This is a genomic window from Flavobacterium cyclinae (assembly GCF_021172145.1).
GTDB lineage: Bacteria > Bacteroidota > Bacteroidia > Flavobacteriales > Flavobacteriaceae > Flavobacterium > Flavobacterium cyclinae.
The window spans coordinates 346,029-402,766 of record NZ_CP089095.1 but is presented as its reverse complement, the minus strand read 5'-3'; the positions used below and the strand labels follow the sequence as shown (position 1 = coordinate 402,766).

Genomic DNA, 56,738 nt, shown 5'->3' with positions numbered 1-56,738 from the left:
TCTATCAATGAGTTTATCGTCTTTAAATTCTGAAAACGATTCTATTAACGCAATATTCTCCATGTCAACTCTTTATTTAAAATGATATTATAACAATTGCTTCTTTTATATTTTCATAAGGAAGTTCTAACTTTTTTTCTACAGTTTCTTTTCCTTTACCTATTTTTTTTGGCTCACGCGCTTGCCATTCTAACGTTATTTTCACATCATTAGCAGCGGTTAACTTTGCTTCAACTTCTTCAAATGTAGTTGTTTTAACCTTTAATGTTCTTCCAATATTTTTTTTAAATTGACGAACAAGTTTTAAAGGACTTGAAACACCAGCAGATGCTACTTCTAAAGAAAAATCTTGCTCTTCACGATCCAAACCATTTTCTACTGCCCTACTTACATCGATGCAATCTTGTAAATTTACTCCAAAATCTCCATCTAACACAACATTAATTTTATTATTTTCATTGATTGTTAAATCAATTAAAAATAAATGTTCTCGTTGCGATAATGCTAAATCAACTGAATTTTGAACTTTATCTTTAAATGTCATATTTTATAAAAAGAGGCACGCTGTGCGTGCCTCATAACCTTTAGTTTTAACGGCAACAAATATATTATTTTTTTTTGAAATAAAAAAAAGATTGTTAGTTTAGATATTTTTTATACTTTTATGGTGTAATTAATTTTACTTTATTATCTAACCTAAAACAAATTTATGAAACGAATTTTAGTACCTACCGATTTTTCTAAACACGCTGAATATGCATTAAAAGTAGCCGCACAAATTGCAAAAAAAAATGACGGTGAAATATTTTTAGTTCACATGTTAGAACTACCTTCATCTGGCAATGACAGTCTTTCTAATTCTCATGAAATTCCAGAATTGATATTCTTTAAGAATGCTGTTGTATCAAAACTAGATGAATTAATGAATGCTGATTATCTTGACGGAATCAAAATAACTAAAATTATTCAATTTGAATTAGCTTTTGAAGGAATTATCAAAAACGGTGAAGCTCATGACGCTGATTTAATTGTTATGGGATCTCATGGTTCTAACGGAATGCAAGAAATGTTTATTGGTTCAAATACTGAAAAAGTTGTAAGAAATTCAAACGTTCCTGTATTGGTTATTAAACGTGAAGAAGAAAACTTTAATGCACATAATTTTGTTTTTGCTTCTGATTTTTCTGAAGAAATAAAAAAACCTTTTGAAAAAGTAGTTGAGTTTGTTAACAAATTCAATTCTCATTTACATTTAGTAAACATCAATACTCCAAATAACTTTAAATCAACTAAAGTTGCTCAAAAAACTATGGACGAATTTGTTGCTGAATTCAATATCAATAATTGTACTACTCATATTTACAACGATATAAATGTAGAAAAAGGTATTTTACATTTTGCTAAAAGCATTAATGCTGATATTATTGGTATGAGTACTCATGGAAGAAAAGGTTTATCACACTTTTTCAATGGAAGCATAAGCGAAGACTTAGTAAACCATGCTAAGAGACCTGTTATTACTTTCAAAATCTAATTAGCAGATTTTATCATAAAAAAAGACCGCAAATTGCGGTCTTTTTTTATGATAAAATTCACCAAACCAGTCAAGTACAAAAATAAAAAAACTCCGTTCAAAATTGAACGGAGTTTTGTTGGCCCACAAGGACTCGAACCTTGAATGACGGTACCAAAAACCGGAGTGTTACCATTACACCATGGGCCAATACCTAACAACCTTTTCGATTGCGAGTGCAAATGTAAAACATATTTTTTATTCTGCAAATTTTTCTAAAAAAAATATTAAAAAAAATATTTAACAACTATTATATATAAAAAAATAGTTTCTTTGTAGGAGAATATAGAAAATAAACACAATATGAATTCATTCAACTTTAAAAAGTGGAATACCATTTTAGGCTGGACTACGTTTGTTGTAGCATTAATTACATATTCATTAACCGTTGAGCCGACCCTTAGTTTTTGGGATTGTGGTGAATACATTGCTACTTCTGCCAATCTTGAAGTAGGTCACCCACCAGGAGCACCATTATTCCAAATGTTAGGTGCCTTTTTTGCAATGTTTGCTTTTAGTCCAGACAAGATTGCGTTAATGGTTAATTATCTTTCTGTGTTTTCAAGTGCCTTTACTATTTTATTTATGTTTTGGTCACTTACAATTTTACTAAAAAAACTATTCGTAGGTGAAAAAGAACTTTCTGCAAACAACGCGGTTATGATTTTAGGAAGTTCATTAGTAGCAAGTTTATCTTTTACTTTTACCGATAGCTTTTGGTATAATGCTGTAGAAGCAGAAGTTTATGCAATGGCGACTTTCTTAATTGCATTACTTTTTTGGTTAGGATTAAGATGGGAACAAGAAATTAATACTCCAAGAGGAAACAAATGGCTTTTAATAATTTCTTTAGTTATTGGGCTTTCATTTGGAGTTCACTTCATGGCTTTATTAGCTTTTCCTGCAATTGGATTTCTATATTATTTCAAAAAGTATGAAAATATTACTTTAAAAAGTTTTGTAATTGCAAATATTGTTATCGTTGCAATATTGCTTTTTATCTTCAAACTATTACTTCCTTATACATTAGCTTTCTTTGGTAAAACAGAAATATTTATGGTGAACAGCCTTGGAATGCCGTTTAACTCAGGAACTATATTTGCATTCTTATTAATTGTTGCGGCTTTCTATTTTGGTTTAAACTATACTAAGAAAAAAGGTCACGTTTTTTACAATACTTTAATATTGTCTACATTTTTTATATTAATTGGGTTTTCAACTTGGATGATGTTACCTATTCGTGCAAATGCTAATACACCAATTAATGAAAACAAGCCTTCAGATGCAGCAGAGGTTTTAGCCTATTATAATCGTGAGCAATATGGAGAACAAAAATTATTTTATGGCCCTCAATTTTCTGATACCTACTCAGGATTAGACCCTGTTACTCCTTATTTAGACGATAAGCCTAATTATGAGCGTGATTACAAAACAAAAAAGTATGTAATTACTAATGATTATAAAAACGCAAAACAAAATACTGACGATGCTCATAAGGCTATTTTACCTAGAATGTGGAGCAATGAGCATAGAGAAAATTACATGATATTTACTGAACCTCTTGAGTTTAGAATTAATCCAGAATATGCGCATGAAGATGAATTGGTACAAATCGTTACTCAATTTAGAAAAGCATATGAAGCAGGCGATATTGATGAAGGTGATTACGATAAATTTTTAAAAGGTTATGGTGATTATTTAATTGTTGACAAGCCTACTTTCGTAAACAATATGAAGTTCATGATTCAATACCAATTTGGATACATGTACATTAGATATTTACTTTGGAATTTTGCTGGAAGACAAAGTGATGTTCAAGGAAAATACGACAATTCAAATGGAAATTGGCTTACAGGAATTAATTTTATTGATGAAATTTTTCATGGTACACAAAAGAACTTGCCTTCGGATATGCAAAATAATAAAGGGCGAAACATTTATTTTGCCATCCCTTTACTTTTAGCATTAATAGGCTTTGTATTTCATGCAATTCGAGACAAAAAAAGTTTCTATGTTTTACTAGTGCTGTTTTTATTTACTGGTTTCGCTTTAAAAATATATTTAAATGAGAGACCTTTTGAACCTAGAGAACGAGACTATGCTTTAGTGGGTTCTTTCTATGTATTTGCTATGTGGATTGCTTATGGCATATTCGCAATTTATGAAACAGTAAAAAAATACCTTCAACCTAAAGTTGCAATACCTTTAGTATTAATTGCTTCTTTATTAATTTCTCCTGTGATTTTAGCAAAAGAAAATTGGGACGATCATGACCGTTCAAATAAAGATACCGCATATACTATGGCAAAAGCATATTTAGATTCGTGTGAGCCAAATGCCATTTTATTTACAATTGGTGACAACGATACTTTCCCATTGTGGTACATGCAAGAAATTGAAGGCTACAGAACAGATGTTAGAATTGTAAACACTAGTTTATTTATGACCGATTGGTATATAGATCAAATGAAAATGAAAACTCATGATTCTGAACCAATTCCTAGTTCATTTAACAGAGACCAATATAAAGGAAGTAATCGCGATTATAGTTTATATGTTGAAAGAACTAAAGATCCATTATTACTTGATGAAATGCTAAAATTCATTGCACTTGATGATGAAAGAGCTAAAATTGAATTAAACAATGGTAGAAAAGTAAATTATTTCCCATCTAAGAAGGTAATTTTACCAATTGACAAAGCTACTATCATTAAAAATAAAGTTGTTTCTGAAAAGTATTATGATTCCATTGTACCAGCAATTGAATTTGAAATCAAAGATCATGCTTTATATAAAAACAGGTTAATGATGTTAGATATTGTAAATCAAAACAACTGGAAACGACCAATATATTTTACAGGAGGAAGTTTTGGTGAAGACGATTATCTATGGATGAAAGACTATTTACAATTAGACGGAATGTGTTTTAAATTAGTACCTATAAAAACTCCAGCAGATTCTCCAAGTCCGATGAAAATGGGACAAATTGATTCTGAAAAAATGTATGACATTGTTATGAAATGGGATTGGGGTAATAGCGGAAAACCAATAATTTATCATGATGTAGAAACTCGTAAAAACAGCATTACTTACAGAACAAATTTAGCTCGTTTAGCTGAAACTTTAATTTTTGAAGAAAAACTTGAAAAGGCAGAAAAAGTAATTGATTTAGCAATGGAAAAAATGCCGTTGCAATATTTTGAATATTATTCAATGCTTGAACCTTTTGTTATTGGATATTATGAAGTAGGCAAAAAAGAAAAAGCAAGAGCTATAATTAAAGAAGTGATTAAAAAATATCAAGAAAATTTATCTTTTTATAACGGATGGAAACCAAGTGAACAAAACTTTAGTGCTATTGATATTGTGAGTGATATTGAATATTACAGAAGTTTTATTCAAGCAGCTGAAGCAGCAGGTGATTTAGAATTTTACAATAAAGAAAAAGTAAAGTTTAATAATTACAATAAAATGTTTGAACGTTTTGGAAGAAAAATGGAATAACTATTTTTTAACGAATACTAATGTTCCAAAAGAAATAATTCTTTTGGAACATTTTTTTTATACTAAATTTACAAGATGAACTTCAAGTGGGTTAAAACAAATAAAGTAATTAAAAAGATTTTCAATAATCTGGTTTGGGATATACCAAACTCAGAAAATAAAATCTATTTAACTTTTGATGATGGCCCAATTCCAAGTGTTACAGAATGGGTTTTAGATGTTTTAAAATCAGAAAACATAAAAGCAACATTCTTTTGTATAGGTGATAACATTAAGAAATATCCTGAAATTTACAAACGAATACTAACGGAAGGACACCAAATAGGAAATCACACATTCAATCACTTAAACGGGTGGAAAACCAAGACAAATTATTACATTGAAAATTTCAAATTGTGCGAAACTGAACACTCAAAACTGAACCCTAAACACTCTTTTCTATTTCGTCCTCCTTACGGAAAAATAAAACCAAGTCAATCTAAAGAAATTAGACAGTTAGGCTATAAAATAATTATGTGGGATGTATTGAGTTATGATTTTGACCAAAACATTTCTGAAGAGGAATGCTTAAAAAACGTGATTTCAAACACATCACAAGGAAGCATTATCGTTTTTCACGATAGTCTAAAAGCAGAAAAAAATCTGAAGTATGGACTGCCAAAAGCAATACAAATTTTAAAAAATAAAGGGTTTACTTTTGATGTAATAAAATAAATTTTACTACAAATTATCATACGAGTGAAATCGAAAGACTATACTTGTTCTTGTACTAAAGAAATCAAAGTATTAGCATCAAGTTCGCCACTTTGTCTCCACACCATTTGTCCTTCTTTGTAAATCATTAAAGTAGGCAAACCTTTAATACGAAGCGCATCGGCTAATTCTTGATTCTTATCCACATCAATTTTAATTACTCGTGCTTTATCCCCTAAGGCTGCCGCTACATGACGTATAACTTCATTCATAGCAACAGAAGGTTCATTCCACTCTGTAAAGAAATCGATTAGCACAGGTACTTGAGCATCGATAAGTTCTCCAAATTTTGACATAAATTGCAATTTATTAGTATCAAAAAATTATTTTTCAAACAAAATAATATACAAATGTAGCATTTTTACTGAATTACGCTACTTTTTCTCCTTTTTTTAATTCAATTACCGTAATTTCTGGCATAATTCCAACACGACCTGGATACGCATGGAAACCAAAACCACGATTTACATAAATATATCTTCCTGCATTTTCATATAAGCCAGCCCATTGCTTGTAAACATATTGCACCGGACTCCATTTGATCCAACCCGGAATCTCTATACCAAATTGTAACCCATGTGTATGCCCCGAAAGCGTTAAATGATAATGATTGTCATCGTGCTGAATTTTCTCATCCCAATGACTTGGGTCGTGACTCATCACAATTTTAAAATCTTCTTTCTTTAAACCTTGTGAAGCCAAATTCAAATCGCCGCGTTCTCCAAATTTTCTTCCCCAATTTTCAACACCTACGATCGCTAATTCCTGATTATCTTTTTTGATTTTTACATGTTCATTTAATAACAATTTAAAATCAATTTTACCGTGAATCGCTTTTATATTTTCAAAATTTTGAATTTTATCTTGTTGTGAAGGCCAATTAATGTATTCGCCATAATCATGATTTCCTAAAACTGAGAATTTTCCAAATTTTGGATTATGAATTCTTTTGAAGGTATCAATCCATGGATCCATTTCGGTAGCATGAGTATTCACAATATCACCTGTAAACAAAACCATATCTGAATTTTGTTCATTAATTAAGTTTATTGCATATTGGATTTTCTCTGCATCATCAAAACTTCCACTGTGAACATCCGAAATATGGGTTATTGTGGTTCCATCAAAAGCTTCTGGTAAATCAGGGAAAAATAATGTTTGCTTGATTACTTTAAAATTGTATTTACCAAAAGTAATACCATATAAAAAAGAAGTAAACGGAATGGCTGCAATTCCTAACGCTATTTGGCTGACAAACTTTCTTCTTTCGGGTAAAAAAGCTTCGGAATTACTATTAACTAAAGAAAATAACCCCACAAAAACACGAATAATATCTTCTCCAAATAATATGATAGTCAATAATAATTTTGGTACGTATAGTAGCAACAACAAACCCATGGTCATCATAGTTTTTGGAGTTTGTCCTACACTTCTATCAAAATGATATAATTGATAAATAATATATGCTAAGGCAATAGCAGAGGTTGCATAATAAAACACAAAAAACAACTTTGATTTTATCAAAGTCTTAAATGCCTGAAAAGCATAGATTTCAAGAATGATTACAAATACTAAAAAAACAATCCAACGAATCATTAGCTCTTTTTTTTTGCAAAGTAATGAACAAGTTTGACAAATTAACCTGTTATTAAATGAATTTTAACAAAGTTTTTTTAATCAAAGAATTGTACTTTTACATTTTAAAACCAATTTCATTTCAAATGTCACAAAAACGATTATTCTTATTAGACGCCTACGCACTTATCTTTCGCGGCTATTACGCTTTTATAAAAAATCCTCGAATCAACTCTAAAGGAATGGATACTTCTGCCATTATGGGATTCATGAATTCTTTGATGGATGTTATTAAGCGTGAAAAACCAGATCATTTAGCAGTAGCATTCGATAAAGGCGGAAGTGATTACCGTTTCGAAATGTATCAAGAATACAAAGCGCATCGTGACGAAACTCCTGAAGCGATAAAAATTGCAGTTCCCTATATTCAGGAATTGTTACGCGCTATGCACATTCCCATTATAGAAAAAGCAGGTTTTGAAGCCGATGATTTAATTGGAACTTTAGCCAAACAAGCCGAAAAAGAAGGTTTCCAAGTTTTCATGGTAACGCCAGATAAGGATTTTGCCCAATTGGTTTCGGAAAATATTTTCATGTACAAACCAGCCCGAATGGGGAATGATATCGAAATCTGGGGAATTCCTGAAGTCTTAGAAAAATTTGAAATCGAGCGTCCTGACCAAGTAATTGATTTCTTAGGAATGATGGGCGATTCTGCCGATAATATTCCTGGATTGCCTGGTGTGGGAGAAAAAACAGCTAAGAAATTCTTAGCGGAATATGGAACTTTAGAGAATTTATTAGCCAACACGCATCAACTAAAAGGTGCGATGAAAGAAAAAATTGAAGCCAATAAAGAGTTGGGAATTTTATCTAAAAAGTTAGCCACTATCCTACTCGATTGTCCGGTGACTTTTGATGCGGATGATTTTGAATTATCAAAACCTGATGTGGAGAAAACCGATGCTTTGTTTCAGGAATTAGAATTCCGCCAAATGAAAGCGCAGTTTGATAAATTATTTGGTTCAGGTAAAGAATATGATGAAATTGACACTAACGGAACAACTTCAGATACGCCACAACCCACTAAAAAATCTCCTGCAAAAAAATCAAACGAAGATCAATTCGACTTATTTGGTTTTAGCGATGAATCGGATGAACCAACTGCGAATCATTCGTATTATGCTACATTAGAAAATACAACGCATTTCTATCAAATTGTTCAAGGCGATTTACCTGTAAAGCTGTTATTACAGAATTTACTAAATCAAACTTCGGTTTGTTTTGATACGGAAACTACTGGAATTGATGCTTTGAATGCTGAATTAGTAGGAATGTCGTTCTCTTTCGAAAAAGGAAAAGGATTTTATGTTCCGTTTCCCGAAAATCAGGAAGAAGCACAAACTTTAATTGAAAAATTCCGACCATTCTTCGAAAATGAAACTATCGAAAAAATCGGTCAGAACATGAAATACGACTTGAAAATTCTTTCGAATTATAACATTCAAGTCAAAGGTAAATTATTCGATACCATGATTGCGCATTATCTGATTAATCCTGATATGCGTCATAATATGGATGTTTTGAGTGAAACGTATTTGAAATATGCCCCAAAATCGATTGAAACTTTAATTGGTAAAAAAGGAAAAAATCAATTGTCAATGCGCGATGTTCCTTTGGAAGACATCAAAGAATATGCTACTGAAGATGCTGATATTACCTTCCAATTGAAGGAACACTTCCAACCGATTTTAGAAAAAGTAGGTACGAAAAAATTGTTTGACGAAATCGAAATTCCATTAGTTCCTGTTTTAGCCGATATGGAAAAAGAAGGAATTCGTTTGGATGTGGAATTTCTAAAAAGTATGTCGGTTGATATGCAAAAAGAAATCGATGCTTTTGAACAACAAATCTATGAAACCGCTGGTGAGAAATTCAATTTGGCTTCTCCAAAACAGTTAGGCGATATTTTATTTGACAAACTAAAAATTGGTGGCGCAAAACAAAAGAAAACCAAAACCGGTCAATATGCCACTGGTGAAGAAGTGTTGAGTTATTTGGCAAACGAACATCAAATTGTACGCGATATTTTAGAATGGCGTCAAATGGTGAAATTGCAAAGTACGTATATTGATGCTTTACCAAATCAAGTCGATAAAAAAACAGGAAGAGTGCATACCGATTATATGCAAACGGTTGCGGCTACAGGTCGATTGAGTTCGAATAATCCGAATTTACAAAACATTCCAATTCGTACCGAAAGAGGAAGACAAATTAGAAAAGCCTTCATTGCGCGTGATGAAAATTACACGCTACTTTCTGCCGATTATTCTCAAATTGAATTGCGTATTATTGCCGCTTTGTGTGGGGAAGAAAACATGATTAAAGCGTTTCAAAATCACGAAGATATTCACAAAAGTACGGCTGCAAAAGTGTTCAATGTGCCCTTAGATGAAGTGACAAAAGAGCAAAGAAGTCACGCCAAAACCGTAAACTTCGGAATTATCTATGGCGTTTCGGCTTTTGGATTGAGCAACCAAACCAACTTATCACGAAAAGAAAGCGCAGAATTAATTGAAGCGTATTACAAAACATATCCAAGATTAAAATCGTTCATTCAAGAGCAAGTAGATTTTGCTAGAGAAAACGGTTATGTAGAAACCATTTCAGGAAGAAGACGTTATTTAAAAGACATCAACTCAGCCAACGCAATTGTTCGTGGTGGTGCGGAACGAAATGCGGTGAATGCGCCAATACAAGGTTCGGCTGCGGATATCATTAAAATTGCGATGATTAACATCCACAAAAAATTGACTTCTGAAAATTGGAAATCAAAAATGCTATTGCAAGTTCATGACGAATTAGTATTTGACGTACACAACTCCGAATTAGAAAAAATTCAACCGATGATTAAACACGAAATGGAAAACGCGTTCAAAATGGCAGTTCCGTTAGATGTAGAAATTGGATTAGGCAAAAATTGGTTGGAAGCGCATTAGGAAAGTGTTCAGTGGACAGTAGCAGTTGGTAGTTTATAAAAACAATTAAAAACAAATATTTAGATATGAAGAAAATTTTATTAGTAGCCGTTTTAGCAATTTTGGCTTCATGTGAAAACATTACAACAAAAAACAATGCTCCTGAAGATATTGAATTTGCTAAAGAATTAGCAACTAAATTTTATGAAGAATTATCTAATAAAGACACAACCAAAATTAGTAGTTACTTAGACAAATCAATTGCTAAAGAAGAACTTGGCAAATTAGTTAAGAAAAACCTACAAGACTATGGAGAAATAATTAAAGTTGACATCAATAAAACTCAAACTTCTAGCGTTACAAAAAATGATGTTAATGAGACAAAATATAGTATGGAAATATTAACCATTTACCAAAAAGGCAAAACTCTTGATGAGATTTCATTTACAAAAGACAACAATAAAAGAATCACACTAAATTCATATTTAGTCCATGAGGTAATTGAATAAGAAGTCTCAAATATTTATTACAAACCCGATACGTTACAAAACCTATCGGGTTTATTTTTTGAAAACATTTTGCCATTTCAAATAATATTTAGATATTTGTCTAAATATATAAATTAATATGAACGTAATTTTCAAAGCCTTAAACGACGAAACCAGAAGAGATATTCTGGAATTGCTGCGCAAACAGGAAATGACGGCTGGCGATATTGCGGACCAATTTCATATTTCAAAACCTAGTATTTCGCATCATTTAGATATTTTAAAACGTGCCGATTTAGTCACGAGCGAAAAAAAAGGACAATTTGTAGTCTATTCTTTAAATACTACAATTGTTGATGATATTTTACAATGGATTATTACCCTAAAAAAATAAAGTATGGAGAAGTTTAAAAAAGAAATTCCGTTTATTGCTGTGGCTTTGTTACCTTTTGTTTACTTGGCTTACATTTGGAAAAGTTTACCAGAAAGTGTTCCAATGCATTGGAATGGCGCTGGAGAAATTGATCGTTATGGCGATAAAAACGAACTTTTATTAATGATTTTCATGCTAACTGGAATTAGCTATTTCATCTTTTTAATAATTCCGTACATAGATCCAAAACAAAAATTGCAAAACATGGGTAACAAACTGAATAATTTACGCCTAATTTTAGCATTATTCATGTCGGCTTTAGCGATTTACATTTTATATAGTGTACAACAAAAAACAAGTAATCCAGTTTTGATTTTTCCATTGGTTGGCTTACTTTTTGCTTTCTTAGGTAATTATTTTAAAACCATAAAACCGAATTATTTCATTGGCATCAAAACGCCTTGGACATTAGAAAACGAAGAAGTTTGGAAAAAAACGCATGTAATGGGAGGAAAATTATGGTTCGTTGGCGGACTTTTAATGGCATTGACATTTGTGTTGCCAAATAATATCCAAATTTATACTTTTCTAACTATTGTGGGCGTTATTACAATTGTTCCAATTGTATATTCGTATTTAGAATTCAAAAAAATCAAAAATCAGTAACAAAAAAAAATCTCAACTACTAATTAGAAAAACAGAAATACCATGAAAAAATTACTTCTTTTTGTATTTGCTTTTTCGAGTTTCACTTTTGCCCAAGATAAATTTACTCGAATGGATAGTTTGTTGAACTATTTATACGAAAACAACAAATTCATGGGTTCGTTAACCATTCGTGAAGGGGAAAATGTGGTTTTTAATAAAGCGTATGGTTTTGCTGATGTTGAAAAAAATATCAAAGCCGATCGCTTAACACGATACAAAATAGGTTCAATTTCTAAAACTTTTACCGCTGTAATGGTGATGCAATTGATTGAAGAGAAAAAACTAACCTTGCAAACCAAATTAAATCGATTTTATCCAAAAATTAAAAATGCTGAAAAGATTTCGATTTATGACTTATTGCACCATAGAACCGGAATAGTAGATTTAGTAAATCAGGATACTACTTTTCATAAAGTAATAGATAAAAAACATTCGAAAGAAGACATTTTAAAAGTAATTACAGCTTATAAATCGAATTTTGAACCTGGAAGCAAATACGAATACAGCAATTCTAACTTTTATATTTTAGGCTGTATTATCGAAAAGTTGACTAAAAAATCATACGCAGAAAATCTTCAAAATAGAATCGTAAAAAAAGTAGAATTAGGCACTTACGAAAACAAAACCGAAATGACGGATAAAGGTGCTGTAACTAAAAAAGTATTTATTCCTACAACATATTTTAGTGAAGAAGCTACAAATACAGAAGGAAAAGAAAGTTATTCCTATTATTTTGATGGCACGAATTGGGTAAAATCACCAGAAAATCACAATTCGATTGCGTTTGCTTCTGGCGGAATTACTTCAACTACTGCTGATTTAACGAAGTTCATTAATGCCCTTTTTGAAGGGAAATTAGTCCATTCAACATCCTTAGACCAAATGAAAGAAATCAAAGAAGGATACGGAAAAGCGCTAATTCAATTTCCTTTTGGAGAGAGACGCTTTTATGGTCATGGCGGAAGAATTGAAAATTTCAGTTCGATGTTAGGGTATTATCCAACCGAAAAATTGAGTTTTTCTTTAATCTCTAATGGCGATAATTTTGTACAAAATGATATTATCATTGGGATTTTGAGTATTTACTACAAAATGCCATTCCCTTTTCCAAAGTTTTTGAAAATGGATAAAGCGGAATTGGCAAAATTTACCGGGACGTATGCTTCAAAAGATTTACCATTAAAAATTACAGTTTCTGAAAAGAATGGAGAATTATCAGCACAAGCTACAGGACAAAGTGCATTTCCATTAACATTTAAAGAAGAAACAACATTTGTTTTTGCACCTGCCGGAATTGAAATGGTTTTTGGAAACAATTCGTTTGTTTTAATTCAGGGTGGAATGAAATTCAACTTTACAAAAGAATAAAAATGCAAAATACAATTGCAACTATCAAAAGTATTACCAACAGCAAATATCTTGATGTTATCGGTGTGATTTTGGTGGTTGGAGTATCCCTATATTTAGAATATCATTTATCAACTTACGAATTTGATTTCAACGGAAAGAACTATTCCTTTTACTTAGGTTACTTTTCCATTATAAACACATGTTTATCCATGATGGCGACTCGATTGGTCACGAAGAAAAATAATATTGGGAATTTAATCAGCACTTGCAATACGTTATTAAGCGGAAGTATCGATTATCTTTTGGGAAATATCGGTGCGATTTTAACCTATCCAGTTTCATTTTTTGGAAATTATTTTGCGTTCCGAATTTGGAAAAAGAAACAATATTTGAATTCGATTGATGCCATATTTTTCCGAAATATGGCAATTGGTTTACTGCTTTCGTTAGTATTGAACTACATTGCATTTTCAACTTTTTCAGAAAAAACGATTGATTGGAAACTGTTTTTCGCCATCGCTATTCCAGCCGGAATTAGTTTTGGCGGCACCTTTAATATAGGAAGAATGTATCCCGACAATTGGATTAACTGGCAAGTATATAATTTATTCAAAATCCTACAAAATGTAATGTTGATGAATATTGCCAACACCGCAAAATATGTGTTCTATATGTTCAATGCAATTCTAGGTTATATCACTTGGAAGGATGATAAAGCGAAACAATTATAACTTCCTAGTCGATTCTCTCTGACGCAATTCTGTTTTAATTACAACCGTTTGTGGTTGGTAAAACTCATCTTTAGAATTTAACTTATGGATTAACAATTCAGCAGCTTTAGCCCCAATTTCTGGCGCGTGTTGACTTACAGTTGACAAACTAGGTGTTAATCGTCTTGACCAAACACCATCAGCAAAACCAATAATATTTAACTCTTCTGGAATTTTGATTCCTTTTTTTAGCGCCATCTTCATAGCAGCTGTTGCGCTGTGCTCGTCTAAAGCAAAAATCGCATCCATTTGTTTAGAAGCTATAAGGTTTTGCAATTTTATATCAAAGTCATCAATTGAAGTTTCTAAAACAACCAAGTTTTCATCAATAGGAATAGCAGCATCTGATAGTGCTTTTTGGTAACCATCAAAACGTAATTCTCCTACACTTAAATTATGTATGGTAGAAAGCAATGCAATCTTTTTTCCACCTAATTTTATTAAATGAGTTGTAGCATCGTAAGCGGAATCAAAATCGTCTACCACAACTTTATCGCAATTAATTCCATCAGCTACCCTATCAAACATAACGATAGGCGTTCCACTATTCATAATATCTCTAAAATGCTTATAATCTTTTAACGACTGAGTTTCTTCGGCAATTGCCACAATAAAACCGTCAATAGTTCCATTGTTGAGCATATCCATAACTTGTTGTTCTTTCGTTAAAGATTCATTAGAAATTCCGGTAATTACATTATACCCTTTTGACAAAGCTTCTTTTTCAATACCGCTAAATACTTTTGCAAAAAAAGGATTTAAGATATTAGGTATGATTACCCCTATTGTATTTGTACGCTGATTTTTGAGATTCTTAGCAATACTATTAGGTTTGTAATTCTGCAAAGCGGCGTACTCTTGAATTTTAATTTTAGTAGCTTCGCTGATTTCAGGACTATCACTTAATGCTTTTGAAACGGTAGAAATAGACACCCCAAACTCAAGGGCAATCTGTTTTAGAGTTGCTTTTGCTTTCATATAAACAAGTTAAGACGTAAAAATAGTGTATTTATCGGATTTAAAAAAACATCTTGAAATGAATTTTTATTAAAGATGTGAGATATAACGAATTAGAAAAAATAATATTTTCAAAAAGGGGTTTGCAATTCTAATAAATAATTGTACTTTTGCACTCCCTTTATTGGGAATGGAATGTTTAATTAAAATAAATTATTGTGAACACATTAAGCTACAAGACAGTATCAGCTAACAAAGCTACTGCAGACAAGCAGTGGATTGTTGTAGACGCTGAAGGTCATAACTTAGGTCGTTTATCTACAAAAGTAGCGATGCTTTTAAGAGGTAAATACAAACCAAGTTATACACCGCACGTTGACTGTGGAGATAACGTAATTGTTATCAATGCAGAAAAAATCAACCTTACTGGTAACAAGTTAGATGACAAAACTTACGTTCGTCACACAGGTTACCCAGGAGGACAAAGAACTTTAACTGCTAAAGTAATGCAACAAAAAAATCCTGCATTATTAGTAGAAAAAGCTATTAAAGGAATGTTACCTAAAAACAAATTAGGTGCAGAATTATTCCGTAATTTAAATGTATATGTAGGTCCTGAGCACAAACATGCTGCTCAATCACCTAAAACCGTTAACCTAAACGATCTTAAGTAATGGGAGTTATTCACAAAATCGGTAGAAGAAAATGCGCTGTTGCACGTGTTTATGTTTCTGAAGGAACAGGAAAAATCACTGTAAACAAAAGAGAATTCAGTAACTACTTCCCAACTGCTACTTTACAGTACAAAGTAATGCAACCTTTAGCAATGACTGAAAATGCATCAAACTTTGACGTTAAAGTAAACGTTTATGGTGGTGGTTCAACAGGACAAGCAGAAGCTGTAAGAATGGCTATTGCTCGCGCAATGTGTGAGGTAGAAGCTGAAAACAGAGCTATCCTTAAACCAGAAGGATTATTAACAAGAGATCCTAGAATGGTAGAACGTAAAAAATTCGGTCAGAAAAAAGCACGTAAGAGATTCCAATTCTCAAAACGTTAATATTCGATATTTATCAGAATATATTTTCAGATTTATTTTTACAATTAAAATTGAATTAAAAACAAAGTTGTCGATATTCCTTGTAAAAAGGGAATTAGTTTAGCATCTAAATTTTCAAGACTAACGCAAGTGACTACTTGAAAATTGCTAATCACGGAACGTAAACTATTACACAATGGCAAACAAAATTGACGTTAAAGAGTTATTAGAAGCAGGTGTACACTTCGGACACATGACTCGTAAATGGGATCCAAACATGGCTCCTTACATTTATATGGAGCGTAATGGTATTCATATCATTAACCTATATAAAACTGCAGCTAAAATTGAAGAAGCTAACGAAGCTTTGAAAAAAATCGCTGCTTCTGGTAGAAAAGTATTATTCGTTGCTACCAAAAAACAAGCGAAAGATATCGTTGCTGAAAAAGCAGCAGCTTGTAACATGCCTTACATCACTGAAAGATGGCCAGGTGGTATGTTAACTAACTTCGTAACTATCCGTAAAGCTGTTAAGAAAATGGCTTCAATTGATAGAATGAAGAAAGACGGTACTTTCAACACTTTATCTAAAAAAGAAAAATTACAAATCGATCGTTTAAGAGCTAAGTTAGAGAAAAACTTAGGTTCAATTGCAGATATGTCTAGATTACCAGCTGCTTTATTCGTAGTTGACGTAAAAGCTGAGCATATCGCTGTTAAAGAAGCTCAAAAATTAAACATTCCAGTGTTCGCAATGGTAGATACGAATTCGGATCCACGTCCAATTGATTTCGTAATTCCTGCAAATGACGATGCTTCTAAATCAATTGAAAAAGTTTTATCATTAGTTTCTTCTGCTATCGTTGAAGGTCTTTCTGATAGAAAAGTTGAAAAAGATGAATTACCAGCTAAAGAAGTAGAAGCTACTGAAGCTCCTGCTACTGAAACTGAAGCATAAATCAATTAATTCCAAGAATTAAATTCCAAATTCCAAACTTGTTCTAACTTTTAGTTAGCAATTTAGTAAAATTGGAATTTGGGATTTAGTAATTGGAATTTTTACTTTTATAAACAACAAATAAAAAAAATACAAAATGGCAAATATTACTGCTGCAGACGTAAATAAATTAAGAACTATCACTGGTGCTGGAATGATGGATTGTAAAAAAGCATTAGTGGAGGCTGAAGGAGATTTCGATTTAGCTATCGAAAACTTAAGAAAAAAAGGTCAAAAAGTAGCTGCTAACCGTTCAGATAGAGAATCTACTGAAGGAGCTGCTGTTGCTGTTATCAATGCTGACAACACTGCTGGAGTTGCAATCACTTTAAACTGTGAAACTGACTTCGTAGGTAAAAACGAATCTTTCGTTAAATTAGCAAATGATTTAGCTAACCAAGCTTTAAACTATGCTACAAAAGAAGAATTATTAGCTTCTGATTTCAACGGAATCACTGTTGCTGAGAAATTAATCGAGCAAACTGGAGTAATTGGAGAAAAAATCGAAATCGGTGCTTTCGAAAGATTAGAAGGTGCTTATGTTGGTTCTTACATTCACGCTGGTAAAATCGCTACATTAGTGGCATTATCTGCAAATGTTGCTGGTGCTGAAGAAGCTGCTAAAAACGTTGCAATGCAAGCTGCTGCTATGAACCCAATTGCTTTAAACGAAGCTGGTGTTGATGCTGCAATCATTGAAAAAGAAATTGAAATTGCTAAAGAGCAATTAAGAGCAGAAGGAAAACCAGAAGCAATGTTAGACAACATTTCTAAAGGGAAAATCCAACGTTTCTACAAAGACAATACTTTAGTAAACCAAGATTTTATCAAAGACAGTTCTATGAGTGTTGCTAACTACATTAAATCTGTAGATGCTAACTTAACTGTTACAGGTTTCAGAAGAGTTGCTTTAGGATAATTTATCCAACTCAATCATATTAAAAACTTCAATCTTCGGGTTGAAGTTTTTTTTTGCAATATAATTCTCTACTTTTGGTAAAACAATTGCTATGTTTCAAAGAAGAAAAGATATTATTTATGTAATTCTTGCTGGTATTTTTATAACCAATGCTCTAGTTGCCGAATTAATAGGTGGAAAATTAATTTATATTGGAGATGTTGTGATGAGTTTAGGCATTTTACCTTGGCCCATTGTCTTCATTACAACCGATTTAATCAACGAATACTTTGGTGAAAAAGGAGTAAAAAAACTATCCTTCATTACGGCAGGATTAATTGCTTATACTTTTTTTCTACTGTTGATTGGATTACAAATTCCTGCAGTTAAAGGCGATGGTTTAATTACAGACGAACAATTTTCTGCTGTTTTCGGGCAAAGTATGTGGATTATTGTGGGAAGTATCACAGCTTTTTTAGTTTCCCAATTAATTGATGTTACCATTTTCCATTTTGTAAAAAACCGAACGGGTAAAAAAATGATTTGGTTGAGGAGTACGGGTTCAACAGTAATTTCGCAACTTTTTGATAGTTTCATTGTATTGGGAATTGCCTTTTGGCTACCTGGAAAAATTGATACTAAAATGTTCATTGCATCCGCATTAACCGGATATACAGTAAAACTTTTAATTGCTGTTGGATTAACACCGTTGATTTATTTAGGCCATTATTTAATTGAAAAATACTTAGCTAGAGATGCAAAATAAAACCCGATGCGCTTGGTGCGAAAAAGACGATTTATACCGAAATTATCATGATAACGAATGGGGAAAACCTATTTATGATGATGAAACTATTTTCGAATTTTTAATTTTAGAAACGTTTCAAGCAGGATTGAGTTGGTACACCGTTTTAGCTAAAAGAGAAAATTTTAGAAGCGCATTTGATAATTTCGATTTATTGAAAATAGCTAATTATTCTGAAGAAAAAATAGCAGAATTAACTGAAGATGCAGGAATTATTCGAAACAAATTAAAGATTAAAGCTACGGTTACCAATGCGCAAGTGTTTATAAAAGTGCAAGAAGAATTTGGGACATTTTCTAAATACATTTGGGGATTTGTAGATGGAAAACCTATTGACAACCAACCCAAAACTTTAAGCGAAGTCAAAGCCACCACTCCTAACTCAGATGCTTTGAGCAAAGATTTAAAAAAACGCGGATTTAAATTTGTGGGTTCTACCGTTGTTTATGCACACATGCAAGCAACCGGAATGGTAAATGATCATGTAATGGATTGCTGGACTAGAAAATAAGATTATGAGTAACGACCCACTTCACGGAAAATCATTAAAAACTATTGTTGAGCAATTAGTAGATTTTTACGGTTTTGACACTTTGGCAGAACTTATAAACATCAATTGTTTTAAAGAAAATCCATCTATAAATTCTACTTTAAAATTTTTAAGAAAAACAGATTGGGCAAGAAAAAAAGTAGAGGAATTGTATGTGAGAACGTTGCCAAAGTTTTAACTTTTCAACACCATTAAAAAATATTCTCTCTCAATTTCTACGCAACCTAAACTGGCTAAATGATCGTTATACACTTGGCAATCTAACAAACGATAATTTGCCATTTCTAATTGTTTTGCTAAAGCTATGAAAGCCATTTTACTAGCATTTGAAACTTTAGAAAACATACTTTCACCACAAAAAATATGACCTAAATCCACGCCATACAAACCACCTACTAATTCATCATCTTGCCACACCTCAACACTTTTGGCTATACCCAATTCGTGGAGTTTACAATACGCTTCCACCATATTGTCGGTAATCCAAGTACCTAGTTGATCTTTTCTGGATATTTTTTTGCAATTTAGAATTACGTCTCTAAAAGCTGTATTGAACGTAACTTTAAATTTTCTTTGATTGATAACGTTTCGCATGCTTTTTGAAATCTTTAAATCTTCAAAAAACAAAACCATGCGTTCTGGCGGACTCCACCACAATATTGGCTCATCATCTTCAAACCAAGGAAAAATACCTGAATTATAAGCCAAAACAAGTCGTTCTGGAGATAAATCGCCTCCTACCGCAACAATTCCTTCTGGAGAAGCGGTTTCAACTGGTGGGAAATATAATTCTTGGGTTAAATAGTACATCTTTTAAGAAAATAGAGAATAGAAGAAAGAGAATAGACTTAACTATCAAGAAATTAAAAAGCCATTCAAAACGTAAATTTTGAATGACTCTTTTTTTCTATGTTCTATTCTCTTTACTCTTTATTAAAAAGGTAAATCGTCGTGTTCTTCTTCATTAAAGTTGGTTGCTGGTTCAAAAGCGGCTGCTGGTGGAATTGGTGGCATTTGAGGTGCCGCTGCTGCTGCAGGAACTTCTGCTTGTGCTTTTTCAATTCTCCAACCCTGGATAGAGTTAAAATATTTTGTTTCTCCTTGTGGATTTACCCATTCTCTACCTCTTAAATTGATAGAAACTTTTACTTGTTCACCAACATTATAATTATTTAATAAATCGGTTTTATCTTGTGTAAACTCGATTAAAATATGCTGTGGATATTGCTCTTCTGTAGTTACTACAAGCTCTCTCTTTTTAAAAGATGCACTTACTTGTTGAACTGGATTAATTACTTTTACTCTTCCTAAAACTTCCATAATACTAAAATTTATTTTTTTGCTAATAACAATTTCCAAGCATCAATCGCTCTTCCATTATCTACATACTCTTTTGCTTTTTGAAATTTTGTGTCCATATCATCGGCACTTAAAACTGCTTTGACTTCAAAATTTTCTTTTACAAATATAGCAATTTCTTCTTCGGTTGGGACACTTTCGATATTTCCTAATCTTGCTAAATCATTACCTGTAAAATAACCACTTTCTTTTATGAAATCTGGAATACTATCTATACCAATTCCTAAAGTAGTTAGCGGTTTTTCTACTTCAAACATTCCTACATTAGAACGACTGTACCAATTAGCTCCCATTCGGGCAACTAAATCAATCTTGTATTGGTCAATCATACCATTAGCGTCTAAAATAGCTTCGTTGATGTGAATTTTCACTACTTCACAAATCACTAAATTTCCTGCACCACCTTGATCTCCTAATGCAATTACATCATTAATCTTACATTCAAATTGCACCGGACTTTCGGCCACGCGAAATGGTTTTACTTTATCTGATTTTAGCATCGTAAATCCTGCTTTTTCAAACTCATTTACACCATCTGGATATTCAGTACTTGATAATGACATTTGTTCTACGATGTCATAATTCACCACATTAACAACAACTTCTTTTGTGTTTTGAGCATTAATTAAAGTGTGTTTAACTGTATTATCGCGTACACGTCTCGCTGGCGAAAAAATCAAAATAGGCGGGTTAGAACTGAATACATTAAAAAAACTAAATGGCGATAAATTAGGATTTCCATTACTATCTATTGTACTAGCAAAAGCAATAGGTCTAGGCGCTACAGCACTTTGTAAATAGCCTTGTAATTTTGCTGGTGCAATTTCTTTTGGATCGATGCTTAACATGTTGAAACTATTTTTTACAAAGATAACAAGAACAAGTGAAATTTCAATTCCGAAGTTACGGAACAAAAAACAAATCCAAATACAATAATAAACACCAAATTAAAAAGGATTTTAGTATTTTTACTTCAAATACGAATGCATGCAGTTTTCAGAAAGACGAAATCTAACTCGTTGGTTTATTATTATAGCTTCCTTTTTCATAGTAGTTTTGATACTTTGGAATACCTATAACTTTTTCCAAATTTTCAAAAACGAAGAGCGTGCAAAAATGGAATTTTGGGCAAGTGCCTTAACAAGTGTTGCCAATGCTAATGAAAATTCTGATTTAGATTTACCACTTGAAATTATAAGTAAAAACACTACAATTCCAATCTTTATTACAGATGAAGATGATAAAATCATAGATTCTAATAATATAGATGAAGCCATTACAAAAGACAGCATTGCTTTAAAAGAATATTTTTATTCGATTAAAAACGATAACCAACCCATAAAAATGGAAAGTTCTAATAATAAGTATCATTTGGTTTATTATGGAAATTCGCCATTATTAAATAAATTAAAATACTATCCAATTGCTTTATTGTTGATTATCATTTTATTTGGTGCTGTGGTGTATAATTTTTATCGTGCTACCAAAATGGCTACCCAAAACAAACTTTGGGCCGGAATGGCAAAAGAAACTGCACATCAAATTGGAACGCCACTTTCTTCATTAATTGGTTGGCTTGAAATTTTGAAATTGGACAATGTTGAAGAAAGCACGATTATCGAAATTGAAAAAGACATTTCGCGACTTCAAACCATAACAGATCGTTTTTCTAAAATTGGAAGTGAACCTGTATTAGAAAAACGCGATATCATCGAAGACACTAAAAATACGGTTGAATATTTACAGAGTCGTGTATCGCAACAGGTGTCCTTTACCTTTAATGCACCTCATCATCCTATTTATGTTGAATTTAATCCTGCTTTACATAGTTGGACAATTGAAAATTTAGTCAAAAATGCAATTGATGCCATGAAAGGAAAAGGAGCACTTAACATCAACATAACCGAACTTGAAAAAATTGTCAAAATACGAATTACAGATACTGGAAAGGGAATTCCTAAAAATCAATTTTCTAAAGTTTTTGAACCCGGATTTACCACTAAAAAAAGAGGTTGGGGATTAGGATTATCGTTAACTAAGCGAATTGTTCAAGAATATCATAAAGGAAAAATTAAAGTAGCCCAATCTGAAATTGGAAAAGGAACTACAATGCAAATTAGTTACAAAATAGCATAAAAAATCCCGATTGAATCGGGATAAATTTATAAGTTAGAAGCAATTTGCTTTGCCAATTCCTGAAACTCTTCAGGTGTTAAACTTGTTTTTCTTTGGAAACGCATATCATCCATATCTTGAAGCGGAATTAAATGTACATGAACATGCGGTACTTCTAGCCCTACAACCGCAACACCAATTCGCTTACATGCAACTGCTTTTTCTAATGCTTTTGCCACTTTTCTAGCAAACTTCATTAATCCTAAATAATGCTCTTCTTCCATATCAAAGATTTTATTAATCTCTTGCTTTGGAATACATAAAGTATGTCCTTTTGCATTTGGATTAACATCTAAAAAAGCCAAATAATTTTCGTCTTCGGCTATTTTATAACATGGAATTTCTCCGTTTACTATTTTCGTGAATATTGAACTCATTTTAATGGTTTTCAATTATCTAATTTTCAATGATTAAGATCAAGAAAATTGTTGTTATTTTATTTTTAATTGACAAATTGCCTCATCGACAAATTGCCTCATTAATTTAATCTCTAGAAATTTCTAAAATTTCAACTTTTAAAACTCCATTTGGAACTTTAATTTCTGCTATTTCACCTACTGATTTTCCTAATAATCCTTTTCCAATAGGAGAAGTTACCGAAATTTTACCTGATTTTAAATCGGCTTCACTTTCTGCTACTAATGTATATTTCATTTCCATACCATTAGCTTGATTTTTGATTTTAACCGTAGATAAAACCAATACTTTTGATAAATCCAATTGCGATTCATCAATTAAACGTGCGTTTGCAACTAATTCCTCCATTTTAGCAATACGCATTTCTAACAACCCTTGCGCTTCTTTAGCTGCATCATATTCAGCATTTTCAGATAAATCTCCTTTATCTCTTGCTTCTGCAATGGCTTGCGATGCTTTAGGTCGTTCTATACTTTTAAGTTGGTCTAATTCTTCTCTTAATTTTTTTAATCCTTCTGCTGTGTAATACGATACTGTGCTCATAACTTCATAGTTTATAAAATAGAAAGAATCCCACCTACATGGGATTCCTTTTCACAAAGATAGTAATTTATTTTAAATATTAATTTATTGTTATCACGTAATGTTTAGTCAAAAGTAATTAATTAAATTTGTTTTATCAATTTTATAAATGAATTATGAAAAAACTCCTATTATTCCTGATATTTCCCTTATTTTTTAGTTGTGAAAAAGAAAATTTCAACAATAATAATCCGTATTTGCCTAATTATAGCTTTAATGTAAATATCAATATGAATTTACCTCAATTTAGCAATTTGCAATTCCCTAGTAATGCCGTTTATATTAACAACGGAAGCGCTGGTGTAAGAGGGATTATCGTATTTAACACCGGCGGAAGTTATGTAGCTTTTGATGCAGCTTGTCCAAATCAACCTTTAAGCAGTTGTTCTACTATGACCTTAAGTGGCATTAATGCTATTTGCGAATGTGATGGATCAAGCTATAGCTTATTTACTGGTCAAGCAGCAGGAATGCAATACCCCATGAAACAATATCGTGTAGAGCAATTAGATGCACTTTCACTTAGAGTTTATAACTAACAAAAAAGCCTGAAAAAATATTTTTCAGGCTTTTTTTAACTTAACTTAATTTAACTAAAATTTTAAGGTGGCGCCAAGTATGAAATTTATCCCAGCTTGTGGATAAAAACCGGCTCCTTCTATTGTAACTGGAGTTGGTCCAGACCAAGTGTCATCATAGGTGTAGAAATACCCATTTGACTCATATTCTAAATTGAAAATGTTATTGACCAAAGCAGAAAAAACAATTGACTTAATTCCTTTATTGATTTGCCAATCGTATGAAGCATTGAAATCACTAACAAAATAACTATCCAATTTAGAATTAGCCGAATCAATATTTCCCATATATTGTTCGCCAACAAATTTTGACAAAATAGCTAGTTGTAATCCTTTAACTGGCAAATACGTAAAACTATTAGCAGCTACAAAATTAGGCGAATAGGCAATATTTGTATTTCCTAAATCTTGAATAATTCCATCACGTTGAAAATAAAAGTCTATATTTTTATTTTGACTTAAGGTAAAATTAGGGTTCAAAAATAATTTATCTGTTAAAGCAATGGTAGATTCTACTTCTAAACCTAATCGATAACTTTTACCGCTATTCGTGAAAATTGGCGAACCTACATCATTTAATGCTCCAGTCATTACCAACTGATTATTGTATCTCATATAAAATGCATTGGCATACAATTTCACATTTTTAGTGTTGTATTTCCAACCCAATTCATAATCAAACAAACGCTCTGGTTTAATTGCTCCACTTTCGTAATCGTCGCGTCTTGGTTCTTTGTTTGCAATTCCAAAATAACCATAAAAAGTATTTTTTTCATCTAATTGATAATTTAAACCTGCTTTTGGATTAAAAAATCGGAATGTATCATTTACGTCGTCAAATTTTACACTTGTAGCATTATAGAAAACCATTCTATATTGTAAGTCGGCAAACAAATTCAACTTGTTTGTAACGTTATATGATGCTTTTGTATAGAAATTCACATCGTCTTTATTTCCATAATTATCGTAGTAGCGATTTGGATTTGGAATATAATTTGTTGTCCAAATAACTTCTCCATAATGTAATCCTAAATAACGATTAGCTGCACCACCAAATAATAAATCTGTCTTTTCATCTCTATAGTTTAATGAAAAAGTAGCTCCAAAAAAATCATTGTCTAACCAACGTTTTCTTACCAAATCAGAAATTGAATTTCCGTTAAAAGCTGGCAAATTATAATCTGTTAGATCTTCATCTTCTTTATATTGTTCAAAATATCCTTTTCCTTTTGTATAATGTAAAGCGGTATTTGAAATCCATTTTTCAGTCCATTTTTCAGTCCAATGCAATTGAAAATGATTTTGCCAATAATTATCGGTTTCATTATCATAAAATTGCATGTTGCCGTTTTCATCGAAATACATTCCGGCAGGATTGAATGTTCTGTCATTTCTAAGTTTTTCAGGATCTTCAATTCCGTACCAAGCTTGATAGGTTTTTTCTTTTCCTCCAAATGCCATAAATTTCACTAAAGTAGATTCTTTAACATAATTGGCATTAAAGAAGTAACCAAACATATTGGATGAGGCTCTATCGATAAATCCATCAGATGCGATATTGGAAATGCGACCGTTCAATTCAAAATTATTATGCAAGCCAGTTCCAAACGACAAAGTGTGCTTTCTTGTATTAAAACTTCCAAAGGAATTTGCTATTTCAGCATACGATTTTTCTTGATACGATTTGGTTGCCATATTTAAACTTGCTCCAAAAGCACCAGCACCATTAGTTGAAGTTCCAACCCCTCTTTGCAATTGAACACTTTCTAACGAAGAGGCAAAATCAGGTAAATTCACAAAGAACGTTCCCTGACTCTCGCTATCATTAAAAGGAACTCCGTTTAAGGTAACATTAATTCGAGAACCATCAGATCCACGAACTCTCATATAAGTGTACCCAACTCCATTTCCAGCATCAGTTGTACTCACCACAGATGGTAAATATTGCATTAATACCGGCACATCTTGACCTAAATTTCGAGGTGCAATCTGTTCTTTTGAAACATTGGTGTACGTAATTGGATTTTTGTCTTTTGCTCTTACTGATGCGACAACTACTTCTTTAAGTTCAGTAGTTTTTAAACTGTCTTTCTGAGTTTCTTGTGAGAAAGAAACAAAAGGTAAAAGGTAAAAGGCAAAAGGCAAAAGGTAACTAAAATAGCGACTTTTTGTTTTTGGCATTAAGCCATCTTGGTTGAATAAAGTTTTCATTCGTAAAATAAATACGAATAAAAGGGGTAATTATTCTTTGGTTAAAAATTAAATTGATACTCTTAGACGCCAATAAACGTGCACATTTATTTTTGTCAAATCCCTAAACAGCATTACCTGTTCTAGGTTCTATGGGTATGATCTCAGCTCGTTATTTTGAGCACCCCTTTGAGACAACGCAAAGATAATGCAATATCAATGACAATTACAAGAACAATTTTAATTTATCACATTTTTATTGAACTTGAATTTTGAACTTGCCATTGAAGTTTAGTAGTTTGGTTTTTTCCTATTTTGTTTCAAAACACTCATTACTTTTTTTGCATTGAGGCGTTTTTCTTTTACAGCTCTTGGAATTTTAGTTTCTTTTCGCTCTTTAGGAACAACCAAAGCGTTTTCTAGCAACTTAAAACATTTCTTAATGACTTTTTCTTTGTTTTTTAGTTGACTTCTATCTTCTTCACTAGTTAAAATTAGGATTCCTTCTTGCGTGAGTTTAGTTGCAATTTTAGTTTGCAACACTGTTTTTTCCTCTTCTGTTAATCCTTTTGAATTTATCAAATCGAAAGTCAATACTACTTTAGAAGACACTTTGTTTACATTTTGTCCTCCTGCTCCACTGCTTCGAACTGCTTTAAATAAAAATTCAGATGAAATTATTGATTTATCCATTATCGGGTTGGTGAGCTGGTTTTAGTAAATCATTTACAGTTTTCACTGGATTAAATGTTTCCAAAGGTACTTCTACAAAAATGGTAGTCCATTTTGCCATAGCTCCATTCCATAATCCAGGAAGTTCAAAAGCTTTAATAGGCTTCCCGTTTTTTGTTTTTTCAGTGATAAATGCTGTTTTAGGGTCAACAAATTGGGTTAAATCAAATTTTTCTCCCTTATAGTTTTTTACTCCACAAACAATATCTACTGGATTGAAATGCGTTGCCTCTTTTGAAATCTTTTTTTGAGTTTTATTACTCAAATCTATTTGAGAAGATTCAACAATTTGGAGAGTTTGACGTCCTTTTTCATCCTGAACCCAAAACGGTCCACCTCCTGGCTCACCTTCATTTTTAACCATTCCACAAACACGAATTGGACGATTTAACACTTTAATTAAATAGTCAATTTTATAATCGGTTTGAAAAAAATTAAATTCTTCAGGTAAAGGAAAAGCAGTTTTATTTTCGGCAAAATCTTTTATTTCGGCAATTTGAGATTCTGTAACATCCCCTTTTGAAAGTAATTGTAAATACGTAAAAATTTTATATTGTATCCAAATTAAAACTCCTCCTAATAATTTTTTATTGGTTTCAATTAACGTTTTATGATTCTGAGAAACGTTATCAATATTTTTTATAAAAATAATATCGGATTGCAGTGCATTCAAATTATCAATCAAAGCACCATGTCCACCTGGTCTAAAAAACAATTCATTATTTTCAACTCGAAATGGCGTGTTATCTTCATTAACAGCCAATGTATCAGTTGACTGATTTTGATAAGAAAATGAAATTTCAAAATCTAAAAACTGACTCGTTATCTTTTCAAAATGAGGTTGAAACTCTTGATTTATTGTAAAATGTATTTTAGTCTTTTGGTTATTTTTTCTAAAAAACCCAGCTTCAAAAATATTTTCTTCAATTGGGTTAATTATTTTTTCATCTCTAACATGAAAAGGTAAAATTCCTTTTGGTTTATTAGCAAAATCTAATCCTTCTTTGCTTAACAATGTTTTAATTAATGCATAGTATTTTGCATCATTAGAAAATGAATAATAATCAGGATGTAATTGAATGGTTTTCTCTTTTAATTCTTTGTAAAATGGAAAATTCTTCAATCCGAAAATAAATATCGAAATATCTTTTGCATTTCGTTTATTTATGTACCCATTAATAGTGTCTTTTTTAGCATCAAACTCGTTCAAAAACTCATTTAGAAACTTAAACATACGAGTGGCAGCTCCAGAAGCAGGCACAAACTTTTCGATAGAATAATTATCTTTATGTTTATCAAAATACGTTACTAAATTTTGTATTTCTTTTTCAGAAAATTGCCAAATACCATCTCCTACTTTAGCAGAGCGCACTAAGTTAATTTTGGGAATACCTTGGATAAAAAAATCCAACTGCTGTTGAATTTTATCTATTGAGTTTCCTCTATTTTGTATGTATATTAAATCGTCTTTTGTAAAAATTTTCTCCATTCTTTATAGCCTAAAATAGCAATAATTGTAAATAGTATAAATTGAAAACTCGAAAAAGTTAAACCTTTATAAAAGTATAAAGGAATGGAAATTACATCGGCAATTATCCATAAAATCCAGTTTTCTATTTTTCTTTTAGCCATGAGCCACATCCCAACAAAGAATAAACCTGTGGTAAATGCATCTACATAAGCTGTCCAATGGGTAAATTTATCAAAAAAATGATAAACAAATGCAACAAATGTTAAGGTAATTGTAAAAATTAATGCAGAAATAATACATTCTTTACGATTAATCGTAGAAATTGGAAATTCATCTTCACCATTTTTTGTTTTGGACCATAAATACCAACCCAAAAAACTCATAATCGTATAGTAGAAATTGATGATTAAATCGCCATACAGTTGAAATTCAAACAAAATATAAACGTAAAGAATTGTACTAACCAATCCAGTTGGGTAAACCAAAATATTGTTTTTCCGAGCAAATAAAACACTGATAATACCGAAAACTACTGCAATTAATTCTAAAACAATAAGATAGGTAGGATATTCTTTGTATTGGTCAAATAAAAATTCTATCATAATGCAAAGAAATTACTATCATTTTCAAAAGCGGTTCCAATTACTATTAAATCAGCACCAGCCTCATACACTTGTTGAATCGATTTCATTGAACGAATACCGCCACCAACAATCAAAGGAATATGAATATTTTGCGAAACGAAACGAATCATTTCTAACGAAACGTGATGATTTGCACCACTACCTGCTTCTAAATAAATTAATTTCTTCCCTAAAAATTCTCCTGCTTTAGCCGTTTTGTATGCTAACTCGATATTGTGATGTTCAATGGGTTGGGTTTTACTCACGCGTTGCACAGCCGTTTCTTTACCTCCATCGATAAGCAAATAACCTGTTGGGATAATTTCCAAATTTGATTTTTCTAACGCTTCTACCGAATTAATATGATGTTCAATTAAATATTCTGGATTTCTACCTGAAAGTAAGCTTAGGAATAAAATCCCGTCGGCTTCATTGGAAATTTGAGAGGGATGTCCTGGAAAAATTAAAACTGGTAATTGTGTTTGTTTTTTTAACAATGCAATTAATTCATCTAAATGCATTCCGCTAAAAGTACTTCCTCCAACAAAAATATGAGTTGCAGGTGATGTCTTTATTTTATCTGACAAAACTTGAACTTTTTCTATCGTAACTTTTTCTGGATCGATAAGAATAGCCAATAGTTTTTGATTGTCTTTTTTAGCTTGAAGTATATTTGATAAGAGATTTTGCATTTTAGTTATTTGAGAACACACACACAAAGATATAATCTTCTACTTTATAAAAATGAAAATTAAATTTTTCAATAGTGTTATTAAAATGCAATTCTGCCGAACATTTCTTGTCAGATAAACAAAATTCGTCTTCAAAAATATGTTCAGGAAAACTAATTCCTACTTCATTTTTAATTTTGAATATCGATTCTTTAACACCCCAAATAATAGTTGCCTTCATTATTTTTTCAACTTCCGAAAGATTTTCAAGATGCTTCATTTCTAAAAAACGAGGGGCAATTTTCAAGGTTTTCTCTTTTAGAATTTCAATATCAATACCCATTATTTGATTACTTATACAAATGCAAGAAAATTTATGAGAATGCGAAATAGAAATATTTTTACCATCATTTAAAACTGGTTTTCCTGTTTCAGTATATGTTAAATCATAATCATTATATCCAATATGTTGCAACAACATTCGAACCGCTAAAAAACCCTTTTGATGTTCTTTAGATTTCATTCCCTCTAATCTAAATAATGAAGTATCTTTCAGCGAAACCGCTCTAAATAATGAAGTTACATCTTCGGTAATATGCCAAAAGTATGCAGTTGTAGTAGCGTTAATTTGTATGGATGTATAAAAAGGCATCGGATATTTAATTGTGGTTCAAATAATTAGCAAGATAAACAAATCACAAAATTTCTAACATTATTTAGAAAATAAAAACTTATGTTGTAACTTTGCAACCTCAAAATTAAAAATTAATTAATAAATATAATGAGTACAAAGACAATTCCATATGTACCATACAAAGTTAAAGATATTTCTTTAGCAGCATGGGGAAGAAAAGAAATTCAATTAGCTGAAGCTGAAATGCCAGGATTAATGGCTTTAAGAGCAGAATATGGCGCAAGCCAACCTTTAAAAGGAGCTCGTATTGCTGGATGTTTACACATGACCATCCAAACAGCAGTTTTAATTGAAACATTAGTTGCTTTAGGTGCTGATGTAACTTGGTCTTCTTGTAACATTTTCTCTACTCAAGATCATGCTGCTGCTGCAATTGCTGCTGCTGGAATTCCAGTTTATGCATGGAAAGGAATGAATGAAGAAGAATTTGACTGGTGTATTGAGCAAACTTTATTCTTTGGAGAAGATCGTCAACCATTAAACATGATTTTAGATGATGGTGGTGACTTAACAAACATGGTTTTTGATAGATACACAGAATTAGTTTCTGGAATTAAAGGTTTATCAGAAGAAACTACAACTGGAGTTCACCGTTTATACGAAAGAATGAAAGCAGGAACTTTATATATGCCAGCTATCAACGTAAATGACTCCGTTACTAAATCTAAATTTGACAACAAATACGGATGTAAAGAATCTGCTGTTGATGCGGTTCGTAGAGCTACTGATGTTATGTTAGCAGGAAAAAGAGTAGTTGTTTGTGGTTATGGTGATGTAGGAAAAGGAACTGCTGCTTCTTTCCGTGGTGCTGGTTCTATTGTAACAGTTACTGAAATTGATCCAATTTGTGCTTTACAAGCTGCAATGGATGGTTTTGAAGTTAAAAAATTAGATACTGTTATTGGTAACGCTGATATCGTTATTACTACAACAGGAAATAAAGATATCGTTGTTGGTCGTCACTTTGAAGCTATGAAAGATAAAACTATTGTTTGTAACATTGGACATTTCGATAACGAAATCGATATGGCTTGGTTAAATGCTAACTATGGTGATACAAAACAAGAAGTTAAACCTCAAGTTGATATTTACAACGTAAACGGTAAAGAAGTTATCATTTTAGCTGAAGGTCGTTTAGTAAATTTAGGTTGTGCTACAGGTCACCCAAGTTTTGTAATGTCAAATTCATTTACTAACCAAACGTTAGCTCAAATTGAATTATGGACAAACAGTGCAGCTTACAAAAATGAAGTGTATATGTTACCTAAACATTTAGATGAAAAAGTAGCAGCTCTTCACTTAGCTAAATTAGGAGTTGAATTAGAAACTTTAAATGCTGAGCAAGCTGCTTATATTGGAGTTGAAGTTCAAGGTCCATTCAAACCAGAATATTATAGATATTAATTGTCATGCTGTCAGCCTAGGCGAATCAGCATCTCAAAATAATTTAAACCCTTGCAGCAATGTAAGGGTTTTCTTTTACCTCTTATTTATCAACAAATACACACTAAATTGAAACATTTGGCGTTAAATTTGTACTAATCATCAATCATCAACCTGTCCGCTTTTGGTGGATCAAAATCAATCATCATGTTAAAACGTTTTTTTATGTTATGTTCGGGCGTAGATTCCAACATAATTAACGGCTGTTCTAATGGCGAGCAAAACAAATATGCCGGAATTGGAGCTACCGTATTCTTCACAGCCGTAATGGCTTTTATAGCAAGTTCTTATGCCCTTTTTACTGTTTTCGACAATCCTTTTATTGCCATAGCTTTCGGATTAGTTTGGGGTTTGCTTATTTTTAATTTGGACCGATTTATTGTTTCTACCATTAAAAAAAGAGATAGCTTTCTAGACGAATTTATTCAGGCAACTCCTCGAATTGCTTTGGCAATTATCATTGCTATTGTAATTTCAAAACCTTTGGAAATCAAAATCTTCGAAAAAGAAATCAATACTGTTTTATTAAAAGAAAAGAACGAAATGATGTTGGCCAACAAAAAACAAGTAGTCAATTATTTTCAATCGGATTTAGATAAAAACAAAGCACAAATAGATAGTTTAAAATCGGACATTCTAAAAAAAGAGAAAGAAGTGAACGATTTGTATTCGGTTTACATCACCGAAGCGGAAGGAACTGCTGGAACTAAGAAGTTAGGCAAAGGTCCGGTTTATAAAGAAAAGCGTGAAAAACACGATGCTGCATTACAAGATTTAGCTACTTTAAAAACTACTAATCAAGCCAAAATCACCGATTTAGAAGCAAAAGCTAAAACTTTACAAGCCGATTTGGATAAAAAAGTCACCGAAACCCAACCAATTATTGAAGGATTCGACGGTTTAATGGCGCGAATTAATGCTTTGAATAAATTACCTTTCTTACCATCGTTTTTCATTATGCTATTGTTTTTAGCGATTGAAACTTCACCCATTATTGCCAAATTACTATCGCCAAAAAGCGAATACGATTTCAAACAGGAAGATAACGAAATGGGCATTAAAAATATGTTAGCACAAAATCGTTACCAAAGCGAATTACAAAAGCAAACCGATGCTGAAATTTACGATAAAGTCTACGCCGATATTAAAGAAGATAAAGAACTGTACCACTACAAAAAGAAAAGCGCCACAGAGTTATTAAAACTCCAAGCCGATGGTTTTGTAGAGAAACAGAAGAAATCAATGTAAGGCTTAACCGCAAAGTTTATTAAAACCAAAAACCCGATAAGTTTAAATAATTATCGGGTTTCTTTTTATATTTTTTTAGCGTTCTTTAGCGTAAATCTTTGCGCTCTTTGCGTTTAAAATTTATGGTAAGTAAGAATAACCGTTTTTCGTTTTCCAAAGGAAGTATTTTTCTAAAATTACTTTATTAAAATCATAAATCACATTTGGAAGCATAATGGCAAAATTTCTAGGTTTAAAAAGTTTATCAGAGAAGATAATAACTTCTTTTTTTCCTGCATCCATGATACATAATCCTGGGATTTTTCCCCAAGCTTTTTCTTTCAATTTAGTTTCACCTTTAGTTACTCTAATAATATTTTCGGCAACAATTTTACCTGTTTCATCACTTGGATAACCTGTTTTTGGAGAAGCATAAGGCACTTTTCCAGGTGTAAATGGAAGTGGAACATTTACTGCAATTCCAGCCGCCCATACATTTGGATAATCTGTATGTTGGTAGCTATCTTTAACAGGCACATAACCTGTAGGTGTAGCATGTAAATCTGGAGAGTTTGTTACAAAATCAACCCCAATAAATGGTGGCATTAACATTGAGAAATTATAAGCCAACTCTTCTCCGTTTGTCAATTTAATTTTATCCTCAGTAACTTCTTCTACTCCCACTTGAGTTTTATAATGGATATTAAACATGCTCATAAAAGATTTTAACATACTTTCTCCCAGTGGCATTCCATCAATTCCAAAATGTCCTAAATAATCTTCAGGAGTAATCCAATACAAATCTACTTTTTTACGAATGTTTTGTTCGCGAAGCCATTTTTCTACATTGAATAAAAATTCATAAGCGGCTCCCATACAACCTGCATTTTGGGTAGCACCAATTACAATTGGACCCGGATTTTTCTTGAATTCTTCCAAAGCTTTTCTGGCTTTCATAGCTCCGTTTGGAGTTCCAATGTAATGCGTATATTCTGCAACACCTGGAGCAATGTCGTATTTTACTTTTGGACCTGTTGCCACAACTAAATGATCATATTTAAAATCACCTTTATCTGTTGTAACCACCTGACTTTTTACATCTACTTTTAAAGCTTCTGCATTTACAAAATCCACTCCTTTTTTAGCTAAAATAGTATCTTTTCTAAAAGAAATATCTTTGATATCACGTCTTCCAAAAGGAACCCAAATTAATGATGGGATAAACAAAAACAATGGTGATTTATCAATTAAGATAACTTTATGTTGGTCTTTCCCTTTTCTTTTTATCTCTAAGGCTGCAGTCATTCCTGCAAAACTTCCTCCTATTACTACTGTTGTTGTCATTTTGTTTTAATTTTATAGTGTAAAGTTACCTCAAAATCAAAACATTATCTGTTACAAAAGTTACACAAATAAAAAAGCCTGAAAAAAATTTCAGGCTTAATATAGTATAAAGTAATTGATTACAGATATTTTAAAATCTCCGACTTTAATCGGTCATATTCTCCTTGAAGGATTAATCCATTATCTAATAATTTCTTATAATTCTGAAGTTTTGCAAACAATTCATCTTGTGACAAATGCGCTAACCCTTTTTCTTCTGAAATAGGAGCCTCAACCTCAGTATCACGAATAACGTCATTTGGTGTTGGCATGATTTCAGCATAAAGTGTTACTTCTTCTGTTGGAACTTCCTCAACAACTTCTTGTGTTGTTGTTTCAATTGGAATTTCAGCTTTAACTTCATCTACAATTGGAATTGTTGCTTTTGGGTTTTTCAATAAATCCAGTTGCTCTTTGGCGTAAGTATATAATTTTCGCGCTTGATTTTTTGGTAAATAATCAACTGTATGCGTTAAATCGGAATTAGTGGTAAAGGTGAAATCTGCTCCTAAAATACCTTCTTTTACAAATGAACCTGCAATATCATCCCAATCATAATCAATGAATTCCATTGACAAACCTAAATTTTTAGGCTTACAAAGGATAATACGTTTGTTGGTTACTACAATACTATCTGGAAAAATAGTTACCGCCGGTTTTTTCTGAACCGCAATATAACCTACTTCTTCATTCGACATTAAAAGATTCTCCAATTTAGCCGTGATTTTCTCAATAGCTTTTGGATCTTGATCTTCGTTTAATATTTTTTTTAAGTTGTCTATCATGATAGTTACTTTGAATTTTCTTTTAATGGCACAAAAGTAATGCCTAATTTTCTATTCTTGAATTTCTTGTTGGACTTTTTTCGTTAAACTTTTGAAAACAAGTTCGTAAGAATGATTAATCAATTCGCACATCATTTTATCGGAAACATCGCCATGAAAACGAACCGTATTCCAATGCACTTTACTCATGTGATAACCAGGTTCTATGGATTCATATTCCGCTCTAAGTTCCAAAGCGCGTTCTGGATCACATTTTAAATTTAACGACGGTATTCCTTTTTCCCATTCGGTTAACGACGTTAAACAAAACATTTTTCCACCTACTTTAAAGACTAATGTATCTTCATCAAACGGAAAATGTTCGGTTACACCTTTTTTGCTTAAACAGAACTCATATAATTGTTGAATATCCATTTTGTTAATTACTTTTCAATTTTATACAAAACTGGTTTACTCGGACTAGCGTCATTTTCAAAAGAAGCAAATTGCAAATTCAGCATATAACTTCCATCTTGAATTTCTTCACTAACGTAAATCATTTCTGTAATTGTACAATTAAAGCGAGCGTCCTCATTGACTTGATTCACATCTTTTACATTCCAAAACGCTTTATGTGCTAATAATTTTCCTTCATCGTGCTCTTTGTCAACACTAGGCAAATCGATTAGCAAATGCTGAATCCCTTTTTCTCTAATGAAAATTGCTGCAGCTTCTTCCAAATAAGGCGGATTTGTATTGGAATAATTCAAATGTTTTTTGCTTTCTGGATTTGGCAATGTTCTGATGATGATGGCTTCTGGTGAATTGTTATTTGTCTTATCCAGCGCAGTCGAGATATGTTCTTTAGTAATAACTAAATCTTCTCCAATAGCTTTTGGCTCTACCGAAATCAATTCCGCAGTAAAGAAAAACTGTTTCAAACATTGATTTATCGAATAAAAATCACGGGTAATATGACCTAAACATTCGGTATGCGTGCCATGTGCGTGCGGATTGAAGAAAATATTATTAAAATTCGTAGAGGATTTTCCTTCCGAAACTTTTCCAATCCAATCACCCATAGTTACAGGTGCAATCTCAGGCGTTTTTTGATACCAAGCTATTGGATTTTGTTCGTTGTTTGTTAGAGGAATCGAAATATCAAGAGGTTTTGATAAATCGATTTGTTGGTTATTTATTGTTGCTTTCATATTTTTACCGCAAAGAGCGCAAGGATTTACGCAAAGTTCGCAAAGCTTTGTGTATCATTGTGCTTTCATTGTGTTCTTAGTGGTTCATAATTATTCCAAATTTAACAAAAACAAATTGGAAGTAGTTAAACGAATAATAAATTTATCTCAACATCTTGTTTTAGAAATTATTATTCACTAAATTTATTACTTCTTAAGATGTTTAAAAATGAAAAAATACTTTATTCTTACATTTCTTATATTAAACATGTGTTTGTTTGCTCAGACTAAAACAGACTCTATTCAACCCATTTTAGAACCAATTAATATTAATGTAAATTTGAATTCTCCTAAATATATTTTTGGATTCAATCAACTCAACTTTTATACCAAAAATGATTTTTCAGTTTACAATAGTATGACAAAGATGAATGATAATTTTTCTGTTTACAAAGGTCAATATGAATATAAAAATTCAATATTAATTCCTGAAAACATGATATTCAATTCTAAAATTGATTCTTTTAATCCAAACGGAGTAAATGATTTTGGCAGTGCTTTGTTGACTGGTGTGTTGAATTTAACACTAAGTTTATTCAAAACAGATTAACTTCTTATAAATTCAATAGAAATAAATCACTTGAAATTCCGTCACTTAAAAACTTACCTTTTTTGGTGGTTCTTAAAATGTTGTTATCCACAAACAACAAATGATCTTCTATGAATTTTGCTGCTTGTTGGTTGAGATAATCTAAATAGGTTTTTCCAAATTCTTGTTCAATTCGTTCCAATGAAACGCCCCAAATAGTACGCAAACCAGTCATAATATATTCGTTATAACGATCAGTTTTTGTTAAGGTTTCAATCTCTATTGGTAATTTATTTTCTTGAATCGATTTGATATAAAGTGAATTATTTGAAACATTCCAACCTCTAGTTTTTCCATCATAACTATGAGCTGACGGACCAATTCCGATGTATTTTTTGCCCAACCAATAGCTCGAATTGTTTTTTGAGAAGTAGTTCTCTTTCCCAAAATTTGATAATTCGTAATGAATAAATCCGTTTTCCGAAAGTTTGTCAACTAAAATTTGAAAATGCTCTTGAGCTACTTCGTCATCAGGTTGCGGAATAATTCCTTTTTGAATAAACGAATGCAAAGCGGTTTTTGGCTCCACTGTTAACGCATAACTAGAAATATGCGGAACACCGAAAGATAAAGCGGTTTCAATGTTTTGCAACCATTTTTCGTTACTCATTTCGGGAACTCCGTAAATCAAATCGATGGAAATATTATCAAAATATTGTGTTGCTGTTTCTAAACATTTTTTAGCCTCTTCAGCATTATGCGCCCTATTCATCAATTTCAAATCGTCTTCAAAAAAAGATTGAATTCCGATTGACAAACGATTTACGGGCGAATTGGCTAATTGACGAATTGTTTCATTATCTAAATCATCTGGATTTGCTTCTACCGTAATTTCTGGGTTTTCAACTACTTTATAGTTTCTATAGACTTCATCAATCAAAAATCTTAAATCTTCAATCGAAAGTATCGAAGGCGTTCCACCACCAAAGTAAATGGTCTCAATTGGCTCGGTGATAGGTGATGGGCGATGGGTGATGGATTTACTTCGCATTTCAATTTCTTTAGCCAAAGCCAAAACCATTTCATCTTTTTTCTTCAAATTAGTAGAAAAATGAAAATCGCAATAGTGACAAGCTTGCTTGCAAAAAGGGATATGGATGTAGATTCCGCTCATATTTAAGTGCTCAGTGTTCAGTATTTAGTGTTCAGTACTAGATACAGCTTTATTTAGTTTTCAGATTTTGAACCGAATTTTCCTGGGTTTAAAATCATGAAATTTATTAATCTTCCTACTTCTTTTGATTTTTCAGTCAAATAGTCAAATGTCTCTTGAGGAATATATTTACAAGCTAAAGCATATTCTAACCAACCTTGCGTTTCGGAATTTTCTGCATCTGCATCAGTTAATTTGCTGTGAAAATATTTTGGATATTCCCTTTTACGGTAAGCTTCAGCTATTGTAATTGTTACACTTCTTGAACTTCTTCTAATTTGATCTGTTAAAGAATAAGTTTCTTCTTTTGGAAAACTTTTTGATATTTCAAAAACTTCCATAGCAACATCAAATCCTTTTTTATAAGCTAATAAATCTTGAAATCTCATATTGTTTATTTACACGATATTATACTGAACACTAAAATCTGAACACTGGACACTACTTCTTGACTCTATCTTCATTCTGCTTCACAAAAGCATCCCAACCCGAATAACTTTTACCCACTTCAACTCTTCCCGAATTGAAAAAATGACAAACGGCTGCTGCTAAACCATCTGTTGAATCGAGGTTTTTTGGTAATTCTTTTAAACCTAATAATTGTTGAAGCATTTTAGCAACTTGTTCTTTGCTGGCATTTCCGTTACCGGTTATGGCCATTTTAATTTTTTTAGGTTCGTATTCTGTAATAGGAATATCTCTTGAGAGTCCGGCTGCCATGGCAACACCTTGTGCTCTTCCTAATTTCAACATCGATTGTACGTTTTTTCCAAAGAACGGTGCTTCAATCGCAATTTCATCTGGATTGTGCGTATCAATTAACTCAATGGTACGTTCAAAAATGACTCTTAATTTCTGATAATGATTGTCGTATTTGGACAAAATAAGTTCGTTCAACTGTAGAAATTCCATTTTCTTGTTGACTACTTTGATTAATCCAAAACCCATAATTGTAGTTCCTGGGTCAATTCCTAATATGATGCGTTCGTTTGCCAATTAATTTGTTTCAAGTTTCAAGTTTCAAGTTCAAAGTTTTTGTTTCTTTGTAACATGATTGCAATTCCACACAAAGCTAAGCAATTCCTTTTAGTTCTCATCAAACTTTTGATAGTGAGTGGTGCTTTGTTTTACATTGTAAAGCAATTACAAACCGAAAAAGCAATTGCTTGGTCAATAATTTCTGATTATATCTCAATTAAAAACTTGTTTTTCATCTTGTTATTGTCGGTTTTTAATTGGATTTTCGAAATCTTGAAATGGCAGCATTTGGTGAGTAGTTTTACTAAAATTTCTTTTTTTGAATCTGCCAAACAAAGCTTAGGATCACTAACTGCTTCAATATTTACACCCAATAGAATTGGAGAATATGGCGCTAAAGCATTATTTTTTGAAAAGAAAAAGGCAAAAAAAATACTATTTCTAAATTTTATTGGGAATAGTTTTCAGATGGCCATTACAACATTTTTTGGCATTTTAGGATTCATTATTAGTAGGATTGCAGTTTCAGAATCCATGCTGTGGATTAGTTTTAAATTTTCGGTTTTTCATTTTGTTTGGATCCTTTTGTTTTTGGTTGTATTCCTTTTCATTTTTAAATTCCGTAATTGTAGTATTTACGGATTGTCATTTCAAAAAATAATTGATGCCTTTAAAAAATTATCGTTTGGTTTTCATCTTACTACTTTACAACTATCTGCAATACGATATCTTATTTTTGCTCACCAATATTACTTTTTATTACAAATTTTCGATTGTGAAGTGAGTTACTCAATAGGTTTAGCTACTATTTTTTTAATGTATTTTTTAGCTTCAATAATTCCTAGTATTCATTTAATGGATATTGCAATAAAAGGAAGTGTTGCCCTGTTTCTTTTTGCGAAATTAGGTATATCAGAATGGAAAATTGCTACTATCTCTTTTTTGATGTGGTTTTTTAATTTAGTTATTCCGGTGATAATTGGAAGTATTTTTGTGTTGAAATTTCAAATTCATAAAAAGGAAAAATTATGACAATAGCTTTCGTTTTATGCCTTTTTTTTCTGATTTATATTTTATTCATCGGGCAACTGATTTATGGATTTAATCGAATGAAACGTTTTTCTAAAAAGGAATTCTCTACAAAAACATCCTTTTCAATTGTAGTTCCTTTCAGAAATGAAAAAGAAAATCTTCCGAATTTATTACATTCCATTTCATTGTTAAACTATCCGAAAGAATTGGTTGAAGTACTATTAGTAGATGATGATTCTGAAGACGAATTTAGAATTCAGAACTTAGAATTTAGAATTCAAATTATTAAGAACACTAGAAAATCAAATTCACCCAAGAAAGATGCTATTGAAACCGCGATTCAAGTTGCCAAAAACGATTGGATTATTACTACCGATGCGGATTGTTTGGTTCAGAAAGATTGGTTGGCAATTTATGACCAATATATTCAGGAAAATGAAGTGGAAATGATAGCTTCTGGCGTTTGTTATGTTCCAAAAAGTAGCTTTTTATCGGCTTTTCAGAATTTAGATTTTTTGAGTTTACAAGGCGCTACAATTGGAAGTTTTGGAATTAACCAACCTTTTATGTGTAATGGTGCTAATTTTGCCTATTTCAAACATTTTTTCAAAGAATTAAATGGATTTCAAGGCAATGAAACCATTACAAGTGGTGACGACGTATTTCTACTTCAAAAAGCTGTTTCACTTGCGCCGAAGAAAGTTGGATTTATATTAGCTAAAGAAAGTATTGTTGCAACAAAACCTGTTTCAACTTGGTCTGAATTATTTCAGCAACGTGTTCGATGGGCTTCTAAAAGTACGGGGTATTCTTCTGTTTTTGGAAAAATGTTAGCACTAGTAGTTTTTGGTGGAAATTTGGCTTGGATAGTAAGCTTTATTTTTTGGTTAATTGGATTTTTAGACCAAAACATTTTCATGCTATTCGTTGCTTTAAAATTTCTAATAGATTTTATCTTGTTATATAAAACCGCGAATTTCTTTGAATCGAAATTGCAATATGTGTTAGCGAGTAGTTTGTTGTATCCGTTTTTTAGTGTTTCGGTAGCGGTGTATTCGTTGTTTGGAAAATACAATTGGAAAGGGAGAAATTTTAGGAAATAATTGCTCGAAAAGACGATTTATTTGGAACGCTGATGACACGGATAAAACTGATTTTAACAGATTATTTAACCACAAACTTATCATGCTGAAAGCATCTCTTTTATGTTCAAAATTTGATTTTTGAACTTGTAATTGATTTTGCCCTTGCTTATTTCTCCATTTTTATAATCACAGGAAGTACGAATTGCGTTTTTACTTTTACGCCTCTTTTAATGGCAGGTTCTACCTTTGGAAAATCAGATAATCTAGAGGTTAAAATACTATCTATTTTGGTTTTATCAGCTAAAGGAATGCTATCATTTTGAAATTGGGTCTCAAATTGCAAGCTTGAATCGGGATTTACAGTAATTTTTACGTTGATGGTATCGATTTCTGGATATTCTACACGTAAAGTATCTATATTAATTCGTTCTTGAATGGTTTGTGTAATATAATCGAAGAAACATTGTTTTTTTATTTCCACATCTTTTATGGTATCGCATTGCAAAACCGATGGAAAATCATCCACTTCCTCCCAATTGATTTTTTTTAATTCTTGCTCTAATAATTCTTTCTCATCAGGCACTTGTTTTTCGAAGTACTGACAAGAAATTACAGAAAACAGGAGAATTAATACCCAAAATAATTTCATTGTTTGATTTTTAACGTATCATAACGAAACAAAGTTATAAATTTGTTAGACAATAACTAAAATCTTATGGAATACTTTTTACTAATTCTAGGTTTACTTTTAATGATAGTAGGAATTATTGGCAGCTTACTTCCTGCTTTACCAGGTCCGCCAATTAGTTGGGTTGGGATTTTACTTCTTTATTTTTGTCCGGGAATGGAACCTAATTATTGGCTACTTGGAATTACATTAGCAGTTGCAATTGTAATTGGGATATTAGATTATGTTATTCCAGCGAAAGGCACTAAGTTTTTTGGCGGAAGTAAATATGGAATTTGGGGAACAAATATTGGCTTAGTAATTGGTTTGTTTTTTCCACCATTTGGCTTTTTGATTGGCCCTTTTTTAGGGGCATTAATTGGAGAACTTATTTACAACTCCAATGAAGGAAAACGAGCTTTTAAAGCAGCTTTAGGTTCGCTTTTAGGCTTCTTAGCCGGTACTTTTATAAAGCTATTGGTTAGCTTGATATTTTTAGGTGTATTTTTTGTTGTGGTTTGGCAGAATAAAGGGATATGGTTTTGATAAAACCTATATAAATCAAAAAAGCCCTGCATAAAATGCAAAGCTTTCCATTGGTCTAACTACTAAACCTTTTGGTACTTTCGTACCTAAACAACACAACTATTTTAAATATTGTAAGAGGGCAAAAAAGCTCCGTTTTATGACGGAGCTTCCTCTATTTCTGGCGGTCTGGACGGGACTCGAACCCGCGACCCCATGCGTGACAGGCATGTATTCTAACCAACTGAACTACCAAACCAGTGCTTTATTGCGAGTGCAAATATACTACGCTTTTTCATTCCTGCAAATATTTTTGCAAAAAAAATTAAACTTTTTTTAGTGTTATTACCCAAACTTTTGTTTTTCAATCAAATACGTAAGTAAAATTTTTTCAAAATTTTCTCCTACAGAAACAGGTACATAACGAATTTGATACTGCATACACGTTGCTTCTATTGTTTTGAAATATTCTTGTACCACTTTTTGATACGATTCTTGTGTGTTTTCGGCAAATAAATTGATTTCTTCTCCTGTTTCTACATCAATAAACTTGCGAGGCGTATTATCAAAATTGAAATTTAACTCGGTTTTTTCATCATAAACATGAAAAACAACCACTTTATGCTTGTTGTGTTTTAAATGCTGAAGCGCTTTAAAAATTTTATCGTTTTCTTTTTCCGACCCTTCGGAATGAAACATATCGGTAAATAAAATTACCATAGAACGACGGTGAATGTTTTCGGCAATTTGATGTAAAAATGTTATGGTATCTGTTTTTCTAGTGTTTTTGTTTTGCGACAAGACTTCTTCCAGCTTGTTTAAAATCATGCGATGATGACGATCGCTCCCCTTTTCTGGTGAATAATATTCATACGTATCCGAATAAACACTCAATCCAACTGCATCGCGCTGTTTTTTAAGCAAGTTCATCAAAACCGCAGATGCCAATACCGAAAACCCGATTTTACTCTCATAAAACGGCTTATTTTCCTTTAATTTCGGATAATGCATCGAGGATGAATTATCTAAAATAAAATGACATCGCAAATTAGTCTCTTCTTCATAACGCTTGGTGTATAATCGATCTGTTTTGGCATATAATTTCCAATCGATATGCTTAGTACTTTCTCCTGGATTGTAAATTTTATGTTCGGCAAACTCAGCCGAGAATCCATGAAAAGGTGATTTGTGCATTCCAGAAATAAACCCTTCCACAATTTGGTTGGCCAATAATTCTAAATGCTCAAAACTGGATATTTTTTCTAAATGCGCCTCTAACTTCATATCGTAAAGATAGAAAAAGATTTTATTTGTTGGTCAAAGATGATAGTCGAAAGGTTATAGGTAAAAAAAAAGGCCCAACATACGTTGAGCCTAATTTCTTCTTTTTCAAATATTATAATAATGCGTCAATTGCATCAGTATAAGTCTTTTTAGGAGCAACTCCAACTTGTCTTCCAACAACTTCTCCGTTTTGGAATACTAATACTGTAGGAATGTTACGAACTCCGTATTTTGCGGCAAATTCTTGGTTTGCATCTACGTCAACTTTACCAACTACTGCTTTTCCTTCATATTCTGAAGAAATTTCGTCGATAACCGGACCAACCATTCTACATGGACCACACCAAGCTGCCCAAAAATCTACTACTACTGGTTTATCTGATTTTAAAACTACTTCCTCAAAAGTAGCATCTGTGATTGCTAATGCCATATTGTTTTTCTTTATGATTTTACTTAATTAATATGCAAATTTAGAAATTTAATTGAAATGAATTCGCTTTTAAAAATTAGTTTTTGTTATAGTTGCATTTTCAGAATTGATTTTAATTTAACTTGAAACTCAACTGCATTCGTTCTAATTCTTGTAGTAGTTCCGATGAAATTTTAACCTTTAACTTTCTACTTGGCATCACCAACTTAGTTTTTACTACAATTTCTTCTTTTTCTGTTGGTACAGCGATATCCATTTCTTCCATTTCATCAAAATTCTCTTCCATTTCATCTTCGGTATCGGTCGAAATCATCGCTACTGGTTTTTCTTCTACCATTCGTTTGATTTTTTCCAACTCCATTACTTCAAAAGTCACATTATGATCGCCTTTGTGTTGGGTAAAAATTTGATTTAATTCCGAAATCACTCCTTCTTTAACATCATTAATCGCTAATTGAAGTACGAGTTTTTTGGCGAATGTTGGCAACACATCCGCTAACATTTTCACATCTGTAAACTGAATTCTTGGATCGGATTTTTTTCCGGTTTCACGGTTAACCCAACCTTCTTTCACCGTAATTTTAAAATAGGCAAACTGATTTTGCAGTAAGAAATGACGGAACTTTAAATACTCTTCATCAAAAATTCGGAATTCAAAACTTTCATCATAACCTTCCACTACAAATGTCGCCCAACCTTTTCCGTTTTTAGCCGTTCGATGTTGTACATTCGTTACAATCCCACCAAAAGAAAGGTTTTTTCCAACTTGTTGTTCTAAGTTTTTCAAACCTTCTAAATTGGTATTACAGAAATATTTCATTTCAAATTTATAATCATCTAAAGGATGACCCGAAATGTAAATACCTACTACTTCTTTTTCTTTGGCCAACTTTTCCATCGTGCTCCATTCTTCACATGGTGGCACTTGTGGTTCAGCGATTTGCACTTCTGAAGCATCACCAAACAAACTCACTTGAGCCGAATTTTCATTTTCTTGAAACTTAGCTCCATAACGCATGGCTTTTTCCAAAAAAGTAATTCCGTCACCTTCATGATGAAAATATTGCGCTCGATGGGTTTCAGTAAAACCATCGAAACCGCCTGCTAATGCTAAGTTTTCAAACGCTTTTTTATTAGCCGCACGCAAATCAATTCGTTTGGCTAAATCAAAAATAGATTTGTATTTTCCGTCTTTACGGTTATCAATTATGGTTTGAACGGCTCCTGCTCCAACGCCTTTGATTGCTCCCATTCCGAAACGAACCGCATAATCTTCATTAACCGTAAATTTATAATACGATTCATTCACATCTGGACCCAAAACAGCTAATCCCATGCGTTTACATTCTTCCATAAAGAACGACACTTGTTTGATATCGTTCATGTTATTTGAAAGTACCGCAGCCATGTATTCCGCTGGATAATGCGCTTTTAAATATGCTGTTTGGTAGGCAATCCAAGCATAACAAGTAGAGTGCGATTTATTGAAGGCATAACTCGCAAACGCTTCCCAGTCGGTCCAAATTTTATCTAATTTTTGTTCGTCATGTCCATTGGCTTTCGCTTGATCGATGAACTTAGATTTCATTTTATCCAAGACATCTTTCTGCTTTTTACCCATCGCTTTACGAAGTACATCGGCATCACCTTTAGAGAAATTTGCCAATTTTTGCGACAGAAGCATCACCTGCTCTTGGTAAACGGTAATTCCGTAGGTTTCCCCTAAATATTCTTCGCAAGCATCTAAATCGTAAGTAATAGGCTCTTCTCCATTTTTTCTACGAATGAACGACGGAATATACTCCAACGGTCCAGGTCGATATAATGCATTCATGGCAATTAAATCGGCAAAAACTGTTGGTTTTAAGTCCTTCATATATTTCTGCATTCCAGGCGATTCGTATTGGAAAATACCTACCGTTTCACCTCTTTGGAACAACTCGTATGTTTTAACATCATCAATTGGGAATTCGTCAGGATTTAATTCGATTCCTGTGCGATATTTTACCAATTTTACGGTATCTTTAATTAAGGTTAGGGTTTTTAATCCCAAGAAGTCCATCTTCAACAAACCAGCACTTTCCGCTACCGAGTTGTCAAATTGGGTTACATATAAATCCGAATCTTTTGCAGTAGTAACCGGAACGAAATTTGTAATATCATCTGGCGTAATAATTACTCCACAAGCGTGAATTCCGGTATTTCGCATCGAACCTTCCAACACTTTTGCTTGTTGTATAGTTTCTCCTGCTAAATCTTCAGAGTTGGCAATTTCGATTAATTCTTTAACTCGGTCAAATTCTTCTGAACGTAATGCTTTTTTAACTTCCCCTTCTTCTTCAGCTAAGAATCGTGCTAAATTCCATTTTGATGGCATCATACCTGGAATTAATTTCGCAATTCTATCGGCTTCAAACAAGGGCAAATCCAATACACGAGCTGTATCTCGAATCGCTGATTTCGTAGCCATTTTACCATAAGTAATAATTTGTGCTACTTGGTTTGCTCCGTATTTATTGATTACATAATCCATTACACGACCACGACCTTCATCATCGAAGTCGATATCGATATCGGGCATGGAAACACGATCAGGATTCAGGAAACGCTCAAAAAGCAAATCGTATTTAATTGGGTCGATATTCGTAATTCCTAAACAATACGCAACAGCCGAACCCGCAGCCGAACCACGGCCTGGCCCAACGGAAACGTCCATTTTTCTAGCTTCGGCAATGAAATCTTGTACAATTAAGAAATAACCCGGATAACCTGAATTGGAAATCGTAAGTAATTCAAAATCCAAACGCTCTTGAATATCTGGTGTGATTTCGCCATAGCGTTTTTTGGCGCCTTCCATTGTGAGATAACGTAAATACGCATTTTCACCACGAACACCTCCATCTAACTTGTCTTCTTCTACTTCAAACTCATCAGGAATTTTGAATTTTGGAAGTAATACATCGCGATATAAAGAATACGGTTCGGTTTTATCGATAATTTCTTGAATATTGATAATCGCTTCGGGTAAATCGGCAAAAAGTTGCTTCATTTCGTCACCCGATTTGAAATAATATTCTTGATTTGGTAATCCATAACGATAACCACGTCCGCGACCAATTGGTGTAGCTTGTTTTTCACCATCTTTTACACACAATAAAATATCGTGAGCATTGGCATCTTCTTTATTAACGTAATAGGTATTGTTGGTCGCAACTAACTTCACATTATGCTTTTTCGCGAAAGCTATCAATGTTTGGTTCACACGATTTTCATCTTCTTGTTTGTGTCGCATGACTTCCAAATAGAAATCAGTCCCAAATTGTTCTTTCCACCAAATTAATGCTTCTTCGGCTTGACTTTCTCCAACATTTAGAATTTTACTTGGAATTTCTCCATATAAATTTCCAGACAGCACAATGATGTCTTCTTTGTATTTTTCAACGATATTTCTATCAATACGAGGAACATAATAGAAACCATCGGTATAAGCGATAGAGGACATTTTGGCTAAATTGTGATAGCCTTTTTTATTTTTTGCCAATAAAACTACTTGATAACCATTATCCTTTTTAGTCTTATCTTTATGGTCGTCACAAATATTGAATTCGCATCCTACAATAGGCTTGATTACGGTTTCTGTTGGTTCTTCTCCGTTTTCGACTAATTCTTTGTTTTTAGCTTCAGCAGCTTTATTGTGATTCATTACTGCACTCACAAAATGAAACGCTCCCATCATATTACCTGTATCGGTCATGGCAACTGCAGGCATTTTGAATTTTACAGAAGCTTTTACTAAATCATTAATCGCAATGGTGGATTGTAATACTGAAAACTGTGTATGATTGTGTAAATGTGCAAAAGCAGCGTCTTTTAAATCCGCTTTTGTAGCATCTGAAATAGTGGCTTGCTCTTCTTCGCTTTGGATTTTTTGTAAACGGGCTCTGATTTCATCCGAAGCTTTTTTGAGGTTGATGTGTTTTAAACCAATCAGCTGGATCTCGCCAGGATTATTTTCACGAAAACGTCTGAAATATTCTGGTGTTACATCTAACTCTTCTTTGGTAAACACTTCTCTTTTAATCAACTCTAAAAAACAACGAGTAGTTGCTTCCACGTCGGCAGTAGCATTGTGGGCTTCTGCAAAAGGCTGATTAAAAAGATATTGATGTAATTCGGTAAGTGTTGGCAATTTGAATTTTCCACCACGACCACCGGGTAATTTTAATAATTCTGCAGTGGTTTCAGTACACGTATCTAAAACGGGCATTTTAGTTAAATCAGTTCCTATATTAAAACGATGGAATTCGCACCCCATTATATTCACGTCGAAACCTACGTTTTGCCCAACTATATATTTAGTTTTTGATAGTGCAATATTAAATTTCTCTAGTACTTCCGCTAAAAGAATTCCCTGTTCCATCGCTAATTCAGTGGATATACCATGAATTCGCTCGGCATCATAAGGAATATTAAAACCTTCTGGCTTTACCAAATAATCTTGATGTTCGATTAAATTCCCCATTTCATCGTGTAATTGCCATGCAATTTGAATACAACGAGGCCAGTTATCGGTATCAGTTATGGGTGCCGACCAACTACGAGGTAATCCTGTGGTTTCTGTATCGAAAATTAAGTACATCTATTTGATAATTAAGCTAAAGAAAAATAAAAAAGTTGATTTTGTATAAAAACAAAAATACATTTTAAGTTAGTGAATGCCAATTTAAGTTATCAACAAAAACAAAAAAGCCATCTGAAAATTTCAGACAGCTTTTTAAACCTATAGTTTATAGTTGATTTTTAGAATGTAGAAATTGGTATTTTATAAAATACACCTTCAGAAAAAGTAATCACATCTCCATTTTCATTCACCGCATTAAACTTATATTTACCAGTGAACAAGCCTCCTTCAACTTCTTCGATTTCAATTTCTCCGTTACTTTGTTGTATGTTGATTACTCTAAAAGTTGCATTATTATTACCGCCAACAATAGTAACAACATCTCCTGGAGTGTAACCAACTCCTCTTGCAACAACTGTTATAGCTGTTACAGTACCATTAGTTGTTTGAGTAGCAACACGTAATCCAGAACCAGTTCCTCCCGTAGTTTGAGCACCTGCAGAATTTGCCTGATAAGCAGAACCTCTAGTTAACATACCTGAAACCTTGTATGCAGGACCTGTATATAATCCTGTATCATAGAAATCAGAAAAATTTTCAGTATCGTTTGAATAAGAAGCGTAATTGTTTTGATTTGTTGTTCCTAACACATAAACACCTGGTAAAGAACTAGATGTTTCAAGTGTAATTGTTTCAAACTGAGTAAATGCTGTAATAGTCATTGCGCCACTTGCATCTACAGAAACTCTTGCATCATTTGCTCTCCAGTATACATCATTTTGTTTCGCTTGAAAAGATGGTGTATTTGTTTGAATATCTTGTTGACAAGATGTAAAAACCAAAGCAAGAGCGAAAAAAGAAACTATTTTTTTCATTATTAAATTTTATGTTCGTTAAAATATGTAGGTAACAAAAATAACTTTTTTATTGAAATAAATACATTTTAGATAAAAAAATATTTTTAACTAAATCATTCGATAGTATTACAAAGTTTTATATATTTGCAACCTTAAATAACCGAGGTCGAGAACCTCAAATTAATCACAAGATTATGTCAGTAAAAATTAGATTACAAAGACACGGAAAAAAAGGGAAACCTTTTTATTGGGTTGTTGCAGCAGATGCAAGATCAAAAAGAGATGGTAAATTCTTAGAAAAATTAGGAACTTACAATCCAAACACTAACCCTGCAACTATCGATTTAAACATCGAGAAAGCTGCACAATGGTTACACAACGGTGCTCAGCCAACTGACACTGCAAGAGCAATTTTATCTTACAAAGGTGCTTTATTAAAACACCACTTAGATGGAGGAGTTCGTAAAGGTGCTTTAACTCAAGAGCAAGCAGATGCTAAATTAGCAGCTTGGTTAGAAGAAAAAGCAAACAAAGTTGATGCTAAAAAAGCTGGTTTGTCTAAAGCTGATGCTGATGCTAAAGCTAAAGCTTTAAAAGCTGAAAAAGAAGCAAACGAAAAACGTATTGCTGCTCAAGCTGAGGCTGCAAAAGCTGCTGAAGCTACAGAAGAAGTTGCTGAAGAAGTAGTTGAGGCTGCTGCTGAAGAAGCTCCTGCTGTTGAAGAAAACAACGAAGAAACAGAAGCTTAATATTATAGCGATTCCATGCGTAAAGAAGAATGTTTCTATTTAGGTAAAATCGCGAAAAAATTTAGTTTCAAAGGGGAAGTATTGGCGTATTTAGACACCGACGAACCCGAATTGTATCAAAATTTGGAATCAGTTTTTGTTGAAATCAACAAAAGTCTGGTTCCATTTTTTATTGAAAGTAGTTCGCTTCACAAAGAAAAATTCTTACGTATCCGATTTGAAGACATTCAAACCGAAGAAGAAGCAGACGAAATTATGGGAAGCGAATTATACCTTCCGCTTACTATGTTACCTAAACTTGAAGGAACCCAATTTTACTATCACGAAGTTATTGGTTTCGATGTATTAGATACTCGTCTAGGCAGTATTGGAAAAATTACTGCTATAAATGATAGTGGCGCTCAACCCCTTTTTGAAATCGATAAAAACGGAACTGAAATTTTAATTCCGCTTATTGATGATTTTATTATTGCACTTGACAGAGCTAACAAAACCATTACTTTAGAAACGCCTGAAGGTTTGGTTGACCTTTATTTACAGTAGTTGACAATCACAGTCACAGTTTACAGTTTTTAAATTGTTTAAATTCATTCTTATTCATTTTGTTCAAATTCAAACAATTTTCTGTTAATCAAGATCGTTGTGCTATGAAAATTGGCACGGATGGTGTTTTACTTGGCGCTTGGACTCCGTTAATTAACAATCCATACAATGTTTTAGATATTGGTGCAGGAACTGGAATTTTATCCTTGATGTTGGCACAAAGGAGCAATGCCGAACAAATTGATGCGATTGAAATTGACGAAGATGCTTACGAACAATGTGTTGAAAATTTTGAAGCTTCGCCTTGGAGTGATAAATTATTTTGTTTTCATGCGGGTTTGGATGAGTTTGTAGACGAACCTGAAGATGAATACGATTTGATTATTTCCAATCCGCCTTTTTATACCGATGATTACAAATCAGATAATGTTTCGAGAGACTTAGCACGTTTTGAAGACGCTTTACCTTTTGAAGAATTGATTGAAGCGGCTGCTTTATTACTTTCGGATAACGGGATTTTTTCTGTAATTATTCCTTTTAAAGAAGAAGAACGTTTTATTTCAATGTGTAAAGAATTGGATCTATTACCGCTAAAAATTACTCGTGTAAAAGGAACTCCAACATCAGAAATCAAAAGAAGTTTATTGGCTTTTTGCAGAATGGAACAAACTCCTTTGATTGATGAGTTAGTTATTGAAATTTCTAGGCATAATTATACTCCTGAATACATCGAATTGACGAAAGAATTCTACTTAAAGATGTAACCCTAGCCCAGATGGTAGCGGCATCTCCCGATAGCTATCGGGAATAAAGCGGATAGCTGGAAAATGTCTCTTGAAAAATTATAACACTTGTTCATTGATTTGTTAAAAATCTTTACTTACTTTTGTGACTTTCAAATCAAAAACTATGAGACCAGACTTATTTCAATCTCCAGATTATTATTTATTAGACGAATTATTATCTGACGAACATAAAATGGTACGTGATGCCGCACGTGCTTGGGTAAAAAAAGAAGTATCTCCAATTATTGAAGAATACGCACAAAGAGCAGAATTTCCAAAACAAATCGTAAAAGGTTTAGGAGAAATTGGAGGATTTGGTCCGTATATTCCAGTGGAATATGGTGGTGCTGGATTAGATCAAATTTCGTATGGATTAATCATGCAAGAAATTGAAAGAGGAGATTCGGGTGTACGTTCTACTTCATCGGTTCAATCTTCATTAGTAATGTATCCAATTTGGAAATACGGAAACGAAGAACAAAGAATGAAATATTTACCAAAATTAGCCACAGGAGAAATGATTGGTTGTTTCGGTTTAACTGAGCCAGATTACGGTTCAAATCCAGGTGGAATGGTAACTAATTTTAAAGATATGGGCGATCATTATCTTTTAAATGGTGCTAAAATGTGGATTTCGAATGCGCCTTTTGCTGACATTGCAGTGGTTTGGGCTAAAAACGAAGAAGGAAGAATTCACGGATTAATCGTGGAAAGAGGAATGGAAGGTTTTTCAACCCCAGAAACTCACAATAAATGGTCGTTAAGAGCTTCAGCTACTGGAGAGCTTATTTTTGACAACGTAAAAGTTCCAAAAGAAAACTTATTACCAAACAAGTCGGGATTAGGAGCACCACTAGGATGTTTAGATTCGGCACGTTATGGAATTGCTTGGGGAGCGATTGGAGCAGCTATGGATTGTTACGATACGGCATTACGTTATTCAAAAGAAAGAATCCAATTTGACAAACCAATTGGAGCAACTCAATTACAACAAAAGAAATTAGCTGAAATGATTACTGAAATCACAAAAGCACAATTATTAACTTGGAGATTGGGTGTTTTAAGAAACGAAGGAAAAGCTACTTCAGCTCAAATTTCGATGGCAAAAAGAAACAACGTTGATATGGCGTTAACTATTGCTCGTGATGCACGTCAAATGTTAGGAGGAATGGGAATTACAGGTGAATATTCTATCATGAGACACATGATGAATTTAGAATCTGTAGTGACTTACGAAGGTACACATGACATCCATTTATTGATTACTGGTATGGACGTAACAGGTTTCCCAGCATTCAAATAATTAAACAATAGATAAAATTGATACAAAATGCTTCTCTTTTAAGGGAAGCATTTTTATTTTTGTAATGTATACTATTCTTTATACTAAGAAATCAAATTGCAATATGAACATAGAAACTATAAACCAAAAAATTCAAATCCAGAAAGAACAATTATTAAATCATTCGTTGTACAATAAAGTAAAAACGATTGAGGATTTACATTGTTTTTTAGAAAACCACATATATGCGGTTTGGGATTTCATGTCGTTATTAAAAGCCTTACAAAATAAGTTAACTTGCACTACAACTCCGTGGTTACCTGTTGGGAATCCTGAAATTCGTTATTTAATTAATGAAATTGTTGTAGCCGAAGAGACCGATTTATCTATTGACGGAAAGCGTCAAAGTCACTATGAAATGTATTTGGATGCAATGACTCAATGTGGCGCTTCAACGGAGCAGGTAAATGCATTTTTAGATAATGTAGAAGAAACGAAAAACATTTTTGTATCCATTAAACAAAGTGATTTACATCCGAATGTGAAAGCGTTTTTAGATTTCACTTTTAGAGTAATTGAACAAGGAAAACCACATGAAATTGCGGCTGCTTTTACTTTTGGAAGAGAAGATTTGATTCCGAATATGTTTACAGAAATCTTGAAAAATTTTCATCAGAATTTCCCAGAAACCGATTTATCAAAGCTAATTTATTATTTCGAAAGACATATAGAATTAGACGCCGACGAGCACGGACCAATGGCGATGCAAATGATAACAGAACTTTGTGGCGATTCAGAACAAAATTGGAGAGAAGTAGAAGAAATTTCCGTTTTAGCGTTAGAAAAAAGAATCGGGCTTTGGAATGCTATTGAAGAGCAAGTGGAATTAAAACATGAATTAGTATAAAATGAAAAGCGAGAATTTCTTCTCGCTTTTTTTATTGTTCTGGTGCTATTTCAATTTCCAATCCTTCTAAATCTTCTGTGATTGGAATTTGGCAACCTAATCTAGAATTATCTTTTACATGGTAGGCTTCCCAAAGCATAGCTTCTTCATCAGGATTGCGTTCTAAAGACACTACATTGTTTAAAACATAACACTGACAAGATGCACACATCGCCATTCCACCACAAACACCAACAGTTCCTTCTTCTGCTAATTCATACGAACGAATTAACTCCATGATGTTCATGTTCATGTCGGTTGGCGCTAATACTTCGTGTTTAACTCCGTTTCTGTCGGTTATAAAAATGGTTACGTCTTGTGGCATTATTCTTTTCTATTTTTTTTTAGTTGTTCAATATCTGCTAAATCTTTATATCTGCCAGAAGCTTCCTTATTCTTTAATAAATCATCATAATTAATATAAGGCACTTGAAAATTTTGGGTGTTTAAAAACTTACAATTTTTATAACTTTCTAAAAAGTTTAATCCGTCAACATGAGTTAGTATTTCAATTTTTGTTGGCTCCATACCAATGCTCCAAACATCAAATTTATCACTATTGAATTCCTCGTTTGAAAACATTGGAGCACCAAAATCAGTATAAACTTTAGATAATTTTGAATAATTATTATCTGTTTTATTTACCCATAAATCTAAATCACCTGTACTTCTTACATAGCCATTTAATATAACAGCGTAACCTCCAACCAACAAGTATTCAACTTCATGTTTTCCGAGAAGTTCTAAAAATTCGAGAAAATCGTAATTAAATAAGTTTGGCATTTTTTCTTGACGAAGTTTTTAATCTATCAACTTTTGTTCTTTCAGAAGTATTAAAAATAGAATAAATTATGAAGCATGCTGCATTTAATCTTTCCAAAGGAGATTTTTCAACATAATAAGTAACATGGTCATCAGCTTCTTTAAAGCTTGACTTTGAAACTACCGTTCTTATCATTTTATATTGGTTCATAATTACTTTGTTATTCCAAAGTTACTGAATTAATCAATCGATTTTACAACTGCTTTTTCAGCTTCTTTTCTTGTTCCATCAAAACCATCAACTCCAGAAACGGTCGTATATTTTAGTACATAACGTTTTCCTGGATTAATTCTATTATAAACACTTTGACACATTAAAGTAGCTTCGTGGAAACCACATAAAATCAATTTTAATTTTCCTGGATAAATATTTACATCACCAATAGCGTAAATTCCGTCGATGTTGGTTTGATAATCTAATGCGTTATTTACTTTGATAGCGTTCTTTTCGATTTCAAATCCCCAGTTAGCAATTGGTCCTAACTTTGGCGTCAATCCGAATAGTGGAATGAAATAATCCGTTTTAAATTGTTCTAAAACACCATCTTTATCAAGTGTAATACTTTCAACGTGATTTTCACCTTGTATCCCTACTACCTCAGCAGGAGTAACTAGATTAATTTTACCTTCTTTTTTTAATTCTTGTACTTTTTCAACCGAATCTAAAGCGCCTCTGAATTCATTTCTTCTATGAACCAAAGTTACTTTTTTAGCAACATTAGAAAGAAAAATACTCCAATCCAAAGCTGAATCTCCTCCACCGGCAATAACTATTTCTTTATTTCGGAACATTTCAGGATCTTTTACAAAATATTCAACCCCTTTTTCTTCGTAAAATGAAATATTTTCAATTGTTGGTTTTCTTGGTTCAAAAGTTCCCAAACCTCCTGCAATAGCAACTGCCTTAGCATGATGTTTTGTTCCTTTATTTGTAGTTACAATAAAAGTACCGTCTTCTAATTTATCAATCGTTTCAGCCGTTTCAGCTAAGGTAAATCCAGGTTGAAACTGTTTGATTTGTTCCATCAAATTCGTTACCAAATCTCCAGCTAAAACGGAAGGATAACCAGGAATATCGAAGATAGGTTTTTTAGGATATAATTCTGCTAATTGTCCGCCTGGCTGTGGCAAAGCATCAATAATATGACATTTTAGTTGTAAAAGTCCGGCTTCGAAAACCGCAAAAAGTCCTGTAGGACCAGCGCCAATAATTAATATATCGGTTTGAATCATGTTTTAAATCATTAAGAGCTGTAAAGTTACAAATATCGAAATTTGCTATACGTTACAAGAGTTACAAAAGGCAAAATTTAAAAATTCAGTTGTAGAATAAAATGATAAATATCAATTACGCAATATTTTCAACTGATTCAATTTGAGGAACATATTTTTTAATTGTAGTTTCTACACCTGCTTTCATGGTGCTAATACTTAAACTACAACTTGTGCATGCTCCTTCTAAACGAACTTTTACGTGTTTGTCTTCAATAATTTCTACTAACGAGATGTCGCC

General features: G+C 32.5%; 62 protein-coding genes and 2 tRNA genes (2 of these 64 cut by a window edge). 29 read left to right on the top strand and 35 right to left on the bottom strand.

The genetic code is table 11. From position 1 onward, the window contains the following. Together nusA and rimP are read right to left on the bottom strand one after the other, a co-directional pair. On the bottom strand, positions 1-63 hold the beginning of the coding sequence (nusA, locus tag LOS86_RS01955) for a transcription termination factor NusA (RefSeq protein ID WP_231842984.1). Its footprint begins 1,179 nt before the window's first position; only the first 63 of its 1,242 coding nucleotides appear in the window; the start codon lies at positions 61-63; its stop codon lies beyond the left edge, outside the window. Between the two features lie 13 nt (positions 64-76). After that, a complete protein-coding gene (gene rimP, locus LOS86_RS01950) occupies positions 77-544 on the bottom strand; it encodes a ribosome assembly cofactor RimP (RefSeq protein WP_231842983.1) in 468 nt (155 codons plus the stop codon). A gap of 165 nt (positions 545-709) precedes the next feature. On the opposite strand from rimP, the gene LOS86_RS01945 reads away from it, so the two are divergent. Then, positions 710-1,534 carry a universal stress protein gene (locus LOS86_RS01945; RefSeq protein ID WP_231842982.1) on the top strand — a complete coding sequence of 275 codons (825 nt, stop codon included), beginning with the start codon at positions 710-712 and terminating at the stop codon, positions 1,532-1,534. A gap of 118 nt (positions 1,535-1,652) precedes the next feature. Here LOS86_RS01945 and LOS86_RS01940 read toward each other — a convergent pair. After that, positions 1,653-1,723, bottom strand: a tRNA-Gln gene (locus LOS86_RS01940). 153 nt (positions 1,724-1,876) lie between these two features. Here LOS86_RS01940 and LOS86_RS01935 point away from each other — a divergent pair. Both LOS86_RS01935 and LOS86_RS01930 read left to right on the top strand, forming a co-directional pair. Beyond that, a complete protein-coding gene (locus tag LOS86_RS01935) occupies positions 1,877-5,077 on the top strand; it encodes a glycosyltransferase family 117 protein (protein ID WP_231842981.1) in 3,201 nt (1,066 codons plus the stop codon). Positions 5,078-5,152: 75 nt separating this feature from the next. Then, complete coding sequence (locus LOS86_RS01930) at positions 5,153-5,791, top strand: polysaccharide deacetylase family protein (protein ID WP_231842980.1); 639 nt, start codon at positions 5,153-5,155, stop codon at positions 5,789-5,791. 38 nt (positions 5,792-5,829) lie between these two features. Here LOS86_RS01930 and LOS86_RS01925 read toward each other — a convergent pair whose 3' ends face one another. After that, positions 5,830-6,126: a thioredoxin family protein gene (locus tag LOS86_RS01925; RefSeq protein ID WP_231842979.1), complete on the bottom strand. Its 297-nt coding sequence runs from the start codon at positions 6,124-6,126 to the stop codon at positions 5,830-5,832. A gap of 73 nt (positions 6,127-6,199) precedes the next feature. Continuing rightward, on the bottom strand, positions 6,200-7,426 hold the full coding sequence (locus LOS86_RS01920; RefSeq protein WP_231842978.1) for a metallophosphoesterase: 1,227 nt from the start codon (positions 7,424-7,426) through the stop codon (positions 6,200-6,202). 125 nt (positions 7,427-7,551) lie between these two features. Between LOS86_RS01920 and polA the strand changes: the two genes are divergently transcribed. The 6 genes from polA to LOS86_RS01890 all read left to right on the top strand — a co-directional run bounded on the left by polA (position 7,552) and on the right by LOS86_RS01890 (position 14,033). Then, complete coding sequence (gene polA, locus LOS86_RS01915; protein WP_231843896.1) at positions 7,552-10,404, top strand: DNA polymerase I; 2,853 nt, start codon at positions 7,552-7,554, stop codon at positions 10,402-10,404. A gap of 65 nt (positions 10,405-10,469) precedes the next feature. Further along, positions 10,470-10,892, top strand: a complete 423-nt coding sequence (locus tag LOS86_RS01910) for a hypothetical protein (RefSeq protein ID WP_231842977.1) — start codon at positions 10,470-10,472, stop codon at positions 10,890-10,892. Between the two features lie 118 nt (positions 10,893-11,010). After that, complete coding sequence (locus tag LOS86_RS01905; protein WP_231842976.1) at positions 11,011-11,265, top strand: autorepressor SdpR family transcription factor; 255 nt, start codon at positions 11,011-11,013, stop codon at positions 11,263-11,265. Positions 11,266-11,268: 3 nt separating this feature from the next. Further along, positions 11,269-11,910 carry an SdpI family protein gene (locus tag LOS86_RS01900; RefSeq protein ID WP_231842975.1) on the top strand — a complete coding sequence of 214 codons (642 nt, stop codon included), beginning with the start codon at positions 11,269-11,271 and terminating at the stop codon, positions 11,908-11,910. 42 nt (positions 11,911-11,952) lie between these two features. Next, positions 11,953-13,320, top strand: a complete 1,368-nt coding sequence (locus LOS86_RS01895) for a serine hydrolase domain-containing protein (protein ID WP_231842974.1) — start codon at positions 11,953-11,955, stop codon at positions 13,318-13,320. Positions 13,321-13,322: 2 nt separating this feature from the next. Then, the gene (locus LOS86_RS01890; RefSeq protein ID WP_231842973.1) at positions 13,323-14,033 is read left to right on the top strand and encodes a nicotinamide mononucleotide transporter family protein; all 711 of its coding nucleotides are present in this window, start codon (positions 13,323-13,325) and stop codon (positions 14,031-14,033) included. On the opposite strand, the gene LOS86_RS01885 is transcribed toward LOS86_RS01890, so the two are convergent. Further along, the gene (locus tag LOS86_RS01885) at positions 14,028-15,050 is read right to left on the bottom strand and encodes a LacI family DNA-binding transcriptional regulator (protein WP_231842972.1); all 1,023 of its coding nucleotides are present in this window, start codon (positions 15,048-15,050) and stop codon (positions 14,028-14,030) included. The two genes, LOS86_RS01890 and LOS86_RS01885, sit on opposite strands and share 6 nt — an antisense overlap. 197 nt (positions 15,051-15,247) lie before the next feature. Here LOS86_RS01885 and rplM point away from each other — a divergent pair, with 197 nt between their 5' ends. The 7 genes from rplM to LOS86_RS01850 all read left to right on the top strand — a co-directional run bounded on the left by rplM (position 15,248) and on the right by LOS86_RS01850 (position 19,496). Continuing rightward, positions 15,248-15,703 (top strand): 50S ribosomal protein L13, encoded by a 456-nt coding sequence (gene rplM / locus LOS86_RS01880; protein ID WP_194093365.1) that lies wholly within the window; start codon positions 15,248-15,250, stop codon positions 15,701-15,703. Continuing rightward, positions 15,703-16,089 carry a 30S ribosomal protein S9 gene (gene rpsI, locus LOS86_RS01875; RefSeq protein ID WP_231842971.1) on the top strand — a complete coding sequence of 129 codons (387 nt, stop codon included), beginning with the start codon at positions 15,703-15,705 and terminating at the stop codon, positions 16,087-16,089. The genes rplM and rpsI overlap by 1 nt, the downstream gene beginning before the upstream one ends. 175 nt (positions 16,090-16,264) lie before the next feature. Beyond that, positions 16,265-17,026 (top strand): 30S ribosomal protein S2, encoded by a 762-nt coding sequence (gene rpsB / locus LOS86_RS01870; protein WP_231842970.1) that lies wholly within the window; start codon positions 16,265-16,267, stop codon positions 17,024-17,026. A 136-nt stretch (positions 17,027-17,162) separates the two neighbouring features. Continuing rightward, entirely contained in the window at positions 17,163-17,984 is an 822-nt protein-coding gene (gene tsf / locus LOS86_RS01865) for a translation elongation factor Ts (protein ID WP_231842969.1), read from the top strand. Between the two features lie 91 nt (positions 17,985-18,075). Then, the gene (locus tag LOS86_RS01860; RefSeq protein ID WP_231842968.1) at positions 18,076-18,729 is read left to right on the top strand and encodes a queuosine precursor transporter; all 654 of its coding nucleotides are present in this window, start codon (positions 18,076-18,078) and stop codon (positions 18,727-18,729) included. Next, positions 18,719-19,279, top strand: a complete 561-nt coding sequence (locus LOS86_RS01855) for a DNA-3-methyladenine glycosylase I (protein WP_231842967.1) — start codon at positions 18,719-18,721, stop codon at positions 19,277-19,279. Before LOS86_RS01860 ends, LOS86_RS01855 begins: the two co-directional genes overlap by 11 nt. 4 nt (positions 19,280-19,283) lie before the next feature. Continuing rightward, positions 19,284-19,496 carry a VF530 family protein gene (locus tag LOS86_RS01850; protein WP_231842966.1) on the top strand — a complete coding sequence of 71 codons (213 nt, stop codon included), beginning with the start codon at positions 19,284-19,286 and terminating at the stop codon, positions 19,494-19,496. On the opposite strand, the gene aat is transcribed toward LOS86_RS01850, so the two are convergent. The 3 genes from aat to LOS86_RS01835 all read right to left on the bottom strand — a co-directional run bounded on the left by aat (position 19,493) and on the right by LOS86_RS01835 (position 21,525). Further along, positions 19,493-20,128: a leucyl/phenylalanyl-tRNA--protein transferase gene (aat, locus tag LOS86_RS01845; RefSeq protein WP_231842965.1), complete on the bottom strand. Its 636-nt coding sequence runs from the start codon at positions 20,126-20,128 to the stop codon at positions 19,493-19,495. The genes LOS86_RS01850 and aat overlap by 4 nt on opposite strands. Before the next feature lie 123 nt (positions 20,129-20,251). Continuing rightward, positions 20,252-20,638: a DUF3127 domain-containing protein gene (locus tag LOS86_RS01840; protein WP_231842964.1), complete on the bottom strand. Its 387-nt coding sequence runs from the start codon at positions 20,636-20,638 to the stop codon at positions 20,252-20,254. Positions 20,639-20,649: 11 nt separating this feature from the next. Next, positions 20,650-21,525: a flavin reductase family protein gene (locus tag LOS86_RS01835; RefSeq protein ID WP_231842963.1), complete on the bottom strand. Its 876-nt coding sequence runs from the start codon at positions 21,523-21,525 to the stop codon at positions 20,650-20,652. Positions 21,526-21,664: 139 nt separating this feature from the next. Here LOS86_RS01835 and LOS86_RS01830 point away from each other — a divergent pair, with 139 nt between their 5' ends. After that, positions 21,665-22,813 (top strand): sensor histidine kinase, encoded by a 1,149-nt coding sequence (locus LOS86_RS01830; RefSeq protein ID WP_231842962.1) that lies wholly within the window; start codon positions 21,665-21,667, stop codon positions 22,811-22,813. A gap of 26 nt (positions 22,814-22,839) precedes the next feature. On the opposite strand, the gene LOS86_RS01825 is transcribed toward LOS86_RS01830, so the two are convergent. Both LOS86_RS01825 and greA read right to left on the bottom strand, forming a co-directional pair. Continuing rightward, complete coding sequence (locus tag LOS86_RS01825; protein WP_231842961.1) at positions 22,840-23,229, bottom strand: HIT family protein; 390 nt, start codon at positions 23,227-23,229, stop codon at positions 22,840-22,842. Between the two features lie 106 nt (positions 23,230-23,335). Further along, positions 23,336-23,812, bottom strand: a complete 477-nt coding sequence (gene greA / locus LOS86_RS01820) for a transcription elongation factor GreA (RefSeq protein ID WP_231842960.1) — start codon at positions 23,810-23,812, stop codon at positions 23,336-23,338. A gap of 155 nt (positions 23,813-23,967) precedes the next feature. On the opposite strand from greA, the gene LOS86_RS01815 reads away from it, so the two are divergent. Continuing rightward, positions 23,968-24,390, top strand: a complete 423-nt coding sequence (locus tag LOS86_RS01815) for a Rieske (2Fe-2S) protein (RefSeq protein ID WP_231842959.1) — start codon at positions 23,968-23,970, stop codon at positions 24,388-24,390. Positions 24,391-24,444: 54 nt separating this feature from the next. Here LOS86_RS01815 and LOS86_RS01810 read toward each other — a convergent pair whose 3' ends face one another. From LOS86_RS01810 to LOS86_RS01785, 6 genes are all read right to left on the bottom strand, one after another. Further along, positions 24,445-26,640 carry a TonB-dependent receptor gene (locus tag LOS86_RS01810; protein ID WP_231842958.1) on the bottom strand — a complete coding sequence of 732 codons (2,196 nt, stop codon included), beginning with the start codon at positions 26,638-26,640 and terminating at the stop codon, positions 24,445-24,447. 270 nt (positions 26,641-26,910) lie between these two features. Next, positions 26,911-27,312, bottom strand: coding sequence for an alternative ribosome rescue aminoacyl-tRNA hydrolase ArfB (gene arfB / locus LOS86_RS01805; RefSeq protein ID WP_231842957.1), 402 nt, complete (start codon positions 27,310-27,312; stop codon positions 26,911-26,913). Then, positions 27,305-28,840: a DUF4301 family protein gene (locus LOS86_RS01800; protein WP_231842956.1), complete on the bottom strand. Its 1,536-nt coding sequence runs from the start codon at positions 28,838-28,840 to the stop codon at positions 27,305-27,307. The genes arfB and LOS86_RS01800 overlap by 8 nt, the downstream gene beginning before the upstream one ends. Then, positions 28,810-29,424 (bottom strand): nicotinamide riboside transporter PnuC, encoded by a 615-nt coding sequence (pnuC, locus tag LOS86_RS01795; RefSeq protein WP_231842955.1) that lies wholly within the window; start codon positions 29,422-29,424, stop codon positions 28,810-28,812. Before pnuC ends, LOS86_RS01800 begins: the two co-directional genes overlap by 31 nt. After that, complete coding sequence (locus tag LOS86_RS01790) at positions 29,421-30,137, bottom strand: phosphoglycerol geranylgeranyltransferase (RefSeq protein ID WP_231842954.1); 717 nt, start codon at positions 30,135-30,137, stop codon at positions 29,421-29,423. The genes pnuC and LOS86_RS01790 overlap by 4 nt, the downstream gene beginning before the upstream one ends. Before the next feature lies 1 nt (position 30,138). Then, positions 30,139-30,768, bottom strand: a complete 630-nt coding sequence (locus LOS86_RS01785; protein ID WP_231842953.1) for a 4'-phosphopantetheinyl transferase family protein — start codon at positions 30,766-30,768, stop codon at positions 30,139-30,141. Between the two features lie 129 nt (positions 30,769-30,897). Here LOS86_RS01785 and ahcY point away from each other — a divergent pair, with 129 nt between their 5' ends. Both ahcY and LOS86_RS01775 read left to right on the top strand, forming a co-directional pair. Further along, on the top strand, positions 30,898-32,214 hold the full coding sequence (gene ahcY, locus LOS86_RS01780; RefSeq protein ID WP_231842952.1) for an adenosylhomocysteinase: 1,317 nt from the start codon (positions 30,898-30,900) through the stop codon (positions 32,212-32,214). A 186-nt stretch (positions 32,215-32,400) separates the two neighbouring features. Continuing rightward, positions 32,401-33,501, top strand: coding sequence for a DUF4407 domain-containing protein (locus tag LOS86_RS01775; protein WP_231842951.1), 1,101 nt, complete (start codon positions 32,401-32,403; stop codon positions 33,499-33,501). 120 nt (positions 33,502-33,621) lie between these two features. On the opposite strand, the gene LOS86_RS01770 is transcribed toward LOS86_RS01775, so the two are convergent. From LOS86_RS01770 to LOS86_RS01755, 4 genes are all read right to left on the bottom strand, one after another. Next, positions 33,622-34,824 carry an NAD(P)/FAD-dependent oxidoreductase gene (locus tag LOS86_RS01770; protein ID WP_231842950.1) on the bottom strand — a complete coding sequence of 401 codons (1,203 nt, stop codon included), beginning with the start codon at positions 34,822-34,824 and terminating at the stop codon, positions 33,622-33,624. Between the two features lie 119 nt (positions 34,825-34,943). Further along, complete coding sequence (locus LOS86_RS01765) at positions 34,944-35,648, bottom strand: PH domain-containing protein (protein ID WP_231842949.1); 705 nt, start codon at positions 35,646-35,648, stop codon at positions 34,944-34,946. A gap of 51 nt (positions 35,649-35,699) precedes the next feature. Next, positions 35,700-36,062 (bottom strand): MmcQ/YjbR family DNA-binding protein, encoded by a 363-nt coding sequence (locus tag LOS86_RS01760; protein ID WP_231842948.1) that lies wholly within the window; start codon positions 36,060-36,062, stop codon positions 35,700-35,702. Positions 36,063-36,070: 8 nt separating this feature from the next. Further along, positions 36,071-36,838, bottom strand: a complete 768-nt coding sequence (locus tag LOS86_RS01755) for a cyclase family protein (RefSeq protein WP_231842947.1) — start codon at positions 36,836-36,838, stop codon at positions 36,071-36,073. A gap of 208 nt (positions 36,839-37,046) precedes the next feature. Here LOS86_RS01755 and LOS86_RS01750 point away from each other — a divergent pair, with 208 nt between their 5' ends. Continuing rightward, complete coding sequence (locus tag LOS86_RS01750) at positions 37,047-37,427, top strand: hypothetical protein (RefSeq protein ID WP_231842946.1); 381 nt, start codon at positions 37,047-37,049, stop codon at positions 37,425-37,427. A 4-nt stretch (positions 37,428-37,431) separates the two neighbouring features. Here the strand turns inward: LOS86_RS01750 and hemW are convergent, their stop codons facing one another. Genes hemW through ruvC form a run of 3 tightly spaced genes read right to left on the bottom strand, consistent with a single transcriptional unit; the run spans position 37,432 to position 39,615 of the window. Further along, positions 37,432-38,580, bottom strand: coding sequence for a radical SAM family heme chaperone HemW (gene hemW, locus LOS86_RS01745; RefSeq protein WP_231842945.1), 1,149 nt, complete (start codon positions 38,578-38,580; stop codon positions 37,432-37,434). A gap of 53 nt (positions 38,581-38,633) precedes the next feature. Beyond that, positions 38,634-39,008, bottom strand: a complete 375-nt coding sequence (locus LOS86_RS01740; RefSeq protein WP_231842944.1) for a four helix bundle protein — start codon at positions 39,006-39,008, stop codon at positions 38,634-38,636. A 52-nt stretch (positions 39,009-39,060) separates the two neighbouring features. Then, the gene (gene ruvC / locus LOS86_RS01735; RefSeq protein ID WP_231842943.1) at positions 39,061-39,615 is read right to left on the bottom strand and encodes a crossover junction endodeoxyribonuclease RuvC; all 555 of its coding nucleotides are present in this window, start codon (positions 39,613-39,615) and stop codon (positions 39,061-39,063) included. Between the two features lie 54 nt (positions 39,616-39,669). On the opposite strand from ruvC, the gene LOS86_RS01730 reads away from it, so the two are divergent. Beyond that, positions 39,670-40,629: a lysylphosphatidylglycerol synthase domain-containing protein gene (locus LOS86_RS01730; protein ID WP_231842942.1), complete on the top strand. Its 960-nt coding sequence runs from the start codon at positions 39,670-39,672 to the stop codon at positions 40,627-40,629. Continuing rightward, positions 40,626-41,732, top strand: coding sequence for a glycosyltransferase family 2 protein (locus LOS86_RS01725; protein WP_231842941.1), 1,107 nt, complete (start codon positions 40,626-40,628; stop codon positions 41,730-41,732). Before LOS86_RS01730 ends, LOS86_RS01725 begins: the two co-directional genes overlap by 4 nt. A gap of 148 nt (positions 41,733-41,880) precedes the next feature. On the opposite strand, the gene LOS86_RS01720 is transcribed toward LOS86_RS01725, so the two are convergent. After that, the gene (locus tag LOS86_RS01720; protein ID WP_231842940.1) at positions 41,881-42,363 is read right to left on the bottom strand and encodes a hypothetical protein; all 483 of its coding nucleotides are present in this window, start codon (positions 42,361-42,363) and stop codon (positions 41,881-41,883) included. Positions 42,364-42,429: 66 nt separating this feature from the next. On the opposite strand from LOS86_RS01720, the gene LOS86_RS01715 reads away from it, so the two are divergent. Further along, on the top strand, positions 42,430-42,927 hold the full coding sequence (locus tag LOS86_RS01715) for a DUF456 domain-containing protein (protein ID WP_231842939.1): 498 nt from the start codon (positions 42,430-42,432) through the stop codon (positions 42,925-42,927). Positions 42,928-43,088: 161 nt separating this feature from the next. Here the strand turns inward: LOS86_RS01715 and LOS86_RS01710 are convergent. From LOS86_RS01710 to LOS86_RS01690, 5 genes are all read right to left on the bottom strand, one after another. Next, positions 43,089-43,165: transfer RNA gene (locus tag LOS86_RS01710), tRNA-Asp, on the bottom strand. Positions 43,166-43,251: 86 nt separating this feature from the next. Beyond that, on the bottom strand, positions 43,252-44,190 hold the full coding sequence (locus LOS86_RS01705; RefSeq protein ID WP_231842938.1) for a DUF58 domain-containing protein: 939 nt from the start codon (positions 44,188-44,190) through the stop codon (positions 43,252-43,254). A 112-nt stretch (positions 44,191-44,302) separates the two neighbouring features. Continuing rightward, the gene (gene trxA, locus LOS86_RS01700; RefSeq protein WP_014389486.1) at positions 44,303-44,620 is read right to left on the bottom strand and encodes a thioredoxin; all 318 of its coding nucleotides are present in this window, start codon (positions 44,618-44,620) and stop codon (positions 44,303-44,305) included. A gap of 112 nt (positions 44,621-44,732) precedes the next feature. Next, on the bottom strand, positions 44,733-49,259 hold the full coding sequence (gene dnaE / locus LOS86_RS01695) for a DNA polymerase III subunit alpha (protein WP_231842937.1): 4,527 nt from the start codon (positions 49,257-49,259) through the stop codon (positions 44,733-44,735). Positions 49,260-49,420: 161 nt separating this feature from the next. Beyond that, positions 49,421-50,116 carry a DUF6252 domain-containing protein gene (locus LOS86_RS01690; RefSeq protein ID WP_231842936.1) on the bottom strand — a complete coding sequence of 232 codons (696 nt, stop codon included), beginning with the start codon at positions 50,114-50,116 and terminating at the stop codon, positions 49,421-49,423. Between the two features lie 176 nt (positions 50,117-50,292). Here LOS86_RS01690 and LOS86_RS01685 point away from each other — a divergent pair, with 176 nt between their 5' ends. From LOS86_RS01685 to LOS86_RS01665, 5 genes are all read left to right on the top strand, one after another. Further along, positions 50,293-50,847, top strand: a complete 555-nt coding sequence (locus tag LOS86_RS01685; protein ID WP_231842935.1) for a 30S ribosomal protein S16 — start codon at positions 50,293-50,295, stop codon at positions 50,845-50,847. A gap of 15 nt (positions 50,848-50,862) precedes the next feature. Continuing rightward, a complete protein-coding gene (gene rimM, locus LOS86_RS01680; RefSeq protein ID WP_231842934.1) occupies positions 50,863-51,390 on the top strand; it encodes a ribosome maturation factor RimM in 528 nt (175 codons plus the stop codon). Between the two features lie 59 nt (positions 51,391-51,449). Further along, positions 51,450-52,154 carry a tRNA1(Val) (adenine(37)-N6)-methyltransferase gene (locus LOS86_RS01675; RefSeq protein ID WP_231842933.1) on the top strand — a complete coding sequence of 235 codons (705 nt, stop codon included), beginning with the start codon at positions 51,450-51,452 and terminating at the stop codon, positions 52,152-52,154. 145 nt (positions 52,155-52,299) lie between these two features. Then, positions 52,300-53,478 carry an acyl-CoA dehydrogenase family protein gene (locus LOS86_RS01670; RefSeq protein WP_073581092.1) on the top strand — a complete coding sequence of 393 codons (1,179 nt, stop codon included), beginning with the start codon at positions 52,300-52,302 and terminating at the stop codon, positions 53,476-53,478. 103 nt (positions 53,479-53,581) lie between these two features. Beyond that, positions 53,582-54,364, top strand: a complete 783-nt coding sequence (locus LOS86_RS01665) for a DUF3050 domain-containing protein (protein WP_231842932.1) — start codon at positions 53,582-53,584, stop codon at positions 54,362-54,364. 31 nt (positions 54,365-54,395) lie between these two features. On the opposite strand, the gene LOS86_RS01660 is transcribed toward LOS86_RS01665, so the two are convergent. The 5 genes from LOS86_RS01660 to LOS86_RS01640 all read right to left on the bottom strand — a co-directional run. Then, positions 54,396-54,728, bottom strand: a complete 333-nt coding sequence (locus LOS86_RS01660) for a 2Fe-2S iron-sulfur cluster-binding family protein (protein ID WP_231842931.1) — start codon at positions 54,726-54,728, stop codon at positions 54,396-54,398. Further along, positions 54,728-55,186 (bottom strand): hypothetical protein, encoded by a 459-nt coding sequence (locus tag LOS86_RS01655; protein ID WP_231842930.1) that lies wholly within the window; start codon positions 55,184-55,186, stop codon positions 54,728-54,730. The genes LOS86_RS01660 and LOS86_RS01655 overlap by 1 nt, the downstream gene beginning before the upstream one ends. Further along, entirely contained in the window at positions 55,170-55,376 is a 207-nt protein-coding gene (locus tag LOS86_RS01650) for a hypothetical protein (protein ID WP_231842929.1), read from the bottom strand. Before LOS86_RS01650 ends, LOS86_RS01655 begins: the two co-directional genes overlap by 17 nt. Positions 55,377-55,405: 29 nt before the next feature. Next, on the bottom strand, positions 55,406-56,458 hold the full coding sequence (locus LOS86_RS01645) for an NAD(P)/FAD-dependent oxidoreductase (RefSeq protein ID WP_231842928.1): 1,053 nt from the start codon (positions 56,456-56,458) through the stop codon (positions 55,406-55,408). 115 nt (positions 56,459-56,573) lie between these two features. Then, positions 56,574-56,738 carry the 3' portion of a NifU family protein gene (locus LOS86_RS01640; RefSeq protein ID WP_231842927.1) on the bottom strand. 75 nt of this gene lie beyond the right edge of the window, so only the last 165 of its 240 coding nucleotides appear in the window; the start codon falls outside the window, past its right edge — the gene reads right to left on this strand; the stop codon is at positions 56,574-56,576.

What these genes read in the sequence shown, in the direction of transcription:
- LOS86_RS01765 (WP_231842949.1), bottom strand. Translation starts at nt 35,648, where the DNA reads ATGATAGACAACTTAAAAAAAATATTAAACGAAGATCAAGATCCAAAA.
- tsf (WP_231842969.1), top strand. Translation starts at nt 17,163, where the DNA reads ATGGCAAATATTACTGCTGCAGACGTAAATAAATTAAGAACTATCACT.
- LOS86_RS01830 (WP_231842962.1), top strand. Translation starts at nt 21,665, where the DNA reads ATGCAGTTTTCAGAAAGACGAAATCTAACTCGTTGGTTTATTATTATA.
- LOS86_RS01645 (WP_231842928.1), bottom strand. Translation starts at nt 56,458, where the DNA reads ATGATTCAAACCGATATATTAATTATTGGCGCTGGTCCTACAGGACTT.
- LOS86_RS01790 (WP_231842954.1), bottom strand. Translation starts at nt 30,137, where the DNA reads ATGCAAAATCTCTTATCAAATATACTTCAAGCTAAAAAAGACAATCAA.
- LOS86_RS01775 (WP_231842951.1), top strand. Translation starts at nt 32,401, where the DNA reads ATGTTAAAACGTTTTTTTATGTTATGTTCGGGCGTAGATTCCAACATA.
- LOS86_RS01770 (WP_231842950.1), bottom strand. Translation starts at nt 34,824, where the DNA reads ATGACAACAACAGTAGTAATAGGAGGAAGTTTTGCAGGAATGACTGCA.
- aat (WP_231842965.1), bottom strand. Translation starts at nt 20,128, where the DNA reads ATGTACTATTTAACCCAAGAATTATATTTCCCACCAGTTGAAACCGCT.
- LOS86_RS01905 (WP_231842976.1), top strand. Translation starts at nt 11,011, where the DNA reads ATGAACGTAATTTTCAAAGCCTTAAACGACGAAACCAGAAGAGATATT.
- LOS86_RS01850 (WP_231842966.1), top strand. Translation starts at nt 19,284, where the DNA reads ATGAGTAACGACCCACTTCACGGAAAATCATTAAAAACTATTGTTGAG.
- LOS86_RS01810 (WP_231842958.1), bottom strand. Translation starts at nt 26,640, where the DNA reads ATGAAAACTTTATTCAACCAAGATGGCTTAATGCCAAAAACAAAAAGT.
- LOS86_RS01935 (WP_231842981.1), top strand. Translation starts at nt 1,877, where the DNA reads ATGAATTCATTCAACTTTAAAAAGTGGAATACCATTTTAGGCTGGACT.
- LOS86_RS01925 (WP_231842979.1), bottom strand. Translation starts at nt 6,126, where the DNA reads ATGTCAAAATTTGGAGAACTTATCGATGCTCAAGTACCTGTGCTAATC.
- LOS86_RS01860 (WP_231842968.1), top strand. Translation starts at nt 18,076, where the DNA reads ATGTTTCAAAGAAGAAAAGATATTATTTATGTAATTCTTGCTGGTATT.
- LOS86_RS01825 (WP_231842961.1), bottom strand. Translation starts at nt 23,229, where the DNA reads ATGAGTTCAATATTCACGAAAATAGTAAACGGAGAAATTCCATGTTAT.
- LOS86_RS01855 (WP_231842967.1), top strand. Translation starts at nt 18,719, where the DNA reads ATGCAAAATAAAACCCGATGCGCTTGGTGCGAAAAAGACGATTTATAC.
- LOS86_RS01690 (WP_231842936.1), bottom strand. Translation starts at nt 50,116, where the DNA reads ATGAAAAAAATAGTTTCTTTTTTCGCTCTTGCTTTGGTTTTTACATCT.
- LOS86_RS01785 (WP_231842953.1), bottom strand. Translation starts at nt 30,768, where the DNA reads ATGCCTTTTTATACATCCATACAAATTAACGCTACTACAACTGCATAC.
- LOS86_RS01930 (WP_231842980.1), top strand. Translation starts at nt 5,153, where the DNA reads ATGAACTTCAAGTGGGTTAAAACAAATAAAGTAATTAAAAAGATTTTC.
- rpsB (WP_231842970.1), top strand. Translation starts at nt 16,265, where the DNA reads ATGGCAAACAAAATTGACGTTAAAGAGTTATTAGAAGCAGGTGTACAC.
- LOS86_RS01890 (WP_231842973.1), top strand. Translation starts at nt 13,323, where the DNA reads ATGCAAAATACAATTGCAACTATCAAAAGTATTACCAACAGCAAATAT.
- LOS86_RS01715 (WP_231842939.1), top strand. Translation starts at nt 42,430, where the DNA reads ATGGAATACTTTTTACTAATTCTAGGTTTACTTTTAATGATAGTAGGA.
- LOS86_RS01840 (WP_231842964.1), bottom strand. Translation starts at nt 20,638, where the DNA reads ATGGAAGTTTTAGGAAGAGTAAAAGTAATTAATCCAGTTCAACAAGTA.
- LOS86_RS01720 (WP_231842940.1), bottom strand. Translation starts at nt 42,363, where the DNA reads ATGAAATTATTTTGGGTATTAATTCTCCTGTTTTCTGTAATTTCTTGT.
- LOS86_RS01945 (WP_231842982.1), top strand. Translation starts at nt 710, where the DNA reads ATGAAACGAATTTTAGTACCTACCGATTTTTCTAAACACGCTGAATAT.
- LOS86_RS01815 (WP_231842959.1), top strand. Translation starts at nt 23,968, where the DNA reads ATGAAAAAACTCCTATTATTCCTGATATTTCCCTTATTTTTTAGTTGT.
- LOS86_RS01895 (WP_231842974.1), top strand. Translation starts at nt 11,953, where the DNA reads ATGAAAAAATTACTTCTTTTTGTATTTGCTTTTTCGAGTTTCACTTTT.
- LOS86_RS01725 (WP_231842941.1), top strand. Translation starts at nt 40,626, where the DNA reads ATGACAATAGCTTTCGTTTTATGCCTTTTTTTTCTGATTTATATTTTA.
- pnuC (WP_231842955.1), bottom strand. Translation starts at nt 29,424, where the DNA reads ATGATAGAATTTTTATTTGACCAATACAAAGAATATCCTACCTATCTT.
- LOS86_RS01750 (WP_231842946.1), top strand. Translation starts at nt 37,047, where the DNA reads ATGAAAAAATACTTTATTCTTACATTTCTTATATTAAACATGTGTTTG.
- LOS86_RS01705 (WP_231842938.1), bottom strand. Translation starts at nt 44,190, where the DNA reads ATGAAGTTAGAGGCGCATTTAGAAAAAATATCCAGTTTTGAGCATTTA.
- LOS86_RS01900 (WP_231842975.1), top strand. Translation starts at nt 11,269, where the DNA reads ATGGAGAAGTTTAAAAAAGAAATTCCGTTTATTGCTGTGGCTTTGTTA.
- hemW (WP_231842945.1), bottom strand. Translation starts at nt 38,580, where the DNA reads ATGAGCGGAATCTACATCCATATCCCTTTTTGCAAGCAAGCTTGTCAC.
- LOS86_RS01755 (WP_231842947.1), bottom strand. Translation starts at nt 36,838, where the DNA reads ATGAAAGCAACAATAAATAACCAACAAATCGATTTATCAAAACCTCTT.
- LOS86_RS01655 (WP_231842930.1), bottom strand. Translation starts at nt 55,186, where the DNA reads ATGCCAAACTTATTTAATTACGATTTTCTCGAATTTTTAGAACTTCTC.
- arfB (WP_231842957.1), bottom strand. Translation starts at nt 27,312, where the DNA reads ATGGATAAATCAATAATTTCATCTGAATTTTTATTTAAAGCAGTTCGA.
- dnaE (WP_231842937.1), bottom strand. Translation starts at nt 49,259, where the DNA reads ATGTACTTAATTTTCGATACAGAAACCACAGGATTACCTCGTAGTTGG.
- trxA (WP_014389486.1), bottom strand. Translation starts at nt 44,620, where the DNA reads ATGGCATTAGCAATCACAGATGCTACTTTTGAGGAAGTAGTTTTAAAA.
- LOS86_RS01730 (WP_231842942.1), top strand. Translation starts at nt 39,670, where the DNA reads ATGATTGCAATTCCACACAAAGCTAAGCAATTCCTTTTAGTTCTCATC.
- LOS86_RS01650 (WP_231842929.1), bottom strand. Translation starts at nt 55,376, where the DNA reads ATGAACCAATATAAAATGATAAGAACGGTAGTTTCAAAGTCAAGCTTT.
- greA (WP_231842960.1), bottom strand. Translation starts at nt 23,812, where the DNA reads ATGAGCACAGTATCGTATTACACAGCAGAAGGATTAAAAAAATTAAGA.
- LOS86_RS01665 (WP_231842932.1), top strand. Translation starts at nt 53,582, where the DNA reads ATGAACATAGAAACTATAAACCAAAAAATTCAAATCCAGAAAGAACAA.
- LOS86_RS01885 (WP_231842972.1), bottom strand. Translation starts at nt 15,050, where the DNA reads ATGAAAGCAAAAGCAACTCTAAAACAGATTGCCCTTGAGTTTGGGGTG.
- LOS86_RS01760 (WP_231842948.1), bottom strand. Translation starts at nt 36,062, where the DNA reads ATGGATATTCAACAATTATATGAGTTCTGTTTAAGCAAAAAAGGTGTA.
- LOS86_RS01910 (WP_231842977.1), top strand. Translation starts at nt 10,470, where the DNA reads ATGAAGAAAATTTTATTAGTAGCCGTTTTAGCAATTTTGGCTTCATGT.
- LOS86_RS01800 (WP_231842956.1), bottom strand. Translation starts at nt 28,840, where the DNA reads ATGGAGAAAATTTTTACAAAAGACGATTTAATATACATACAAAATAGA.
- LOS86_RS01920 (WP_231842978.1), bottom strand. Translation starts at nt 7,426, where the DNA reads ATGATTCGTTGGATTGTTTTTTTAGTATTTGTAATCATTCTTGAAATC.
- polA (WP_231843896.1), top strand. Translation starts at nt 7,552, where the DNA reads ATGTCACAAAAACGATTATTCTTATTAGACGCCTACGCACTTATCTTT.
- rimP (WP_231842983.1), bottom strand. Translation starts at nt 544, where the DNA reads ATGACATTTAAAGATAAAGTTCAAAATTCAGTTGATTTAGCATTATCG.
- LOS86_RS01740 (WP_231842944.1), bottom strand. Translation starts at nt 39,008, where the DNA reads ATGAGATTTCAAGATTTATTAGCTTATAAAAAAGGATTTGATGTTGCT.
- LOS86_RS01685 (WP_231842935.1), top strand. Translation starts at nt 50,293, where the DNA reads ATGTCAGTAAAAATTAGATTACAAAGACACGGAAAAAAAGGGAAACCT.
- LOS86_RS01835 (WP_231842963.1), bottom strand. Translation starts at nt 21,525, where the DNA reads ATGTTAAGCATCGATCCAAAAGAAATTGCACCAGCAAAATTACAAGGC.
- ahcY (WP_231842952.1), top strand. Translation starts at nt 30,898, where the DNA reads ATGAGTACAAAGACAATTCCATATGTACCATACAAAGTTAAAGATATT.
- rimM (WP_231842934.1), top strand. Translation starts at nt 50,863, where the DNA reads ATGCGTAAAGAAGAATGTTTCTATTTAGGTAAAATCGCGAAAAAATTT.
- LOS86_RS01670 (WP_073581092.1), top strand. Translation starts at nt 52,300, where the DNA reads ATGAGACCAGACTTATTTCAATCTCCAGATTATTATTTATTAGACGAA.
- LOS86_RS01660 (WP_231842931.1), bottom strand. Translation starts at nt 54,728, where the DNA reads ATGCCACAAGACGTAACCATTTTTATAACCGACAGAAACGGAGTTAAA.
- rpsI (WP_231842971.1), top strand. Translation starts at nt 15,703, where the DNA reads ATGGGAGTTATTCACAAAATCGGTAGAAGAAAATGCGCTGTTGCACGT.